Annotated in this window: 57 protein-coding genes; 37 read left to right on the top strand and 20 right to left on the bottom strand. The window is 59.2% G+C overall.

Annotated features, from left to right (window positions below; genetic code table 11):
• Positions 1-43: 43 nt before the first annotated feature.
• Both CSE6_RS26135 and CSE6_RS16605 read right to left on the bottom strand, forming a co-directional pair.
• Positions 44-193, bottom strand: coding sequence for a hypothetical protein (locus CSE6_RS26135; RefSeq protein WP_003064948.1), 150 nt, complete (start codon positions 191-193; stop codon positions 44-46).
• An 81-nt stretch (positions 194-274) separates the two neighbouring features.
• Positions 275-766 carry a DUF6882 domain-containing protein gene (locus CSE6_RS16605; protein WP_034379382.1) on the bottom strand — a complete coding sequence of 164 codons (492 nt, stop codon included), beginning with the start codon at positions 764-766 and terminating at the stop codon, positions 275-277.
• 162 nt (positions 767-928) lie between these two features.
• On the opposite strand from CSE6_RS16605, the gene CSE6_RS16600 reads away from it, so the two are divergent.
• Positions 929-2,173, top strand: a complete 1,245-nt coding sequence (locus CSE6_RS16600) for a lipase family protein (RefSeq protein ID WP_193751136.1) — start codon at positions 929-931, stop codon at positions 2,171-2,173.
• A 24-nt stretch (positions 2,174-2,197) separates the two neighbouring features.
• Here CSE6_RS16600 and CSE6_RS16595 read toward each other — a convergent pair whose 3' ends face one another.
• Entirely contained in the window at positions 2,198-3,097 is a 900-nt protein-coding gene (locus CSE6_RS16595; RefSeq protein WP_059441025.1) for a LysR substrate-binding domain-containing protein, read from the bottom strand.
• Between the two features lie 175 nt (positions 3,098-3,272).
• Between CSE6_RS16595 and CSE6_RS16590 the strand changes: the two genes are divergently transcribed.
• The 5 genes from CSE6_RS16590 (at position 3,273) to CSE6_RS16570 (ending at position 6,654) form a co-directional block, all read left to right on the top strand.
• Entirely contained in the window at positions 3,273-3,956 is a 684-nt protein-coding gene (locus tag CSE6_RS16590; protein WP_059441024.1) for a LysE family translocator, read from the top strand.
• 133 nt (positions 3,957-4,089) lie between these two features.
• Positions 4,090-4,671 carry a peroxidase-related enzyme gene (locus CSE6_RS16585; RefSeq protein WP_059441023.1) on the top strand — a complete coding sequence of 194 codons (582 nt, stop codon included), beginning with the start codon at positions 4,090-4,092 and terminating at the stop codon, positions 4,669-4,671.
• Positions 4,672-4,787: 116 nt separating this feature from the next.
• Entirely contained in the window at positions 4,788-5,351 is a 564-nt protein-coding gene (locus CSE6_RS16580) for a YceI family protein (RefSeq protein ID WP_059441066.1), read from the top strand.
• Positions 5,348-6,070, top strand: coding sequence for a YceI family protein (locus CSE6_RS16575; RefSeq protein WP_034379393.1), 723 nt, complete (start codon positions 5,348-5,350; stop codon positions 6,068-6,070). Before CSE6_RS16580 ends, CSE6_RS16575 begins: the two co-directional genes overlap by 4 nt.
• Positions 6,067-6,654 (top strand): SRPBCC family protein, encoded by a 588-nt coding sequence (locus CSE6_RS16570; protein WP_059441022.1) that lies wholly within the window; start codon positions 6,067-6,069, stop codon positions 6,652-6,654. Before CSE6_RS16575 ends, CSE6_RS16570 begins: the two co-directional genes overlap by 4 nt.
• 104 nt (positions 6,655-6,758) lie before the next feature.
• Here the strand turns inward: CSE6_RS16570 and CSE6_RS16565 are convergent, their stop codons facing one another.
• Together CSE6_RS16565 and CSE6_RS16560 are read right to left on the bottom strand one after the other, a co-directional pair.
• Complete coding sequence (locus tag CSE6_RS16565; RefSeq protein WP_034355502.1) at positions 6,759-7,295, bottom strand: YcxB family protein; 537 nt, start codon at positions 7,293-7,295, stop codon at positions 6,759-6,761.
• A gap of 381 nt (positions 7,296-7,676) precedes the next feature.
• Positions 7,677-9,155 (bottom strand): RtcB family protein, encoded by a 1,479-nt coding sequence (locus tag CSE6_RS16560; protein WP_083994751.1) that lies wholly within the window; start codon positions 9,153-9,155, stop codon positions 7,677-7,679.
• Between the two features lie 75 nt (positions 9,156-9,230).
• Here CSE6_RS16560 and CSE6_RS16555 point away from each other — a divergent pair, with 75 nt between their 5' ends.
• Positions 9,231-9,809: a hypothetical protein gene (locus CSE6_RS16555; RefSeq protein WP_059441021.1), complete on the top strand. Its 579-nt coding sequence runs from the start codon at positions 9,231-9,233 to the stop codon at positions 9,807-9,809.
• A 64-nt stretch (positions 9,810-9,873) separates the two neighbouring features.
• On the opposite strand, the gene CSE6_RS16550 is transcribed toward CSE6_RS16555, so the two are convergent.
• The 7 genes from CSE6_RS16550 to CSE6_RS16520 form a co-directional block, all read right to left on the bottom strand.
• Positions 9,874-10,263, bottom strand: coding sequence for a thiol-disulfide oxidoreductase DCC family protein (locus tag CSE6_RS16550; RefSeq protein WP_012838425.1), 390 nt, complete (start codon positions 10,261-10,263; stop codon positions 9,874-9,876).
• Positions 10,260-10,805 (bottom strand): DUF4166 domain-containing protein, encoded by a 546-nt coding sequence (locus tag CSE6_RS16545; RefSeq protein WP_059441020.1) that lies wholly within the window; start codon positions 10,803-10,805, stop codon positions 10,260-10,262. The genes CSE6_RS16550 and CSE6_RS16545 overlap by 4 nt, the downstream gene beginning before the upstream one ends.
• Positions 10,805-11,917, bottom strand: a complete 1,113-nt coding sequence (locus CSE6_RS16540; RefSeq protein ID WP_059441019.1) for a saccharopine dehydrogenase family protein — start codon at positions 11,915-11,917, stop codon at positions 10,805-10,807. The genes CSE6_RS16545 and CSE6_RS16540 overlap by 1 nt, the downstream gene beginning before the upstream one ends.
• A gap of 93 nt (positions 11,918-12,010) precedes the next feature.
• Complete coding sequence (locus tag CSE6_RS16535; RefSeq protein ID WP_059441018.1) at positions 12,011-13,333, bottom strand: sigma-54 dependent transcriptional regulator; 1,323 nt, start codon at positions 13,331-13,333, stop codon at positions 12,011-12,013.
• A 13-nt stretch (positions 13,334-13,346) separates the two neighbouring features.
• Positions 13,347-15,209, bottom strand: coding sequence for an ATP-binding protein (locus tag CSE6_RS16530; RefSeq protein ID WP_233425242.1), 1,863 nt, complete (start codon positions 15,207-15,209; stop codon positions 13,347-13,349).
• Between the two features lie 61 nt (positions 15,210-15,270).
• Positions 15,271-16,566, bottom strand: coding sequence for a dicarboxylate/amino acid:cation symporter (locus CSE6_RS16525; RefSeq protein WP_039050781.1), 1,296 nt, complete (start codon positions 16,564-16,566; stop codon positions 15,271-15,273).
• A 309-nt stretch (positions 16,567-16,875) separates the two neighbouring features.
• On the bottom strand, positions 16,876-17,298 hold the full coding sequence (locus CSE6_RS16520) for a thioesterase family protein (RefSeq protein WP_012838431.1): 423 nt from the start codon (positions 17,296-17,298) through the stop codon (positions 16,876-16,878).
• A gap of 257 nt (positions 17,299-17,555) precedes the next feature.
• On the opposite strand from CSE6_RS16520, the gene CSE6_RS16515 reads away from it, so the two are divergent.
• The 12 genes from CSE6_RS16515 to CSE6_RS16460 all read left to right on the top strand — a co-directional run bounded on the left by CSE6_RS16515 (position 17,556) and on the right by CSE6_RS16460 (position 30,882).
• On the top strand, positions 17,556-19,259 hold the full coding sequence (locus CSE6_RS16515; protein WP_059441017.1) for an electron transfer flavoprotein-ubiquinone oxidoreductase: 1,704 nt from the start codon (positions 17,556-17,558) through the stop codon (positions 19,257-19,259).
• Positions 19,260-19,298: 39 nt separating this feature from the next.
• Entirely contained in the window at positions 19,299-19,628 is a 330-nt protein-coding gene (locus CSE6_RS16510) for a hypothetical protein (RefSeq protein WP_152668596.1), read from the top strand.
• Positions 19,629-19,801: 173 nt separating this feature from the next.
• Positions 19,802-20,770 carry an ABC transporter substrate-binding protein gene (locus tag CSE6_RS16505; protein ID WP_034355528.1) on the top strand — a complete coding sequence of 323 codons (969 nt, stop codon included), beginning with the start codon at positions 19,802-19,804 and terminating at the stop codon, positions 20,768-20,770.
• Between the two features lie 116 nt (positions 20,771-20,886).
• The gene (locus tag CSE6_RS16500; protein WP_003054767.1) at positions 20,887-21,771 is read left to right on the top strand and encodes an ABC transporter permease; all 885 of its coding nucleotides are present in this window, start codon (positions 20,887-20,889) and stop codon (positions 21,769-21,771) included.
• 23 nt (positions 21,772-21,794) lie between these two features.
• Complete coding sequence (locus CSE6_RS16495) at positions 21,795-22,589, top strand: ABC transporter ATP-binding protein (RefSeq protein WP_003064901.1); 795 nt, start codon at positions 21,795-21,797, stop codon at positions 22,587-22,589.
• Positions 22,590-23,124: 535 nt separating this feature from the next.
• Positions 23,125-24,600, top strand: a complete 1,476-nt coding sequence (locus CSE6_RS16490) for an amino acid permease (RefSeq protein ID WP_034410149.1) — start codon at positions 23,125-23,127, stop codon at positions 24,598-24,600.
• A 185-nt stretch (positions 24,601-24,785) separates the two neighbouring features.
• Positions 24,786-26,162 carry a DUF1329 domain-containing protein gene (locus CSE6_RS16485; protein ID WP_034379410.1) on the top strand — a complete coding sequence of 459 codons (1,377 nt, stop codon included), beginning with the start codon at positions 24,786-24,788 and terminating at the stop codon, positions 26,160-26,162.
• A gap of 58 nt (positions 26,163-26,220) precedes the next feature.
• On the top strand, positions 26,221-26,601 hold the full coding sequence (locus tag CSE6_RS16480; RefSeq protein WP_059441016.1) for a hypothetical protein: 381 nt from the start codon (positions 26,221-26,223) through the stop codon (positions 26,599-26,601).
• A 38-nt stretch (positions 26,602-26,639) separates the two neighbouring features.
• Positions 26,640-28,355, top strand: coding sequence for a SulP family inorganic anion transporter (locus CSE6_RS16475; protein ID WP_034355603.1), 1,716 nt, complete (start codon positions 26,640-26,642; stop codon positions 28,353-28,355).
• A 40-nt stretch (positions 28,356-28,395) separates the two neighbouring features.
• On the top strand, positions 28,396-29,190 hold the full coding sequence (locus CSE6_RS16470) for a GGDEF domain-containing protein (RefSeq protein WP_051517656.1): 795 nt from the start codon (positions 28,396-28,398) through the stop codon (positions 29,188-29,190).
• A gap of 4 nt (positions 29,191-29,194) precedes the next feature.
• On the top strand, positions 29,195-30,046 hold the full coding sequence (locus tag CSE6_RS16465) for a MinD/ParA family protein (protein ID WP_059441015.1): 852 nt from the start codon (positions 29,195-29,197) through the stop codon (positions 30,044-30,046).
• A 50-nt stretch (positions 30,047-30,096) separates the two neighbouring features.
• Positions 30,097-30,882 carry a sulfurtransferase gene (locus CSE6_RS16460; protein ID WP_059441014.1) on the top strand — a complete coding sequence of 262 codons (786 nt, stop codon included), beginning with the start codon at positions 30,097-30,099 and terminating at the stop codon, positions 30,880-30,882.
• A gap of 149 nt (positions 30,883-31,031) precedes the next feature.
• Here the strand turns inward: CSE6_RS16460 and CSE6_RS16455 are convergent, their stop codons facing one another.
• The 3 genes from CSE6_RS16455 to CSE6_RS16445 all read right to left on the bottom strand — a co-directional run bounded on the left by CSE6_RS16455 (position 31,032) and on the right by CSE6_RS16445 (position 32,934).
• Positions 31,032-31,586 (bottom strand): flavodoxin family protein, encoded by a 555-nt coding sequence (locus tag CSE6_RS16455; RefSeq protein ID WP_034355547.1) that lies wholly within the window; start codon positions 31,584-31,586, stop codon positions 31,032-31,034.
• 169 nt (positions 31,587-31,755) lie between these two features.
• Positions 31,756-32,163, bottom strand: a complete 408-nt coding sequence (locus tag CSE6_RS16450) for a DoxX family protein (protein ID WP_012838442.1) — start codon at positions 32,161-32,163, stop codon at positions 31,756-31,758.
• A gap of 69 nt (positions 32,164-32,232) precedes the next feature.
• Complete coding sequence (locus tag CSE6_RS16445; RefSeq protein ID WP_003064881.1) at positions 32,233-32,934, bottom strand: pirin family protein; 702 nt, start codon at positions 32,932-32,934, stop codon at positions 32,233-32,235.
• Between the two features lie 121 nt (positions 32,935-33,055).
• On the opposite strand from CSE6_RS16445, the gene CSE6_RS16440 reads away from it, so the two are divergent.
• The 4 genes from CSE6_RS16440 (at position 33,056) to trmB (ending at position 37,107) form a co-directional block, all read left to right on the top strand.
• Positions 33,056-33,994 (top strand): LysR family transcriptional regulator, encoded by a 939-nt coding sequence (locus tag CSE6_RS16440; protein WP_034355550.1) that lies wholly within the window; start codon positions 33,056-33,058, stop codon positions 33,992-33,994.
• Positions 33,995-34,127: 133 nt separating this feature from the next.
• Positions 34,128-35,243: an NAD(P)/FAD-dependent oxidoreductase gene (locus CSE6_RS16435; RefSeq protein ID WP_034379415.1), complete on the top strand. Its 1,116-nt coding sequence runs from the start codon at positions 34,128-34,130 to the stop codon at positions 35,241-35,243.
• 41 nt (positions 35,244-35,284) lie between these two features.
• Positions 35,285-36,343 carry a tRNA glutamyl-Q(34) synthetase GluQRS gene (gene gluQRS, locus CSE6_RS16430; RefSeq protein ID WP_034379417.1) on the top strand — a complete coding sequence of 353 codons (1,059 nt, stop codon included), beginning with the start codon at positions 35,285-35,287 and terminating at the stop codon, positions 36,341-36,343.
• A gap of 29 nt (positions 36,344-36,372) precedes the next feature.
• The gene (gene trmB, locus CSE6_RS16425; RefSeq protein ID WP_003074922.1) at positions 36,373-37,107 is read left to right on the top strand and encodes a tRNA (guanosine(46)-N7)-methyltransferase TrmB; all 735 of its coding nucleotides are present in this window, start codon (positions 36,373-36,375) and stop codon (positions 37,105-37,107) included.
• Between the two features lie 246 nt (positions 37,108-37,353).
• Here trmB and alaS read toward each other — a convergent pair whose 3' ends face one another.
• Positions 37,354-39,978, bottom strand: coding sequence for an alanine--tRNA ligase (gene alaS / locus CSE6_RS16420; protein WP_034355557.1), 2,625 nt, complete (start codon positions 39,976-39,978; stop codon positions 37,354-37,356).
• Between the two features lie 210 nt (positions 39,979-40,188).
• Between alaS and CSE6_RS16415 the strand changes: the two genes are divergently transcribed.
• Complete coding sequence (locus CSE6_RS16415; protein WP_034379420.1) at positions 40,189-40,482, top strand: hypothetical protein; 294 nt, start codon at positions 40,189-40,191, stop codon at positions 40,480-40,482.
• Between the two features lie 52 nt (positions 40,483-40,534).
• On the opposite strand, the gene CSE6_RS16410 is transcribed toward CSE6_RS16415, so the two are convergent.
• Both CSE6_RS16410 and smpB read right to left on the bottom strand, forming a co-directional pair.
• The gene (locus CSE6_RS16410) at positions 40,535-40,933 is read right to left on the bottom strand and encodes a DUF4259 domain-containing protein (protein ID WP_003064869.1); all 399 of its coding nucleotides are present in this window, start codon (positions 40,931-40,933) and stop codon (positions 40,535-40,537) included.
• Positions 40,934-41,036: 103 nt separating this feature from the next.
• Positions 41,037-41,510: an SsrA-binding protein SmpB gene (gene smpB, locus CSE6_RS16405; protein ID WP_003054725.1), complete on the bottom strand. Its 474-nt coding sequence runs from the start codon at positions 41,508-41,510 to the stop codon at positions 41,037-41,039.
• A 159-nt stretch (positions 41,511-41,669) separates the two neighbouring features.
• Between smpB and CSE6_RS16400 the strand changes: the two genes are divergently transcribed.
• Positions 41,670-42,122: a type II toxin-antitoxin system RatA family toxin gene (locus CSE6_RS16400; protein WP_003064868.1), complete on the top strand. Its 453-nt coding sequence runs from the start codon at positions 41,670-41,672 to the stop codon at positions 42,120-42,122.
• Entirely contained in the window at positions 42,115-42,477 is a 363-nt protein-coding gene (locus CSE6_RS16395) for an RnfH family protein (RefSeq protein WP_059441013.1), read from the top strand. Before CSE6_RS16400 ends, CSE6_RS16395 begins: the two co-directional genes overlap by 8 nt.
• Before the next feature lie 69 nt (positions 42,478-42,546).
• Here CSE6_RS16395 and CSE6_RS16390 read toward each other — a convergent pair whose 3' ends face one another.
• Positions 42,547-43,050 carry a DUF4124 domain-containing protein gene (locus tag CSE6_RS16390; protein WP_034410178.1) on the bottom strand — a complete coding sequence of 168 codons (504 nt, stop codon included), beginning with the start codon at positions 43,048-43,050 and terminating at the stop codon, positions 42,547-42,549.
• A gap of 97 nt (positions 43,051-43,147) precedes the next feature.
• Here CSE6_RS16390 and guaB point away from each other — a divergent pair, with 97 nt between their 5' ends.
• The 11 genes from guaB to CSE6_RS16340 all read left to right on the top strand — a co-directional run bounded on the left by guaB (position 43,148) and on the right by CSE6_RS16340 (position 54,677).
• Complete coding sequence (gene guaB / locus CSE6_RS16385) at positions 43,148-44,623, top strand: IMP dehydrogenase (RefSeq protein ID WP_059441012.1); 1,476 nt, start codon at positions 43,148-43,150, stop codon at positions 44,621-44,623.
• A 97-nt stretch (positions 44,624-44,720) separates the two neighbouring features.
• Positions 44,721-44,993 carry a type II toxin-antitoxin system Phd/YefM family antitoxin gene (locus tag CSE6_RS16380; RefSeq protein ID WP_034355606.1) on the top strand — a complete coding sequence of 91 codons (273 nt, stop codon included), beginning with the start codon at positions 44,721-44,723 and terminating at the stop codon, positions 44,991-44,993.
• Entirely contained in the window at positions 44,990-45,430 is a 441-nt protein-coding gene (locus tag CSE6_RS16375) for a type II toxin-antitoxin system VapC family toxin (RefSeq protein ID WP_003064858.1), read from the top strand. Before CSE6_RS16380 ends, CSE6_RS16375 begins: the two co-directional genes overlap by 4 nt.
• A 33-nt stretch (positions 45,431-45,463) precedes the next feature.
• Complete coding sequence (gene guaA / locus CSE6_RS16370; RefSeq protein ID WP_059441064.1) at positions 45,464-47,080, top strand: glutamine-hydrolyzing GMP synthase; 1,617 nt, start codon at positions 45,464-45,466, stop codon at positions 47,078-47,080.
• A gap of 210 nt (positions 47,081-47,290) precedes the next feature.
• Positions 47,291-48,619 carry a site-specific integrase gene (locus CSE6_RS16365; RefSeq protein WP_034379422.1) on the top strand — a complete coding sequence of 443 codons (1,329 nt, stop codon included), beginning with the start codon at positions 47,291-47,293 and terminating at the stop codon, positions 48,617-48,619.
• Positions 48,620-48,638: 19 nt separating this feature from the next.
• Positions 48,639-49,544 (top strand): hypothetical protein, encoded by a 906-nt coding sequence (locus tag CSE6_RS16360; RefSeq protein WP_152668595.1) that lies wholly within the window; start codon positions 48,639-48,641, stop codon positions 49,542-49,544.
• A 54-nt stretch (positions 49,545-49,598) separates the two neighbouring features.
• On the top strand, positions 49,599-49,757 hold the full coding sequence (locus CSE6_RS26130) for a hypothetical protein (protein WP_165572373.1): 159 nt from the start codon (positions 49,599-49,601) through the stop codon (positions 49,755-49,757).
• 1,115 nt (positions 49,758-50,872) lie between these two features.
• Positions 50,873-51,106: an AlpA family transcriptional regulator gene (locus CSE6_RS16355; protein ID WP_080747131.1), complete on the top strand. Its 234-nt coding sequence runs from the start codon at positions 50,873-50,875 to the stop codon at positions 51,104-51,106.
• On the top strand, positions 51,103-51,456 hold the full coding sequence (locus tag CSE6_RS16350; RefSeq protein WP_034379424.1) for a hypothetical protein: 354 nt from the start codon (positions 51,103-51,105) through the stop codon (positions 51,454-51,456). Before CSE6_RS16355 ends, CSE6_RS16350 begins: the two co-directional genes overlap by 4 nt.
• A 315-nt stretch (positions 51,457-51,771) precedes the next feature.
• Positions 51,772-53,142: a hypothetical protein gene (locus tag CSE6_RS16345; protein ID WP_034379425.1), complete on the top strand. Its 1,371-nt coding sequence runs from the start codon at positions 51,772-51,774 to the stop codon at positions 53,140-53,142.
• A gap of 158 nt (positions 53,143-53,300) precedes the next feature.
• The gene (locus CSE6_RS16340) at positions 53,301-54,677 is read left to right on the top strand and encodes a Fic family protein (RefSeq protein ID WP_059441009.1); all 1,377 of its coding nucleotides are present in this window, start codon (positions 53,301-53,303) and stop codon (positions 54,675-54,677) included.
• A gap of 108 nt (positions 54,678-54,785) precedes the next feature.
• Here the strand turns inward: CSE6_RS16340 and CSE6_RS26125 are convergent.
• The coding region (locus tag CSE6_RS26125; protein ID WP_193751135.1) for a hypothetical protein at positions 54,786-55,238 on the bottom strand (453 nt) is incomplete at its 5' end.

The raw sequence follows: 55,238 nt of genomic DNA, 5'->3' as shown, positions 1-55,238 counted from the left end.
GCAAAGAAAAACCCGCCTTTGGCGGGTTTTTGAGCGGGCAATTTCAGCAATTGCCTTTCTTGGCCTGGCCCGGTGGGCAGCCGTGGGGGTGAGGCTTTTTGTAGCCATCGTCGTAGTATCCGCCACGGCTGTCATAGACAGCACAGCCGCTCAGCACAAACATGGCTGCGGCCAAAGCAAACATCGTTTTCATGGGGTGACCTTTTCAGATTTTTGAGGGTGTCAGTCTATAGGCGACCCCGCCCGCATTCTGTCAACAATCCTGTAGCGGCTTTCAATTGGCAGGCTGCTGCTGCTCGACCGCCACCTGCAGATGCAGCAAGGTGAAATACAGGGTTACATCGCCCTGCTGGTCGATAAAGGTACCTACGGCGCGCTGCAGGCGAGCGGCAATGCACATGCACTCCATGGCCTCGGGACGGCCGCCGGGAATCCGGGCCGTGGTCAGCAATGCCAGCTGGTTCTGTCGGCCGAACTCATGCACGACTTCCAGCGCTTCGCCATGCTGCTTGGGAATGGCTTCGTTGGCCCAGCTCCAGACAAAGCTGCCGTCCTGCTCGCTGCTGGTGCCCACAAGGCAGACCGTAGCAATCACTTCATGCAGCGGAGCTTCCAGCGCCAGCAGGGCGCGATCCAGATCCCAGCGGTAGCTGGGGCTGCCCTGCAAGCCAAATTCCAGCGGCCATTCTGCATTGCGGGCCTGCATCATTTCAACGGCCTCACGGCTCCAGGCGGCCCAGTCGGTGGTTTGTGCGTCGTTGCTCATCGCGTATCCATTGCTTTTCAACAGACCGCATTGTCAGCCAATAAGCAGGCTGCCACTGTGTTTACACCCACTCCATTCGGACGATTCAGCCGGCGAGAGTCCCGCTGCAAACTGCTCTCAGGCACTCCATCGGAGGTCGCCGCACAACAAATGGAGACTACCATGCCCCTCGTACCCACAGGACTGCAACGCGCAGCAGCCATGGCCACCCTGAGCACGCTGACTCTGTCCAGCTGGCCGACTGGCTTCGCGCAGACCCAGCCTTCTTCCAACATGACGACAGGCTCTGCGGGACAAATGCTGGCCATCGAGCCGCTAGCCCCGGCCTTCAGTCTGGCAGATGCCGACAAGGCCTATGCCATCTGGTACTCATCAACCGATGGAACGGCGGCAGGCAACGACCAGGCGGCTCAGCTCACCACCTCGGGAGTCATCTTTCTGCCCAGGGGGCTGCCGCCTGCCGGTGGCTGGCCGGTAATAGCCTGGGCGCACGGCACCGTAGGCATCGGCGACAGCTGCGCCCCCTCCCGCAACCCACGCTCGGAGCGCGATGCGCAATATCTCAACAACTGGCTCAAGGAGGGCTATGCCATTGTCGCAACCGACTACCAGGGCCTGGGAACGCCCGGCCCTCATGCCTATCTGCACAGCCGCGCTGCGGCCTATGCCACGCTGGACTCGGTGCGCGCGACGCTCAACACCAAAGAGCTTCCACTCGGCAACAAGATAGTCATCGTGGGCCAGTCCCAGGGGGCGGCTGCCGCATTTGCGACTGCTGGCTTTGCCCCAGATTACGCCCCTGAGCTGAAGATTCTGGGCACGATCGCCACCGGCACACCCCACTCCGGCAGACCCAGCAAGGACGGCAAGATCGCCTACCGCTCAAGCCCCGCCGAGCAGGAGAGAACGGACCCGTCCATTGCCTACATTCTTTACATCGCGGCGGTAGCCAACCAGTCCAAGCCCCGCTTGCCAGCCGAACAGGTGCTGAGCGAAAAAGGCCTTGGTGCCATGAAAGCCGCTGAAACCACCTGTGTGCAGCAGATGTTCGAGGTGGTGAAAAAAGAGCAGTTAAGCTGGAGCAACACCTTCAAGTCGGACTTCATGAGCTATTACGCCCAACCTTTCAGCAAAGGCCAGTTTCCCACGCTGAAGATCGCCACGCCCGTGTTCTTTGGCATAGGCGGTGCGGACAAGGATGCACCGACCAAATTTCAGCAGGACCTGGCCGAGCAAAGCTGCGAGGCCGGCACGGTGGTTGAAGCCCACACCTACTCGGGCATGGACCATTCGCAGACCGTCAACAGCTCCTTCCCCAACTCGCGTCTGTTTGCACGCAAGCTGTTCAATGGGGAGAAGATTGCTGGCAACTGTGTTGCAAAACAAGAGACGCTCAGCCTGCGCTGAACCGCGTAGGGTATCCGTCTGCGTTCAGCCTTGCATCTGCTGCTGAATCCAGTCGACCAGAAGCTGCTGCACCGAGCCCGCCCCCCAACTCTGTACGGCCAGCAGACAGTATTGCGAGCCATCGGGTACAAAGCCCAGCGGCGCCACCAGCCGGCCGGCCGCGATATCGTCCTGCACCAGCAGTTGCGGGCCCATGGCTACACCCAGGCCCGCTGCTGCCGCCTGCAAGCTCAGGTAGAAATGCTCAAGCACCAGATCACCGCCTGCTTGCGCCTGCCGGATCCGGGTGGGAGGCTGATCTGGCCGGGTTTTCCACCAATCCTCCCAGGCCTTGGGACGCGTCTTGCTATGCAAGAGCGTTGCATCGCCACGAAGCGCAAGGCCGCCATCGGGCTGCAACGCAAAGAACTGCGCCAGACTGTCCGGATGGCAGACCGGCCCCATGCGCTCTGCGCACAAGGGCTGCACTTGGACATTGGGCCCCCAGTCAAAGTCGTTGCGCCGAATGGCCAGATCGATGCCGCGCCCCCATTCCACGGTGCCGCCGCCCGCAACCAGATGCACGGTGTGCTGCGGGTGGCGCGCCTGGAAGTCGCCCCAGCGCGGAATCAGCCAGCGCATCAGCAACGTGGGCTCGCAGGACAGCAGCAGCGGCCTGCCTGCCACCTGCTGCCGCACCGCCTCGGCCGCACGTGCCATCTGGCCCAGACCTGCATGCACCCCGTCGAACAACAGCCTCCCCGCAGCATTGAGAAAGACACGGCGATTGCGGCGCTCAAACAGCTGCGCCCCCAACTCTTCCTCCACCGAGCGCACCGCGCGACTGATGGCTCCATGGGTCAGGTGCAGCTCATCGGCAGCGCGGCTGAAGCTCTCCAGCCGCGCTGCCGCTTCAAAACAGCGTAAAGCGACCAGCGAAGGCATTCGTGGTGGACCGCCAGCAGAAATATGTGAGTTTGAATCACTATTTGCTTGAGAAATCATCGTTATTCAAAAAACTTTGACCGCCCTAGAGTTCACAGCTACAGGGCACTGCCTGCCATTCTCGTGCAACAGAACCATCTCACAAACTGATATTTGAACTCAAGCAATACACAGCATGAACGCCTGGCCCACCGTGATTCTCGTTACCTCTCTCGCCGTCATCAGCCCCGGCGCCGACTTCGCCATGGTCACCCGCACCAGCCTGATGGAATCGCGCCGTGCGGGTCTCTGGGTGGCGCTGGGCATCGGCTGTGGCGTTCTGATCCATGTGGCCTACACCCTGCTGGGACTGGGCATGGTCCTGCAAGGCCTGCCCTGGCTTTTCAATCTGCTCAAATATGCAGGCGCAGCCTATCTGGTATGGCTCGGAATTTGTCTCTGGCGCGGCGCCAGCCGTGCAAATGACGATCGGCCAGATTCCCGATCCAGCGCCGAACCCGGCCAGCGCAATGCACGCAAAGGCCATGTGCCAGGCCGCTCGCTTTTTGTCCTGGGCTTTCTGACCAATGCACTCAATCCCAAGACAGCGCTCTTCATCCTCAGCCTGTTCATGCAAATCGTCGGCCCTGCCGTGCCCATGCCAACCCAGTTGGCCTACGGCCTTTTCGTCGCCATGGCCCACGTGCTGTGGTTTGCGCTGGTAGCCTGTTTTTTCTCGGCCCCGGTGCTCCAGCCCAAGGTTCAAGCCATACGTCCCTGGGTAGATCGCAGTCTGGGCTGCGTGCTGCTTGTCCTGGGCCTGCTGCTGATCGCCACCGGCACACCGGCCACGTCGAATCTGATGGATGCCAGCATCTGATGTGAAAAGCCTGACAGGCCCAATGGCCGCAATAGCAGCATCTGCAACGCAAACGACAGCTTTGGAGCGCCCACCCGTGCCATGCTTGCCATGGTTGGCACATATCAGCAAAACTCCAAAGGAGACAGGCACCATGAAAAGCCGCTACCCCTTTCCCGATCTGAACAGCCTGCCTGAAGACATCAGGCAGCGCATCGCCGAGGTACAGCAAAAGTCGGGCTTTATTCCCAATGTTTTTCTGGCCTTTGCTCGCCGGCCGGCCGAGTGGCGCGCCTTCTTTGCCTACCACGATGCGCTGATGCTCAAGGAGGACGGCAGTCTCAGCAAGGGCGAGCGCGAAATGATCGTCACCGCCACCAGCGCTGCCAATCAGTGCCTGTATTGCGTGGTGGCTCATGGCGCCATCTTGCGCATCTATGAGAAAAAGCCGCTGATTGCCGACCAGGTGGCGGTCAATTACCGCAAGGCCGACATCAGCCCGCGCGAGCGTGCCATGCTGGACTTTGCCATGAAGGTCTGTCTGCACAGCGCCGAAATTGACGATGCCGACTACGAAGCCTTGTACCCTCACGGTTTTGACGATGAGGATATCTGGGACATTGCGGCCATTACCGCCTTCTTCGGACTGTCCAACCGAATGGCCAGCTTCGCGGGCGTGCAGCCCAATCCCGAGTTCTATCTGATGGGCCGGGTGCCGCGCGAGAAAAAAGCCTGAAGCAACAAGCAGTAACTCGCTGCCTGCAATCGATGCAGCTTGCACGGGAATGACGCATCATCACTCTCAGAGCAGCGGCCAACCCGGCAAAACGCTGTTTGCCGGAGGTCATCCAGATGCGCAATACCGTTTGCTGCCTCGCCGCCCTGCTCGCCACGCTGTGCTCCACTGCAGCTCATGCCACCTCGTGGGAGCTCAAGCCCGGTAGCGACAACCGACTGGAATTCACCGCCACTTTCGAGCAAACGCCGGTCACCGGCGTGTTCAAAGACTTCCGGGTTCGTTTTGACTTCGACCCTCAAAAGCCAGACAGCAACAGGCTGAATGTCAGCATTCGCACCAGCAGCGCCGACATGGCCAACCCGGACATCAACCAGGCCATTGCCGGCAAGGACTGGTTTGACTTTGTGCGTTATCCCGAGGCAGTCTTTGATGCCAAGGAGATTCTCGATGCCCCCGGCGCAGCCGGCTACCGGGCACGCGGCACCCTGCAGCTAAAAGGCCACAGGCAACCGCTTGTGCTGCCATTCAGCTGGAAGCCCGAGGAGCGCCGCATGGAAGGCGAATTCGTCACCCATCGCTCAATATTTGATATCGGCACGGGAGAGTGGAAGAGCAGCAATGCCGTGGGAGACGCCGTGACTGTGAAATTTCGCATCCAGCTGCGCGAATTGCCATGACATTGCGCAGACAGCTGATTGCAGTCCTGCTGACTCTGATCACGGGCTGCTCGCAACCAGGCATCGAGCCAGCCCAGCCTCCCGGCCCGACGGCAAGGCCTGCGGACTTTCCTGCGGCCTTCTATGCCGATGCGGCTGCACGGGGCCAGTCGGTGCTTCAGATCGATTCCTCGCATTCCCTGGTCTCGATCACCGTTCGACGCGCTGGCGCTCTGGCCAGACTGGGGCACGATCATGTGATTGCCAGCCATGAACTGCAAGGCTATGTGGCCCCCCGGCTTGGCCGGGCCGATCTCTATGTGGCGCTGGACAGGCTATCGGTCGACGAACCCGCTCTGCGCGCCAAGGCGGCTCTGGACACCCAGCCCAGCGCAGCCGATATTGAAGCGACCCGTACCAATATGCTGAACAAGCTGCTGCAAACCTCGGTCCATCCATTTGCACTGATCCAGGCACATGCTTCCCCCGAAGCGGACGGCGATGTATTGCTGGCCCTGGAACTCACTCTTCACGGCGTTACACGCAGCCTGAGCGTACCGGCCCGAATCAGGAGGACGCCGAGCGAATTCCATATCAGCGGCTCGCTGAGCATCGATCAATCGAGTTTTGGCATCACGCCTTTGTCCATCCTGGGCGGTGCAATCCAGGTCCGCGACAGGCTCGAGTTGAACTTTGAAGTCCGTGCTGCTCCACCTTTGAAGCAGGAATCCCGGTCATGAGAACGGGGCTTGTTGCTGCCTGCGGCGCGGCTTTGACCCTGTTCTGCGGCGGTTTGCAGGTTTCGGCACAGGAGCTTCGCATAGAGACTGCCGAGCACAATGAGGCCATGACGGTGAACGCCTCGGCCGTCATGCAAGTCAGGCGGGCCACGGCCTGGAGCGTGATTTCCGACTACGAGCATCTGGCCGACTTTGTGCCGGATATGCAAAGTTCGCGCGTGCTGCAACGCGATGGCAACCAGGTGCTGCTGGAGCAAAAAGGCAGCCTGGGGTTTCTGTTTTTTCGCCAGCCAATCGAGGTCAGACTGGCCGTGACCGAATGGCCGCAGCAGCGCATCGCCGCGCATGCGATAGGCGGCAATCTCAAGCAGATGGATGGCAGCTATACCCTGGAAACTCAAGCCGACGGCCGGGTACGCTTGGCTTACAGTGCTCGCCTGGTCCCGGCTTTCGCCATCCCGCCGCTGGTCGGGAAGCCAGTGCTGCGCCAGTTGCTGAAACGCCAGTTCAAGGCACTGGTGGATGAAATCCAGCGACGCGAGGCCTTGACGCTTCAAGAGCAGAAGCAGACACCAGGAAATTAGCAGCAGGCCGTTACAAGGGCCAGATGGTATTGGACGCATGCAAGCCTGGCCCCTGTGCCTCGGGTTGCCGTCATGACTGTGCAAGCATCTGCAAGAACAAAGACTTAAATCGCAGAGGCCCTGAGATGGCGCGTGAACTGCTCGAACTCTGCAGCCATGGGGGCAATGGCTGCCCTAGGCAGTACCAGAGCCTGCATAGCGTCGATGAACAGATAGTAGTTCACGTCATCTTCGGCAAGCGCCAGCACTCCTGACCACGGCAGTATCGTGTCTCCTCGAACCGAGGCTACCCTGATGGCGTCCGACGAGAGCGTGACCGTTTGTGGCGACAGAAACGCTCCATCCGGCAGGAGCATGAGCTTGCGCATGGATGCCTGTGACAGGTATGGCATCGTCACGACGGCGATCAAAGCGACGACCAGAAGGCAGGCAACCACTCCCAGCGGGCGGGAGATCTCAGGAAACTCACGCATCAGTCGCGCGTAGGCTGCACCAGCGAGGCCAATGCAGAGCCACACCACAACCCGCAAGAGGAACGGCCAGGAAAGCATCCCTGCCTTCTGATGCCAGCGCCGCGAAACCATTTTCTGCAGGCGAACGAAGTCGGCGGGAACGAGAGTAAAGCTGGCGGTCATGTTCATGGTTGGCTCATGTGGCCACAGGTATGAGCGACCTGCAGCAGCGAGTATTGATCGAAAGGTGACTGCGACATCTCACACGGTCGCAGGCTCTGGTTCGTGAACGATTTCGTTACCGGCACTGTTGCCTGCACCATAAGCCGGCGCACCGGGCATTACAGAGTACAAACAGAGCTGTGCATGCGATACAAGCACAAGCCATGCAGCTGCAAGATGTGAAATTGCTGCAAATCAAGACAGCCATCTCCATGGAGTGACGGGCTTGAAGCATTGATCTGATTGTCTGCCACGTATCGATTGCGCTCCATCTTCCTCGAACGCCCGAATCGTCGAACAGCCTTGCTGCCAGCACTTGGCCATCAGGCGCTGGCAGCAGCTTCAACTTCAGGCCTTGAAAGTCAACCAGGGCTTCAACCGCACACTCGCACGAATCAGCCCCGCCTCTTCCTGCGCCTGCAACACCGGCCCTACGGGTTTGTAGGCGCTGGGCGCTTCTTCGATCAGTCGCTCTTCACGCAAGGTGATGCACTGCCAGACGGATTCGACCAGCGGCTGTTTCATGCGCCGCGTGTCCTGTCTGCGCACCTGGCGGCCCGCTCCGTGGCTGCAGGACCGCAGCCAGTCTTCATGACCCAGACCTTTGACGAGAAAGGAGTAGTCGCCCATCGATCCCGGAATCAGCGCCCACTGGCCGTCATGCGCGGGAGTGGAGCCCTTGCGGTGCACATTGAACTCGCCCTCGGTCATCACCACGTTGTGGGGCACATCCACAATCAGGCGCGATGCATCGGACGCGGCAATGCCTGCCAGCTCTTTGCGCACCAGCTCCGCCAGCGCCATGCGGTTGAACCACGCATAGCGCGCAGCCACGCCCATCGCTTGCAGATAATCCTGCGCCAGCGCGCCGCTCAGGCCATACAGACCATGCTGAGGGTGTTTGATACCTTGCGGCCATTGCTGCCTGGCCAGGTCCATCCAGCGGCGACCGACATAAAAGCCGACATCGCGCGAGCCGGTGTGGATCATCACCGTGACATCGCCCTTCTTGAGCCCCGCAACATAGGCGGCATGACGATCGTAGACTTCATCGACCACGCAGAACTCCAGAAAGTGGTTACCGCTTCCCAGGTCGGCAGCAGATGGCGGGCGCAGCAGCTCGCGCGCCTGCAACAGGGCTTCAGGCGCGTAGCGACTCCGGCCCGCAAAGCCTTGCAGGCCCACGCACTCGGCCAGTTCGGCCTGCAGCCGGTCGCGGTTTACGCCTTGCCATAGACCCACGTCAGGCAACTGTTCAATAAAGGCCTGGGGGCCCTCATCAAACAACGCCTTGAAGCCTGCGCTGCGCACGGGCACATCGCGCCCGTTCTGCAAGATGACGCGGGTCAGCCGCTGCACGATGGTGCTTTTGTGCAGCTCGGCCTGCGCCTGCGTCAGGCCCGTGCTCAGCAAGCGTATGCCGCAGTTGATGTCCGTGCCGATGGCCGCAGGAATCACGAAGTCTGGCGACGTGGCCACCACCGCCCCCACGGGCGCAATGCTGCCGGGGTGAAAGTCCGGCGTGGCACAGGCTTTGCAGACCGCGCCATGACCTTGCGGGTCGGCAACCGAGGCGAAGTCCAGCAATTGACTAACGGCTTTGTGCTCCAGCGGCAGGCTGTCGGGCAGCAAAATGGTCGCTGCTGCCTGCTCGTTATGGATTTGATAGATATTGTCTCGGTAGGAGACCTGGATGCCCTGACGTGACAGAGCTTTTTGCAGTCGGGAAAGCTTCCCGGAAGAGTGCGGCATGATGCTGAGAAAAACAGGTACGCAACAGCGCATCTCCGAATCTGGGAGATGCAACGCACCTTCGAGCAGCAGCATCAAGAAGGACTGATAAGCGACGTATTCTAATGAGTAAGCGCCGGGCCGCCTAACCGGCGTTGCTAATATGCTGCAATGCGCAATGCAATTCGGTCCTTTCAGATTCCCGCACCACTGCAGACTTTGTACGACGCGGCTGCAGCCATAGGCCCGCAGTTCGGCCTGTCGCCCGAAGCCGTCTTTGGGGACTGCGGCCTGCGCCTGGAGATCCCCCCCGTACCCAGTTACATTGATTGGTGCACGCCGCGCAATGTGATGACGTTTGCAACCACGGGCTGCGACAGCGTTCATTACAGCTATCTGGTCGATGAGCGCCTGCCCGGTAGCGTCAGCCCCATCGTCATGACACTGCCCTGCGTGAACGAATTGAGCTGGGTGATTGCCGAGAACTTTCAGGAGTTCTTTGACTACGGCTACCACGTGGGCTGGCGCGAGCTAGAGCAGTTGTACTACGAAGATGAAAAAGGCGAAGCCTGCTTTCACGCGGGCTACCAGTCATTGAACAATCTCGGTATGCAGCAGCTGCTGCTGCCGCGGCTGCACAAGGCGTTGAATATGCAGGCTGTGCTGCCGACGCTGCAACGCTTTGGCGATCTGCAGAAGAAGTACCAAGCCCTATTGGATATTCCGCCCATGCCGGCAGAGCATGCCTGATTGCGTATCCATCAATCGTATTGATCCCCATATTCGCTGAGCGATACCGCTTTTCATTCGGAATTCAGTCCAGAAAGCGGGCAGCCACAGCGGGATCCGGCATCATGCACTGCTCGCTTTTGCCAAACCAGTGATAGCGGTTTCTGGCAATCATGCGGTAGAGCGCATCGCGCAATGCAGCGGGTATCAGCCTGATCACCGCTGTCAGTCGCCAGGGCCAGCCCAATGCGTGCAGCACGCGCAAGATGGCATCCGTGTGCTGCCAGGAGCGCTGTCCGTCCACCAGCAGCAAGGTCTGCAGACCTTCCATGCGCAAGCCTGCATCGGCCAACAGCTTGCCGCCGACCTCGCCCTGTATGGCGGCGAACTGAAAAACGCCCTGCTTGTCGTGCTTGAGCAAGAACTGCACCCAGCCATTGCACAACAGACATTGCCCATCAAAGACCACAATCATGCTTGCTCCTCGGGCAGCAACAGATAGCCACGATAACTGGCCACCACGCCAATCAGGGGGACGGCCGCTTCGACATGAAATTGCATTTGCTCCCCGGCTCCGGTTTCTTCGGCCACGATGCGCGGTGCCAGCCAGCCCGGACATGGGAAGCCCAGAAAGTACAGACGCTGCAGTCGCATGAGAAGCCGTCCATCCACCGCCTGCAAGGCAAAGCACAGTCGCGCCAGGCCAAGGCGCTCGATCAGATGGCCATTGTGCAACTGCAGGGTTGAGTGCATGCGCTGCGAGGGGAAGATGCGAATCCAGGTTTCCGCCTTGGGACTGGCCTGCAGTTCAAAATGAATCGTCCCCTCGCTGGCGGCGCGTGGCGTGCCCAGAGCCAGCGCCAGCAGCTTGGCCGCCAGAGTCCGGGGGGCGCCGGTCTGCACCCTGCCCTGAAGCTCATGCTCACCCTGCAGGCCGTGAAAGCGCTGCAGGGCGGCATCGAGCTTGCAGAACTCATCGCCCATGGCCTGCTGAAACAAAGAGGCGCTCAGCATCATCAGGCAAGCTCCCGCATCTGAATATCCAGTCCCTGCGCTTCGGCTGCAAAGTCCTGCAGCGTCAGCAGCCCCATGCAAGGCCTGGCGCCCGGCTCCAGCGGTACACCCGCAGCCAGCTTGCGTACCAGCGCACTGGCGGCCAGCGTGGGAACATAAGGCCCGTCGCCCGAGCCCGCCATAAGCACCCAGCCGCGCTGGCAGGCTTGCCCCTTTGCATCCAGGCCACTGACCGTGACATGCATGGCTCCTGCATCGCTGCCCCAGTTCCTGAACCAGTCCGCCATGCGCTTGAGCCTGCGCGCATGTGCAGACCAGTCCTGCACCAGCCCTCTGTGAGCCAGCCAGGCCATGGCATTCATCCCGCGCTGCAAGAACGACAGCTCAAGCCCGGCACCGAATCTGATGGAAGGACTGCCTTCATAGCGAAGCGGTAGCAGTGCGAGATCCGGTACATCGCAGGCCGACAGCAGCCGCCGCCCAACAGGGGCCGGATAGTCATGCCCATAGCTGCGCAGCCAGCCAATCACGGCTTGCTGCCCGGAGCCAGGCAGCGGCTTGCCACAATAGCTGAGGATGGCTGCGACGGTGGACAGGCCTCTATCCGTACGATTGCCCGGGCTGATGCCTATGTCGATATCGCTGATGCGAGCCATGCCCGAAGCCAGCGCATCCACGACCGCCGAGGACAGAGCTGGCACCGAACTGGCGCCGCTGAGCAGCAGCACGCCCGCAGTTTTGGCCTGCGGATCGAGCACATCGATGCCGCAGACAAAGTCACGCCCATCGGCCAGATCCACATAGTGGACGCCGGCGTAGGCACAGGCTCGGGCCACGCGGTAGTCCTGCTCCTGAAACGGGCCCGAAGTGTGAATGAGTGCGTCCACCTCCAGCGTCTTGAGTCTGTCCTCCAGACCGGGCGCCATCACGTCCACCACTACGTGGCTCAGGCTTGAGCAAGCGTCCGGGGCCAGACCTTCAACCAGCGCCTGCGCCGCAGAGGCCGAGCGCCCTGCCACCACGATGTGCAAACCGCTTTGCCTGGCCAGCCTGGCAACCAGCCGGCTGCCGAAGAAGCCGTAAGCACCGACGACCATGACCTTGAATTCACGCATGCCTCAGTGTAGCGGGACGCGGTTTCGCTCCGAAGCGCAAGCCCGGCAGCGGCGAGCCTGCTCAGCCGCGCTCATGGCTCGGTCACAGCCCGATCACAGTCCGTACTTGCGAATCTTGTCGTGCAGCGTGGTCTTGGGGGTGTGCAGCGCCTGCGCCGTGCGCGTCAGGCTGCCTTCGTTGTTGCGCAAGGCTTCGGAAATCAGGGAACGCTCTATGGACTCCATGGTTGCCGCAAGCGAAGCCGCTGCCTCGGGCGCCGTACCGGACGGGGACAGGCCGGCATCCAGCCCCAGCGTGATGCGCTCGGCCGTGTTGCGCAGCTCGCGCACATTGCCTGGCCAGTCGTGGGCAAGCAATGCCTGCAGACGCTGCGGCGTCAGCTCTGCCACGGGACGCTGGTGGCGAGCGGCGGCCTGCAACGCGAAATGCTCGAACAGCAGCGCAACATCCTCGCGGCGCTCGCGCAGCGGAGGCAGGTTCACCGTCACCACATTGAGACGGTAGTAGAGATCGGAGCGAAACAGGCCCTGACGGCTGAGTTCCAGCAAATCGACCTTGGTTGCAGCAATCACACGGCAGTCGACAGGAATGAGCGTGTTCGAGCCCAGGCGCTCCAGCACTCTTTCCTGCAGCACGCGCAGCAGCTTGGCCTGCATGGGCAGGGGCATGCTTTCGATCTCGTCGAGAAACAAGGTACCGCTGCTGGCATGTTCGATCTTGCCGATGCGCTTTTTGCCCGCGCCGGTAAAGGCCCCGGCCTCGCTGCCGAACATTTCGCTGTCAAACAGCGTCTCCGGCAGGCCGCCGCAGTTGACGGCGACAAAATTGCCGCTCTTGCGCCGGCTGGATTCATGCAGGCTGCGCGCGACTCTTTCCTTGCCGGTGCCCGTTTCCCCCCAGATCAGCACATCGGCCTCGCTGGCCGCAAGGCTTTGCAATGTGCTGCGCAGCTGCTGCATGGGAAGCGAGCGCCCCAGCAACTGGTGCTGCAACACATCCCGACTTTGTAGCTGCTGGCGCAGGCTGCGCACCTCCAGCACCAGGCGACGGCGCTCCAGCGCACGGCGCACGGCTTCCACAAGGCGCTCGGGCGCAAACGGCTTTTCCAGAAAATCGGCGGCGCCATCCTTCATGGCTTGCACGGCCATGGAGATATCGCCGTGCCCGGTGATGAGAATCACAGGCAGTTCGGCGTCCAGCACGCGGGCGGCGGCCAGCAGCCCAAGGCCGCTCATCTGCGGCAAGCGGATGTCGCTGACCACGATGCCGGCAAAATCCGGGGACAGGTGCTTTTGCGCCTGCTCGGCACTGCTCACGCAGATGCAGTCCAGACCTTCGAGGCGCATGGTCTGCTCACAGGCCATGGCGACATCGGCATCGTCTTCAACGATCAGGACTTTGAGGGAAGGGTTCATGGGCTGCAGGCAATCAGGACAGCGGCCGAGTATCCACCAAGGGCAGGCTCAGCGTGAAGATGGCCCCGCCTTCCGGATGGTTGCCGCCGGTCAGGCTGCCGCCTGCGGCCTGGGCAATCTCGGCCGACAAAGGCAGGCCCAGACCCAGGCCCAGTCCCTCGGGCTTGGTCGTGAAAAAAGGCTCGAACAGTCGCGCTTGCGCCTGATCACTGAGTCCGGGGCCATGATCGCGCACCGTGATCTGCGCCCAGGCACCGCAACGGTTGCAGGCAATTTCCACGCACCGCGTATTGCCGCCCTGCACGGCGTCCAGCGCATTGCTCAGCAGATTGATCAACACCTGCTGTACGCGATTGGCATCGCACCAGGCGCTCAACTCAAGATCCGAGGGCTGTCGCACGATCATGACGCCGCTTTGGGCAATGCGCGGCTCCATGAGGGACAGGGCGCCATCGACCACCTTGGCCAGTTCAACCTGCTCGGGCTGGCCGGCGGACTTGCGGGCAAAGTTGCGCAACTGCCCGGTAATACGCCCCATGCGCTCGGTCAGCTCGGCCATGCGCTGCAGATTGCTTTGCACCATCTCGCTCTGACCACGTTCCAGAAAGCGCTGACTGTTGCCGGCCAGCGCCCGCAAGGCCGCCAGGGGCTGATTCAGCTCATGGGCCACTTCCGTGGAGAGCTGACCGATGACGGCCAGTTTGCCTGCCTGTACCAACTCGTCCTGCGCCGCGCGCAGCGTGGTCTCGGCCTGCATGCGCTCCATCACCTCCTGCTGCAGCGCCACATTGGCACTCTGCAGATCGGCTGTGCGCTGCTGCACCTTGTTTTCCAGCACCTCGTTGGCCTGTTTCAGAGCTTGCTGGGCCGCCAGTTGCTCACGCACATGTCTGCGCCGCTGGTACAGCAAAGCTCCCAGCAAGAGCATCAATGCAATCAGCGCCCCCGTCACCCAGGCTCGGCTGGCCGCCAGCTGCAAGGCAACGCTCAGGGGGGAGAGCACGGTAATCTGCCAGGGCGTGCCGGCCATGGGTCTGGACTGGGCCAGAAAGCGACCTGCGCTCTGGTCTGCCGCAGCGTCCTTGACATCGGGAATGCTCACCTGCCTGACGCCAGTGACACTGCTCATGCCACGCCAGCCCAGAGGCCGCAGGTTCAGACGGTTGTATTTCTGCGAAGCTTCCAGCTCGGCCCGCCTTGCCTCATCCAGCGGCAGCAAGGTCGCAAAGCGCCAGGCCGGCATATTGCTGAGAATGACCACGGTATTTTCGTCGCTGACCAGTACCGGAGACTCTGCGCTGGCCCAGGATTGCTCGAGCTGCGCCAGCCCGACCTTGACCACCACCACGCCATGCATCTCGCCCTGCCCCAAGGTAGTGGTCAGGTAATAGCCGGGCTCGCCGCGCGTGGTGCCTACGCCGAAGTAGCGCCCGCGCCCTTCTCGCAATGCCTGCTGGACATAGGGCCTGAAGCCGAGGTTCTCGCCCACAAAACTGTCGGCGCGGCGCCAATTGCTGGCAGCCAGCACATGACCGTCGTGATCGAGCATGTAGACGCTGAGGGTGCCCGCACGACGGCTCAGCTCCTCCAGATAGAGATTGGCGCGAGACTGCAGTCTTTCGTCGCCCGGCGATTGCAGCAGCGACAGGATCTCGGGCTGCAGGGCCACTACATCGGGCAGAAAGGCAAATTTGTCGATCTCGCGCCGCAGGCTGGCAGCATAGAGATCGAGGCGGTTGTTGCCGGCAGCCACCACGGTCTCGAGACCGATCTTGACGAAGCCCTGATAGCCCAGCCAGCCGCCCAGGCTGCTTGCAGCCAGCCAGAGCAGGATCAGCAAAACAGCACGCAGGCGTGGGGGCAGGAAAGCTAACATGGTGCGAACCATGGTAGCAGCGCCCGGCACCGCAGGGGACAGGAATCCGGGCAACGGACGATCAGGCTCGGGCGCGAATGGGCTCGGGCATCAGCTGTGGCTCGACAGCCAGATCTGCGCAGGACTCCTGCTCTTCGTCGCCTTCCCATTTGGCAACCACGGCCGTGGCAATGGCATTGCCCAGCACATTGGTCAATGTACGGCCCATGTCCAGGAAGTGGTCGATGCCCAGAATCAGCAGGATGCCCGCTTCCGGCAAACCGAACATGGGCAGCACGGCGGCAACCACCACGAGCGAGGCACGAGGCACGCCGGCAATGCCCTTGCTGGAGATCATCAGCACCAGCAGCATGGTCAGCTGCGCGGTCAGCGACATCTCGATGCCATAGGCCTGAGAGATGAAGATGGCCAGGAAGGTGGTGTAGATCATGGAGCCATCGAGGTTGAACGAGTAACCCAGAGGCAGCACAAAGCCTGTGATACGCGGCTTGATGCCGAATTTTTCCAGCTGCTCCATGAGCTTGGGCAGCGTGGATTCGCTGCTGGCCGTGAAAAAGCCCACCAGCACCGGGCCGCGAATCAGCGACAGCAGACGGAAGACATCCTTGCCCAGCACCAGATAGCCGGCACCGATGAGCAGCACCCACAGCGCGGCCAGCGCAATATAGAAGCCCAGCAGGAATTTGCCGAACACCAGCAGCATGCCCAGTCCATGGGTGGCAATGGTGCCGGCGACAGAGCCGAACACGCCCACGGGCGCAAAGCGCATCACGTACTCGGTCACGCGCAGCATGACATGCGAGGTCTCTTCCATCAGATCGACCAGCATGTGCTTTTTCTGGTGGTTCAGGTAGCCCAGAGCGATACCGAAGAACAGCGCAAACACAAGGATCTGCAACACCTCATTGGTGGCCATGGCCTCGAAGATGTTCTTGGGGAAGACATGGGTGATGAAATCCTTGAAATTCAGCGCACCGGTCTTCAGACCCAGGCTCTCGGCATTCGTGGGAAGCTCCACCGTCAGGCCGTGGCCGGGCTGCAACACATTGGCAAAAACCAGACCCAGAAACAGCGAGCAGAACGATGCCGCGATAAACCAGCCCAGCGCACGACCACCCACGCGGCCCACAGAGCCGGCATCGCCCATATTGGCCAGCCCCGCCACCAGCGTGGCAAACACCAGGGGCGCGATGATCATCTTGATCATGCGCAGAAATACGTCGGTGAGAATGCCGAAATAGCCGGCAATGTCTTTGGCTGTCTCCGGTGTCGCGGCGTTGGCGTGGACGAGATAGCCCACAACCACACCCAGAACCATGGCCAGCAGAACCATGATGGTCAGGCGATTGGATTTCATTTCTTGGAATCTTGGTATGCGTTGTTTGAGCCGCTGCCTCAATCCAGGCCTTGGAGGCACCGGGTTCTGGCAGCGACAACAAACCGAGACGGACCGCCGACGGAACCGAGGTTTCGTCAGCAAGGCCCAGCCCCAGTCTCACTTGGTCAGCCGCAGTGAAGCGGCGTGCCGTCCTTTAAGCACATACCGTGCCAGCCAAAAAATCACGTCCAAGTCTTTGATTTGCTTATATTCAAAATACTTTTTTGCATAACCACAATCGGTTTTCCGGACAACATCTGGATTGGTGTACGGAATTCCGAACAGGACTCAGGCCGTTACCGCCGAACGTATCCAGTCCGGCAGCGCAGCGGCTTTCTGCCGGGGGAAATCCACCCAGATCACCGTGCCTCCGCCAGCGGCGCAGATGACTCCCGGCTGCGCCACGCGCTCCATGGTGGCCCAGGTCTCAAAGGTGGTGCGCGCGGGATCGCTGACAAACATCTTGAGCAGCACCTCGTCGGGATACGCAAGCTGCTGATAGAAATTGCAAAAGGCGTTGACGATGACCGGCCCCTGCCCCGCGGGGTCCGGATTCAGGCCCATGCCGCGCATCCAGTCGATGCGCGCAGTTTCCAGATAGCGAAAGTACTGGGCATTGTTGACATGCCCCATGGCGTCCATATCGCCCCAGCGTACGGGAAAGCGCGTTTCATAGACCTGCTTCTTCAGCTCGGGCAGCTCGATTTTCATGCCGGTATGTCTCCTGATTGAACGAGATTTGCAACTGCATCACCACCTTGTTCTAGTTTCTTTGAGGGATGGCACGCCCTGGGGCGATCACTAGCCTATGGACTTTGCCGCAACACCGATTGATGCGCTGTCGCCAAATCTGCACGGTCGTGCCGGGCTGTCAGCATAGAATCGCCCGCATCGCGGTTTTTGCAGACGCACCTGCCAAGGCCGCGCACGCCAGTTTTCCCAATCCAATATCAAGCGAGACTTTCCCGATGACAAACGAAGAGATCCTGGCCCAGTACGGCCCGCGAGAGGCCATGGAATATGACGTGGTGGTGGTGGGCGGTGGCCCCGGTGGCCTGGCCACTGCCATTCGCCTCAAGCAACTGGCGACCGAAAAAGGTCAGGATGTCTCCGTAGTCGTGCTGGAAAAAGGCTCCGAGCCTGGCGCACACACGCTGTCTGGCGCCATCATGGATCCTCGCGCGCTGACCGAGCTGATCCCCGACTGGAAGGAAAAGGGTGCTCCCCTGAACCAGCCGGTGACCGAAGACGCCATGGTCTTCCTCGGCGAGAAGAGCTCCTTGCGCACGCCCAACTGGCTGCTGCCCAAGTGCTTCCATAACGAAGGCAACTACATCGTTCGCCTGGGCTTTGTCACCAAGTGGCTGGCAGAGCAGGCCGAAGCCCTGGGCGTGGAAATCTTCCCCGGCTTCACCGCTGCCGAAGTGCTCTACAACGAAGACGGCTCCGTCAAGGGCGTGGCCACCGGCAATATGGGCATCAGCAAGGAAGGCGAGCCCACGGGCGACTTCCAGCTGGGCATGGAACTGCACGGCAAGTACACCATCTTTGCCGAAGGTGCGCGCGGCCACCTCGGCAAGCAGATCATCGCCAAGTACTCCCTGGACGCCAACCGCGACCCGCAGACTTACGGTCTGGGCATCAAGGAACTCTGGGAAATCGACCCCAAGCGTCACAAGCCCGGCATGGTGCTGCATACCGCAGGCTGGCCCATGAAGAGCGACACCTACGGCGGTGCCTTCCTCTATCACCTGGAAGACAATCTGGTCACGCTGGGCTTCATCACCGGCCTGGATTACTCCAACCCCTATCTGTCTCCATTCGAGGAGATGCAGCGCTGGAAGACCCATCCCAATATCCGCTACTACCTGGAAGGTGACGAAGCCAATGGCATCAAGCCCGGCAAGCGTATCTCCTACGGTGCCCGTGCCATCACGGCCGGCGGCATCTCCAGCCTGCCCCGCTTTGTCTTCCCCGGCGGCGCGCTGGTGGGCTGCGAAGCCGGCTTCCTCAACGTCAGCCGCATCAAGGGCAGCCACGCCGCGATCAAGACCGGCATGCTGGCCGCCGAAGCTGCCTACGCAGCCATCGTCGCAGGTCGCCAGAGTGACGAACTGACCGCCTACACCTATGCGTTCGAGAACAGCTGGCTGTATGAGGAACTGTGGAAGGCACGCAACTTCAAGGCCTGGTTCAAGAAGGGCCTGACCACCGCCTCGATCATGAACGGCCTGGAGCAGTTCGTGCTGCGCGGCAACATCCCCTGGACGCTGCATCGCAACAAGCCCGACCATGCCTATCTGAAGCCTGCAGCCGATTGCACGCCCATCGAATATCCCAAGCCCGATGGCAAGCTGACCTTTGACCGCCTCTCCAGCGTGTTCATCAGCAGCACCAATCATGCAGAGAACCAGCCTGCTCACCTGACGCTCAAGGACGCCAGCGTTCCCGTCGACGTGAACCTGACCAAGTTCGCCGGTCCCGAGCAGCGCTACTGCCCCGCAGGCGTCTACGAATTCGTCGAGGACGAAGCCAATGCCGGCAAGCAGCGCCTGCAGATCAATGCACAGAACTGCGTGCACTGCAAAACCTGCGACATCAAGGACCCGACACAGAACATCGTCTGGGTGACACCCGAAGGCGGCGGCGGCCCCAACTACTCAGGTATGTAATCCGTCCACGATTGCATTCGGCGGCTGCAGCTGCTCCGGATGCTGCTCCATAAAGCCTGCGCCAGCCATTGCTGCGCAGGCTTTTTTCATGGGCTGAATGTTTTTAGCAACGCAGGCTGCCAAATGCCCACAAATTTGCAGCATCACAGCAAAAACGCATGCCACCGCAATCGCCGCGAATCACTCAATGAAGATCGCTTGCCGGTGCAGAAAGAGCAATGTTCAAAAAACAGGCAATTGCATCAATATGCCTGCCCATATCGCACAAGGCGCAGGAAAAATGCAGTAGAAAACCAAAATCCGGCCTCGCTCAACGCAATATTGCGCGCCATTGCCCTGCTTCCACACACTCTAACTCCTGCCAATTAGCGCTTTGCGCAGCTTTCATGCCATTTTTTCGCGATCATCGTATAGGGATAAACAAGGTTATCTCAATCGCGAAGACAGCCAGATCGGTGCAGTAGACTTTGCCGCGAGGCGACGCGCATCACGCACTGCCGTCTTAATTCACCTGCAACACACAACAAACGCTGGAGATACACATGAAGCAGCTGTCCTTGGCCCGCATGGGCGCACTGGCCCTGGCAATTTCCGCCATGTCGGGTGCCTATGCCGCCGATACCAAGTCCGTGGCCGTGACCGCCATTGTTGAACACCCCGCCCTGGATGCGGTGCGCGACGGCGTCAAGGATGCCCTGAAGGCAGCCGGCTACGAAGAAGGCAAGTCCCTGAAGTGGCAATACCAGAGTGCACAGGGCAATACCGGTACGGCTGCCCAGATCGCGCGCAAGTTCGTGGGTGACAAGCCCGATGCCATCGTCGCCATCGCCACGCCTTCCGCGCAGGCCGTGATCGCGTCGACCAAGACCGTGCCGGTCGTGTTCTCTGCCGTGACCGACCCCGTTGCCGCCAAGCTGGTCGCCAGCTGGGAACCCTCCAAGAACAATGTGACCGGCGTTTCCGACCTGCTGGCCCTGGACAAGCAGATGGATCTGGTCAAGCAGGTCGTGCCCAATGCCAAGCGCATCGGCATGGTCTACAACCCCGGTGAAGCCAACTCCGCCGTGGTCGTGAAGGAACTGCAGGCCCTGCTGCCCAAGATGGGCTGGACTCTGGTGACGGCTGCAGCTCCCCGCTCGGTGGACGTCTCCAGCGCCGCACGCTCGCTGGTGGGCAAGGTGGACGTGATCTACACCAACACCGACAACAACGTGGTGTCGGCCTACGAATCGCTGGTCAAGGTTGGCCAGGACGCCAAGATTCCTCTGGTGGCGTCTGACACCGACTCCGTCAAGCGTGGCGCCGTGGCCGCTTACGGCATCAACTACCGCGATCTGGGCGAACAGACAGGCCGCATGGTGGCGCGTATTCTCAAGGGCGAGAAGCCCGGCGACATCAAGCCCGAAGTCTCTACCAAGATGGAACTGTTCGTGAACCCCGGCGCCGCTGAAAAGCAAGGCGTGAAGCTGTCCGACGCGCTGATCAAGTCCGCCGCTACCGTGGTCAAGTAATCCACTCCCTGTCGCCAGCACTGCCGCTCTCAGGCGGTGCCAGCACAGCGGCAGGTGCCGTGGCAACATGGCCCTGCCGATTTTTTTAGACGTTTGCCGCGCCTGTCGCTCTCTCTATGTCTCTATTTTCCATCCTCGGTGCCATTGAAATTGGCCTGATCTTCAGCCTGGTGGCGCTGGGCGTCTTCATCTCCTTTCGCTTGCTGCGTTTCCCCGATCTGACGGTCGACGGCAGCTTTCCCCTTGGCGGTGCGGTGTGCGCCATTCTGATTTCCACGGGCACCAACCCCTGGCTGGCCACGCTGGCCGGCACGGCTGCCGGTGCCGTGGCGGGCTTCATCACAGGCTGGCTCAACGTCAAGCTCAAGATCATGGACCTGCTGGCCTCCATCCTGATGATGATCGGCCTGTACTCGGTCAACCTGCGCATCATGGGCGGCCCCAATGTGCCGCTGATCAACGAACCCACTCTGTTCACCATGCTGCAGCCGGCGAACATTGACGACTATGTGATGCGCCCCCTCATCATGCTGGGCTTCGTCATCGTGGCCAAGCTGGCTCTGGATTGGTTCTTTGCCACCGAACGCGGTCTGGCCATCCGCTCCACGGGCTCCAACGCCCGCATGGCCCGCGCCCAGGGCGTCAACACCGGCGCCATGATTCTGCTGGGCATGGCAATTTCCAATGGCCTGGTCGGTCTGGCCGGAGCGCTGTTCGTGCAGACGCAGGGCGGCTCCGACATCTCCATGGGCATCGGCACCATCGTCATCGGTCTGGCGGCCGTGATCGTGGGCGAAACCATCCTGCCCTCGCGCAAGATCATCTGGGCCACGCTGGCCGTGGTGCTCGGCGCCGTGGTCTACCGCTTCTTCATCGCTGCGGCCCTCAATATCGATGCCATCGGCCTCAAGGCACAGGACTTGAATCTGGTGACAGCAGTGCTGGTGACCATCGCACTGGTGATTCCGCAAATCAAGAAAAAGCTGAGCAAGCGCAAGTAAGAAGAAGGACGGCGGAGAACACCATGCTGAACGCACAAAACCTCGAACTCACCTTCAATCCCGGCACGCCGATCGAAACCCGCGCCCTGCGCGGCCTGTCGCTGTCCATCCCCGACGGTCAGTTCGTGACCGTCATCGGCTCCAACGGCGCAGGCAAGTCCACATTTCTGAACTGCGTCTCGGGCGACCAGAGCGTGGACAAGGGCAAGATCGAAATTGCCGGCATCGACATGACGCGCATGCCGGTATGGTCCCGCTCCAAGCAGGTGGCCCGCGTGTTTCAGGACCCCATGGCCGGCACCTGTGAAGACCTTTCCATCGAAGAGAACATGGCGCTGGCACACGAGCGCGGCAATCTCCGCGGCCTGTCCAAGGCAGTGAAGGCCAGCAATCGCGAGCTGTACCGCGACCGTCTGGCCACGCTGGGCCTGGGTCTGGAAAATCGCCTGACCGACCGCATCGGCCTGCTCTCGGGCGGACAGCGCCAGGCCGTGAGCCTGTTGATGGCGGCGCTGCAGCCTTCGCGCATTCTGCTGCTGGACGAACACACTGCCGCCCTGGACCCGCGCACCGCGGACTTTGTGCTGCAGCTGACGGCACGCATCGTGCAGGAAGCCAATCTGACCACCATGATGGTGACGCACAGCATGCGCCAGGCGCTGGATGTGGGCACGCGTACCGTCATGCTGCACCAGGGCAATGTGGTGCTGGACGTCAGCGGCGAAGAGCGCTCCAAAATGGACGTGCCCGACCTGCTGCATATGTTCGAGAAGGTGCGTGGCGAGAAGCTCGCGGATGACGCCTTGCTGCTCAGCTGATTCAAGCCGACGACCTGACCACACACAGGTCACTATCAAAAAAGAAGCTGCCAGTCCTTGATAACCATTGGCTGGCGGCTTTTTTCATCTCAAGATAGAAACTATCGACAACCAACATTGACATTTCGGCATTTATTTTTGACGAAATGAACAATAAAACAATCAAATAGACAGAGCCCTACTGAATGCAGGCCGAGTATGAAGCCAGTCTCGCCGACGATTTGACGAAGATATAAGGATATTTTTTTGAATTTCCGATCCAGTCATTAATTCTGAAATATCAAACACTTAGATATCGATTCAAGCCATAGCGGCCCTGATCCACAGCTCATGCTGTACGGCTCATGCGCAAATCGCTCACAATCTGCACCCTATCGGAAGCCACTGAGCACGATGCATGTCATCGCCGTTCACGCTGACCGCGTTGATATCCGGGGACTCCTGATATCAGGGCGCAACAAACGGGCATGAGGCCGAGGCTTTTACCAGCCAGGACCGCCAAGGCTTCATGATCCGCAAAAAACCAATATCTCTCATGAGCGATAGCCAAGCAAAAACTGACAACGGTGGCTTGCACCGTTCCCTCAAGGCCCGACATATGTCGATGATCGCCATCGGCGGCTCCATCGGCACCGGTCTTTTTGTCGCCTCTGGCGCAACCATCTCGCAAGCAGGCCCCGGCGGCGCATTGCTGGCCTACATGATCGTGGGCCTGATGGTTTATTTCCTGATGACCAGTCTGGGCGAGATGGCCGCGCACATGCCAGTCTCCGGCTCTTTTGCCACCTATGGCGCCAAGTACGTGGATGAAGGCTTTGGCTTCGCCCTGGGCTGGAACTACTGGTACAACTGGGCCGTGACCATTGCCGTGGACCTGGTTGCGGCGCAGCTGGTGATGGCCTACTGGTTCCCCGACACCAACGGCGTGCTGTGGAGTGCGCTGTTTCTGGCACTGATGTTCGGCCTGAACGCACTGTCCGCCAAGGGCTTTGGCGAATCCGAGTTCTGGTTTGCTGCCATCAAGGTCACAACGGTGCTGGTCTTCATCGCCATCGGCGTGCTGATGATCTTCGGTATTTTGCAAGGTGGCGCGCCTGACGGTATCTGGGGCAATATCGCCAACCTGAGCATAGGCGACGCGCCGTTTGCGGGCGGTTTTGCAGCCTTGATCGGCGTGGCCATGGTGGTGGGCTTTTCCTTTCAGGGCACGGAGCTGATCGGCATCGCCGCCGGCGAATCCGAAGATCCCGCCAAGAATGTGCCCAAGGCCGTGCGCAAGGTGTTCTGGCGCATTTTGCTGTTCTACGTCTTTGCCATCCTCATCATCGGTCTGCTGATTCCCTATACCGATCCCAAGTTGCTGCGCAACGATCTGGGCGATATCGCCGTCAGCCCCTTCACACTGGTGTTCGAACGTGCCGGCCTGCTGGGTGCCGCCGCCGTGATGAATGCCGTGGTGCTGACCTCCGTGCTGTCGGCCGGCAACTCCGGCATGTATGCCTCCACCCGTATGCTGTATGCGCTGGCCAAGCAGGGCATGGCGCCCAAGCTGTTTGCCCAGGTCAACACGCGCGGCGTGCCCGTGCTGGCATTGATCGCCACCACCGTGATTGCCGCCCTGTGCTTTCTGACCAATATCTTCAGCCCCGAAGTGGTCTACATCTGGCTGCTGAATCTGTCCGGCATGTGTGGCTTCGTCGCCTGGCTGGGCATTGCCATCAGCCACTACCGTTTCCGCAAGGGCTGCGAAGTGCAGAACTACGATATGAGCCAGCTGCCTTACAAGGCAGCGGCCTTCCCCTTCGGCCCCATCTTCGCCTTTGTGCTGTGCCTGATCATCACCTTGGGCCAGAACTATGAGAACCTGATCAAGGACCAGATCGACTGGGTCGGTGCCATCGCCACCTATATCGGCCTGCCTCTCTTCCTGGTCATCTGGTTTGGCTACAAATGGGTCAAGGGCACCAAGATCGTCAAATACTCGGAAATGGATCTGAACGGCTCGCGTTAATACCTAGTCATTTTTGATCCCGCCCAAGGCAGCGCCGGCAACGGCGCTGCCTTTTTTGCGTTCTGGGCCTGCCTCGAATGCCGTCGATTAGTCTCAACAGACGATTCATGTCATGACAAATATCTGAAAAATAAATGCTCACAGGCAACGGCCTGCAAGGTTTTTTCACTAGGAAAACAAGAGCAATGCAACAAAAGACGATGAGCGCAGCACTGATGCTGTGCATAGGTTTGCTGAGCGCAGGAGCCGCCTGTGCCAAGGTTCCCGCCACGGAAGCCGACAAGCTGGGCAAGGAGCTGACCTGCACCGGCGCCATCAAAGCCGGCAATGCCGACGGCAGCATCCCGCCATTCACGGGCAAGATCCTGGGCGTTCCTCCCGGCGTGAAGTTCACCAAGTCCGTGGGACAGTTCCAGCCCGATATCTACGCCAACGAAAAGCCGCTGTTCGAAATCACGGCCGCCAATATGGCGCAATATGGCGACAAGCTCAGCGCCGGTCAGAAGGCGCTACTCGCCAAGTTCCCCACCACCATGCGCATTCCCGTTTATCCGGGCCACCGCGACTTCCGTTATGACGACGACATCTGCGCCGTCATCAAGCGCAATGCACTGGAAGCCGAGGTAGTCAACGACGGCAATGGAGTCAAGGGCTTCATGGGCGCTCTGCCCTTCCCCATTCCCAAGACCGGGCTGGAACTGCTATGGAACAACCTCATGCCCAGCCGCGCCAGCACCGAAGAGGTGGAACGTGACATGGCACTGGTGGGCGCAAGCGGCGATATCGCCTGGGGCCGCACCAGCTATATCCAGCTCAGTCGTTATGACTCCAAGGAAAATCTGGGCAAGCCCAACGAGGGCAAATACGCTTATGTGACCAATTTTTCCATCCTGCCCGAGCGCGAAAAAGGCGGAGTGATTCTGTCCATCGAGCCCATGAACTTTGGCACGGACAAGCGCCTGGCCTGGAATTACGATCCCGGCACTCGCCGCGTGCGCCAGCTGCCCGAGTTCGGCTATGACCAGCCCTCCCCCGGCACCAGCGGCAAGGCGACCATCGACTCCGAGCGCCTGTTCAACGGCGGCTCCGAGCGCTACGAGTGGACCATGCACGGCAAGCGCGAGATGTTCATTCCTGCGAACACCTTCCGCATCAACCAGCAGATGAAATACGCCGATCTGCTCAAGCCAGGTCATCCCAACCCTGCCTACACCCGCTATGAACTGCGCCGCGTCTGGGTGCTGGAGGGCAAGCTCAAGCCCGGCTTCCGACACCTGTACTCCAAGCGTGTGATGTTCATCGACGAAGACACCGGCCACGCCGTCTCGGGTGACTTCTACGACGCACGCGGCCAGTTGTGGCAGCACGGTGAAATCAATTACTACTATGCCTACGACATCAAGAAATGGCACGCGGGCACATCGTTCTACTATGACCTGAATGCCGGCTCCTATGTGAGCATGAATCTGGTCCAGGAGCGCCCCAAGGCACCGATTCTGGGCAAGGACGACCTCAAGCCCAGCCAGTACACGCCCGAGGCGATTCGCAACCTGGGCAACTGATAGACAACAGGTGGCTCAGCCACTGCGCGCACCGCACCGCAAGGTGCAAAGAGAGGCCATGAGCCTCTCTTTTTTATGGCCGCTCCTGCCCCGAAACTGGAGCGCACCCCAGCATATGCGCAGGCTGCGTGCTAGGATGAAACACGGTGCCAGCATTGAAAACCATAGCAGCTGGCGTCGTTTTTTTTGTCTTCGAGTCGATTTCAACGTGAACATCATTCACAAGCAGCCAGCGACCCACCCGGTCGCATGGCAGGGCGCGGATCTGGCGGGCGACCCCTTCCGGACTCATCGGCCATCCGCCGACACCCTTGCCGCCATCGCTGCCATGCGGGCCCGGTTCGGACAACGCCTCGAGTCACTTTGGAACAAGGCGTCCCGCTCGGCCAAGGTCGCAGCCTCGTCCTGTTTTAATCCCTGCACAACAAAGCCCGACTAAGCTTGCAGACGATTTAGTTCGCCGCAATCATGACTTCCATGCAATCACTGGCCCGATGGCTGCCCTTTCTTAATTGGCCAAAACCGACTTTTGGCCTGCTGCGCGGCGAGTTCTGGGCCGGCTTGACCGTGGGCCTGATGTTGCTGCCCCAGGGCGTGGCTTACGCCGCGCTGGCGGGCATGCCGCTGATTACCGGCATCTATGCCTCCATCATTCCTGCTGCGGTGGCCATCCTCTTCAGTCCGTCGCCCCGCCTGGGTGTGGGGCCGACGGCGCTGAGCGCCTTGCTGATCGGCGCCTCTCTGACCGGCATGGCCGAACCGGGCTCGGCCCAGTGGGTGGTGCTCGCTGCATGGATGGCCATTCTGTCGGGCCTGGTTCAATGGAGTCTGGGCGTGGTACGCGCGGGTTGGCTGCTCAATCTGGTCACCTCGCCGGTACTGGCAGGTTTTACCCAGGCTGCTGCGCTGCTGATTCTGGCTTCGCAGCTGCCCACCCTGCTGGGCATGCGCGCTGACTGGTCCACCGTCTGGCATTCGCCGTCCATCTATCTGTTCAGCATCCAGTCCATCGCCTACGGCCTGGTCAGCATGGGCTTGCTGATGCTGGCCAAGAAATGGCGTCCTGCTTTTCCCTCGGCCATTTTCATCATCGGTCTGAGCGGGTTCATCAGCTGGCTCACGGGCTTCGCCGATGCGGGCGGAGCCGTGATCGGCCACCTGCCTGCGGGACTGCCCAGCTTCCAATGGCCCGGCATGCTGGACTGGGAGCAGTTCGGCGCCCTCGTCATGCCCGTGCTGGTCATCTCCCTGGTCAGCTTTCTGGAAACCGCGTCCAGCGCCCAGGTCGAACATCAGCAGGCCGGCACGCGCTGGAACGAGAACCAGGATTTGATCGCCCAGGGCCTGTCCAAGATCAGCGCCGGCCTGTTCGGCAGCTTTGCCACCAGCGCATCTTTCTCACGCTCTGCCGTCAATCTGCTCGCAGGCGCCAGGACCGGCTATGCCAACGTCTTTTCCATTTTGCTGGTGGTTGTGGTCGTGCTCTGGTTCATTCCCTGGCTCTACCATGTGCCCCAGGCAACGCTGGCTGCCATCGTGATCACCGCCGTGCTCAACCTGGTCAAGCCCAGCGCGATTCTCAAGCTTTTCAGGATCTCCAAGGTCGAAGCCAGCATCAGCGTCGCCACGCTGGTGCTGACCATCGTCACCGCCCCGCGCATGTACTGGGGTGTGTTCGCGGGCATCATGCTCAGCCAGGCTTACTACCTCTATCACCATCTGCACCCGCGCATCATCGAGGTCGGCGAGCATCCCGACGGCAGCCTGCGCAGCCGTCTGCTTTGGCAATTGCCACCCCTGGCACCTGAAGTCGTGGCTCTGCGCATGGATGCAGACCTGGACTTTGCCACGGCCACGGCACTTGAGCGCTACGCGGCCGATGCACTGCAGCAAACGCCCCAGGCCAAAGACCTGGCACTGCTGATGCAGTCCATCAACAGCATAGACATCACCGGAGTCGAAACCTTTGCCCGACTGGAACGCCTGGTCGCATTGCGCGGCGGTCTGCTGCACGTGGTGGGATTGAAGTTGCCGGCCGAGCAAAGGCTGGAACGCGCCGGACTGCTGCACAAGGAAGGCAGCCCCATCAGGCTCTATCGCACGGATGCCGACTTTCTGCGAACGCTTGGCAATTTCCCCACAGAACTGAGTCGGATCAACGCTGACGAAAAGCCTACATCCACAAAAAGCTAGGGGTCGCTGCTACACTGACGGTCATCATTGATAGTTTGTCGTGACTTCATCCGCCCCCCACCAATCCGTGTTTTTGCGCGATCTGCGCCTTGCCACCGCACACAATCTGGTGACTCGCGCGGGCGGTAGCGATAACCGTCTGCCCACTGACACTCCCACCCATTACCTGCAAGCACTCATTGATGGCTTGTGCGCACTGTCTTTGCGCGACCCCCTCACGGGGCTGGCCAACCGACGCCATTTCCGCTCCGTGATCGAGCGCGAAATCGACCGCGTGGCCCGCTCCGGAGAAACCGCACTGCTGCTGATGCTGGACATCGACCATTTCAAGCAGATCAACGACGAGCACGGTCATATCGCCGGCGATATGGTGCTGCAATCCGTGGCACAGACCCTGTCCGAAATCATTCGCCCCATGGACACCCTGGCGCGCTTCGGTGGTGAAGAATTCGCCATAGTGCTTCCGGTGTGCCCTGCGCATCAGGGCCGTGCGGTCGCCGAGCGCCTGCGCCAGGCCATCGAAAGCAACTCCATCGCTTTGTCCTCGGGCCAGTCGCTGAAGGTCACTGTGAGTATCGGCGGGGTCTACGCCCAGCAATGGATTCGCAGCACGGCGCAACTGTGGACCGAGCGTGCCGATCGCCAGCTCTACCTGGCCAAATCGGCGGGACGCAACTGCGTCTGCGTGGAGGATCCGCCCGACAGTACGGTGAGTGCCGAGGAAAAAAGCCTCCTTTTCAGCCCTTTGCCTGCCGCTTCGTTAGAGGAAAATGTCTCTGACAATACAGCACCAGACGTAAACACCGACGCCGCAAGCCAGGTCATAACGCCTTGAGACGATGGACACCTTGGCCCCTCACCCTACTTTGCCCGCTCATATATCCATGGAAGATGCCCTGCGGGCGCCTGGCCGCAACAAGCAGGCCCACATCATTGCCGTCACCAGCGGCAAAGGCGGTGTCGGCAAGACTTTCGTCTCGGCCAATCTGGCTGCTGCGCTGACGCGTCATGGCTTCAGCGTGCTGGTATTGGACGCGGACCTGGGCCTGGCCAATCTGGATGTAGTGCTCAACCTCTACCCCAAGGTCACGCTGCACGATGTGTTCACGGGTCGCACCACGCTGGAAGATGCCATTCTGACCACGCCGGGCGGCTATTCCGTGCTGCTGGCCGGCTCGGGCATGATCGAGTACTCGCGCCTGACCCCCGAGATTCGTTCCCAGTTCATGCGCACGGTGGAGTTGCTGCGCCCGCGCTACGACATCATCCTGCTCGACACCGGTGCCGGCATCTCGGATGTGGTGCTGTTCTCCGTCTCTCTGGCAACCGAAGTGCTGGTCGTGGCGACGCCCGAGCCCACATCGCTGACCGATGCCTACGCTGCCATCAAGGTGCTGGCCCTGCAGCAAAAGCGCCAACAGATCCGTCTGGTCATCAACCAGGCGCAACGCCCCGGCGATGGCCGCGCCATCACGGGCCAGTTGCAGCAGGTGCTCAACCGCTTCGTGACCACCGAGTCCGGCCAGCCGCTGCAGCTGACCCACTGGGGCGATATTCCGGTCGACTCCGCCGTGCGCGAGGCCGTGATGCGCCGACAGCTGCTGCTGCAGGCCATGCCCGGAGCACCCGCATCCCTCGCAGTGGCACAGCTGTCCAATAAAATCAAGGCAGAGCTGACGGCCCCGGTCTGAGCTGCATCACCGTCGATGCAGCAGCCGCGCGGCCGCCCCCGGATATCGACGTGGCCGACATACTCAACATCTCCTGCTACAAATTCACGCCCCTGCCCGACGCCGACCAGCTGCGCCAGACGCTGCTGGAGCGCGCAAATGACCTGAGCCTCAAGGGCACGGTGCTGCTGGCCGAAGAAGGCATCAACTTTTTCCTGGCCGGTCCTGCACAGGCCGTTCGCGGCTTTGTGCACCAGCTCAAGCAAGACCCGCGTTTTGCCGACCTGGCTCCCAAGGAAAGCTGGTCCGAGACCGTGCCCTTTCGCAAAATGCTGGTCAAGGTCAAGAACGAGATCATCCGCATGGATCATCCCGCCATTCGACCCGCCCATGGCCGTGCGCCATCGGTCAGCCCGGCCACGCTGCGCCGCTGGCTTGAGCAAGGCCATGACGACGAGGGCCGCGAGGTGGTGACGCTGGACACGCGCAACGACTACGAAGTGGACGAAGGCGCGTTTGCCGGCACGATCGACTGGCGCCTGAGCAAGTTCACCGAATTCCCGCCCGCACTGCGCCAGCACAAGGACGAATTCGCCGGCAAGACCGTGGTCAGCTATTGCACTGGCGGCATCCGCTGCGAAAAGGCCGCCATCCTCATGCAGGACGAAGGCATCGAAAACGTCTACCAGCTCGAAGGCGGCATCCTCAAATATTTCGAGGAGACCGACGGCAAGTTCTACGACGGCGGCTGCTTCGTCTTTGACGGTCGCGACTCGCTGGGCACCGATCTGTCGCGCACCGAGCTGGTTCACCCCCGCCCCATCAAAAAGCATCTGATGGAACAGGACGCGGAGTAAGCAGCGCCAAGATGGCGCTCAACGCCACTATCAAAAACTAAGCTGCTAGCGCTGGCTCAGGCTAAGTTTCAGAAACATTCATCTCTGAAACCCCTGCAGGACCATCGCTAGCCGCTTTGAATTGGATAGCACCCAACTTAGCCGAACGCTTATCTGGCCCAGCGTGCTGCAGCCTTGGCCACGCGCTCGCCAAACTGGCGTGCGGTTTCCAGATCACCGCCGGCCATCTCGCCGGCCGATGAATCAGAGGGTGACTGCGCCATGGCACCACAGAAACTGCCCATCCAGTTCACATCGTTGCGCTGGGCGGCCTTGGTATTCGAAGGCAGCAGGCCCAGTCCCACCCACACGCCGCCATGCTGCATGGCCAGGTGATAGAAATAATCGAGCGTGACCTGCTTGTCGCCCTGCACGCTCGCGCTGTTGGTAAAGCCGGCAAACAGCTTGTCCTTCCAGGCCTGGGCAAACCAGGCCTTGGACGAGGCATCGGCAAATTTCTTGAATTGCCAGCTCGGAGCGGCCATATAGGTCGGCGCGCCGAAGACGATGGCATCGGCCGCGGCCAACTGCTCCCAGCCGCCCTCGGGCAGATTGCCATCGGCGTCGATGGCCAGCAACTGTGCGCCCGCGCCCTGGGCCACGGATTGCGCCATGCGCTGGGTATGGCCGTAGCCGGAGTGGTAGACCACAACGATATTGCTCATGATTTCTTCTTTCCTGCTTGCATCGGCGCGGCCATCCGCCGCGCCATCCTGTATCTGTACCAAATAAAGGCCCGCCGGATTGACACCCGGCAGGCCTTGTCTTGCGAGAGCGCGCTAGCTTATCAAAGCTATGACCGCTTGCGCACTTTCAGCTTGTGCTCTTCATGCTTCAGCCTTTGCGGCCGTCCACGCTCCAGGCGCCTGCCCCATGGGCGGCGTAGCCAAGCAGGCCCCCGACCACGGCGATGTTCTTCCAGAACAGCAACTGCTGCATCATGGCGGCCTCTGCGGGCACGCCCCAGAAGTTATGGAAGAAGAAGCTGGCGATCAGCGTGAAAAATCCCAGGATCAAGGCCGCGCAGCGCGTGTGCCAACCCAGCAATATGGCCAGACCGCCCACGATCTCGATCACCAGGCCCACCGCCACCGCTACCTGAGGCATGGGCATGCCCGCCGATGCGGCATAACCCACGGTGCCCGCAAAGCCACTGATTTTCTGAATGCCTGCTGGCAGAAACAGCAGGGCAATCAGCACACGGCCCACCAGGTCCAGAGGATTTCGCAATTGATTCAACATTTAAACTCCAGTCATTGCGACCCAGGGCCGCGTTGGTTCATATCAGTACAAGCCTTGAAATCGTCAGACTCAAGGTTCCAGGTCAAACACCAGAACTTCCGCAGCCCGGCCATTGGCAAGGCGCAGGCGCTCCTCATTTTCAATAAGTGCAGCGTCGCCGCTTGTCAGCTTTTGTCCATTCACGTCCAGCTCGCCACGCACCAGGTGCACATAGGTCTTGCGACCGGCTGGCAGGGCCACATCGGCAGCCTCTTCTGCATCGAACAGACCGGCATACAAGCGTGCATCGGCATTCATGGGAACCGAGCCCTCGGCACCGTCAGGTGAAGCCACCAAACACAGACGTCCACGCTTTTGCGCCTCGCTGAATGTCTTCTGGGCATAGCCTGGCTCGATACCCGTCCGTGCGGGCAGCAGCCAGATCTGCAGAAAGTGCGTGGTCTGCTCCTTGGCATAGTTCTGCTCGCTGTGCACCACCCCCGAGCCCGCGCTCATGCGCTGCACCTCTCCAGGCAGGATGGGAGTTTCATTGCCCATGCTGTCCTTGTGCGAGAGCGCACCTTCGAGCACATAGCTGATGATTTCCATATCGCGGTGGCCGTGCGAGCCAAAGCCTGTGCCGGGGGCAATCCGGTCTTCGTTGATCACGCGCAGATTGCCGAACCCCATATGGCGCGGGTCGTAGTAACCGGCAAACGAAAAGCTGTGATAGGACTTGAGCCAGCCGTGGTCGGCGTAGCCGCGTTCCTGGGATTTGCGCAGAGTCATCATGGTGTGCTTCCTTTCGTTCAAGTGACTGTCTCTATGGGCTCTACTGTAGAAGTCACCTGCCAGGCTGTGGCTGAACGGCGTTGATGGCATCATTCAAACTGTTTGAATCATCAATCTCACCATGCCCAGCTCCCGCGATGTGCTCACCCCCGACAGCCTGGCCATGCTGCAGGCCATTGCCGAAACCGGCAGCTTTGCCGCCGCTGCGCGCTCCCTGGGCCTGGTGCCCAGTGCGCTGACCTACCGCGTGCGCCAGATCGAAGATGCGCTCGATGTGCTGCTGTTTGACCGCAGCTCGCGCCATGCCCAGGCCACGGAGGCCGGCCAGGCCCTGCTGCGCGAAGGCGCCCGCCTGCTGCAGGAGATCGATGCCGTGGCGCACCGCGTCAAGCGCGTGGCCACGGGCTGGGAGCCGCAGCTGACCATCGTCATCGACGGGGCCGTGGCCCGCACGCCCATCTTCGAGCTGGTCGAAGCCTTTTATGCACTGACTCCGCCCACCACACTCAAGCTGCGTGACGGCATTCTCAATGGCACGCTGGAAGTGCTGACCAGCGGCCATGCCGATCTGGCCATTGGCGTGGCGGTCAACACCAGCAATGTCTCCGAGCTGCAGACGCGCGAAATCGGGGAGATTGATTTCGTCTTCGCCGTCGCGCCACACCACCCTCTGGCCAGACTCGACGAGCCGCTGTCCGACGAGTTGCTGCTGCGCCATCGCATGGTGGCCGTGGCCGACTCCGGCGTGCGCAGCAACACCAGCTTTGGCCTGGTCAACGGCCAGGACGTGCTCACCGTGGACAGCATGCAGGCCAAGCTGGAGGCCCAGATACGCGGCATTGGCGCCGGCTTTCTGCCACGCGGCATGGTGCAGGCCTATCTGGATGCCGGCCTGCTGGTCACAAGACAGGTGCAGCGCGCCAGTCGCAATCTGCGCCTGCACTATGCATGGCCCGGTCCCGCCCACCGTACGCCTGGACGTGCCCTCCAGTGGTGGCTGACGCAACTGGAAAGCCCCGCCACGCGCAAGGCGCTTATGGAAAACCATCACCGTCAATAAGCTGCTGCGCGTCGCAGCCATCACGCGGGAGGTGTAGAGTGAGTTGCGCTGCAACAATTCAGCACAAGCAGCACTTGCTATCTTTTGGATAGCTGCTACGCTAGAACTCAAACGGTGTCGAAAAGGCTTTTTCATGAATGCTTCCCGCACTCGCGCGTCCGCAACTGCCTCCGCTTCTTCCCCTTCCCCGCATACCGGTGCCAAGCGCATTGCCGTCATCGGCGCGGGCATTGCAGGTCTGGCCTGTGCCCGCACGCTGATGCAGGCCGGGCACGACGTCCATGTCTATGAGCGCCTGACCCAGGCCGGCGGACGCATGCGCTCGGTCAGCGGCCCCTACGGCAGCTTTGACATCGGGGCCCAGTTCTTCACCGTACGCGACCCGCGCTTTCAGCAAGTGCTGGACACCACGCCCGGCAATCTGCGCGCCTGGAGCCTGAACAGCGTGCAGACCCGCAACGCCCAGGGCCGCAGAGTCGACAAGCACACGCCGGTGCGCGAGACCCACTGGGTCGGCATGCCCGATATGCAATCGCTGCCACTGGCCTGGGCAGCGCCGCTATGGGATGCCGGACGCCTGCATCTGGGCCAGTCCCTGCGCGCCATGAGCCACCACATTGCCAGCGGCAGCAACCACAGCCGCCACCAATGGTCCCTGATGCTGGATACCGAAGACCATGGCCCGCAGATTGCTGCCGACTTCGATGCCGTGGTGCTGGCCGTGCCGGCGCCCGTGGCCGCGCAGCTGCTGCAGACCGCACCGCAGGGGGCGGCCCTGGCCAGGACCCTGGCCCCTGTGGAAATGGCCCCCTGCTGGGCCATGACGCTGTCCTACCCCATGGCCGCGCAGGCCGGACTGACCACACTGGGCCCGCAGTGGAATGCCGCACGCAGCACGCATGAGCGCGTTGCCTGGGTGGCCCGCGAGTCCTCCAAACCCGGCCGCGCCCAGACCGAGCGCTGGACGATTCATGCCAACCCGCTGTGGTCCAACGAGCACCGCCACGACGACGCCACGCGCGTGCTTGCCAAGCTGCAAAAGGCCTTCGGCGAGATCACGGGCATCCGCGTTGCGCCGCGCCATGCCAGCGTCTACCTCTGGCAGCATGCCCAGACGCTGGCGCCCCTGGGCAGGCCGTTCAGCCACGACCCCTCGGTCGGCCTGAGCCTGTGCGGGGACTGGTGCATAGGCATGCGGGTGGAAGACGCTTTTGTCTCGGGTCTGGAAATGGGGCTGGCCCTGGCCTGAGCCAACTGCGCGCAGTCAAGGGGCGTAAGATGGCGTCCCTCATGACTGCGGCCCTCTCCCGTTCCTCCTCCAGCGCTCCCTGCACGGGGCCATATATCGGGCGCTTTGCGCCCTCTCCCACCGGGCCGCTGCATGCCGGCTCTCTGGTCGCGGCACTGGCCAGCTGGCTGGATGCACGCGCCCACCACGGACGCTGGCTGATTCGCATCGAAGACATCGATCCGCCACGCTGCCAGGTTGGTGCCGACCAGGAAATCCTGCGCCAACTGGCCGCCTGCGGCCTGCACTCCGATGCCCCCGTGGTCTGGCAGTCGCAGCGCCACGCACTCTATGAAAAAGCGCTGCAACAGCTGCAGGCGCAAAAAATGGCCTACCCCTGCGGCTGCACGCGCAAGGACATCGAAGCCGCCTGGCTGGCACAGGGACTGACTCACGAGCGCCATGTGGAGCGGCCCTACCCCGGCACCTGCCGTCATGGCCTGCAAGGCAAGCCTGCCAGAGCCTGGCGCTTTGCGCTGGAGCAGCAGGTACATGACTTACAAGAGAATCAACCCAAAACACTCTATCAACAAGCGCAAGCAGCTACGCAAAGCATAGCAATCGGGCACTCTTGCCTGGAAAGCAAGCGCCCCATGCTGCAATGGCAGGACCAGCGTCTGGGCGCCCAGCAGCAAAACCTGCTCGCCAGCGTGGGCGACTTTGTGCTGCGCCGAGCGGACGGGCTCTGGGCCTATCAGCTGGCCGTGGTCGTCGACGATGCCGAGCAAGGCATCACCGATGTGGTGCGCGGCGAAGACCTGGCCGACAACACCCCTCGCCAGATCGTGCTGCAGCACGCCCTGGGCCTGACCCAGCCGCGCTATCTGCACACGCCGCTGGTCTGCATGGAAAACGGAGAAAAGCTCTCCAAACAGCATGGCGCACCCGCCGTGGATGTCAGCCAGCCGCTGACCGTGCTTTCTGGCGCGGCGCAGCAGCTCGGCCTGCCACAAGCGCCCGCAGCCGCATCCTCCAGCAGCGAAAGCCCCGCAAGCGCCTTGCCTTTGGCGCTGGACTTCTGGGTCCGGTGCTGGCGCCAAACCTACAATATCGCCCCGTGACTTCTTCAAATCCAACACCTACCACCGATATGGCCGAAAACGTGCCAGCCGCTGACGCATCCGCAGCATCCCAAGGCCAGGCGCCCGAAGGCGTGGCCTATCCCAAGACCATCAAAAGCTATGTACGCCGCGCCGGCCGCACCACCACAGGCCAGGCCAAGGCTTTTGAAGAACTGGGTCCGCGCTTCCTGCTGCAATACCAGAAGGCTCCTCTGGACGCCGCTGCCGCCTATGGCCGCGACGGCAAGCTGATTCTGGAGATCGGCTTCGGCATGGGTGAAGCCACCGCCCATATCGCCCGCGTGCGCCCCGACGATAATTTCCTGTGCTGCGAAGTGCACGAGCCCGGCGTGGGCGCGCTGCTCAAGCGCATTGGCGAGCAGGAGATCGAGAACATCCGCATCCTCCAGCACGATGCCGTGGAAGTCATCGACAACATGCTGCCCGAAGCCTCGATCGACGGCGTGCACATCTTCTTCCCCGACCCCTGGCACAAGAAAAAGCACAACAAGCGCCGCCTGATCCAGAGCCCACTGATCGCCAAGCTGGCTGCTCGCATCAAGCCCGGCGGCTACATCCACTGCGCCACCGACTGGGAACCCTATGCGGTGCAGATCCTGGAAGTGCTGAACGCAGAACCCATGCTGCAGAACACGGCCGAGAACTACGCCGAAAAGCCCGACTACCGTCCGCTGACCAAATTCGAAAACCGCGGCATTCGCCTCGGTCATGGCGTCTGGGACCTGGTGTTCAGGAAAAAGTAATACCCCCTGAGGCGCTCTGCGCCTTCCCCTAGCCGGGCGCCCCCTTTCTCTACGCGCTTCGCGCTATGGAAGGGGGACGATGCCTTCGCCGCGAGGCGGCTCTTGCTCGGCATCTCGGATCTTGGTCAGCGCCAGTCGCAAGGGTTTCGCTCCAAGCCATAAAAAACGCTCCTCATTGAGGAGCGTTTTGTTTTGGGTCAAGGCAGCCTAAGCTGCCTTTTGACGCTCGCCTTACAGGCGCTCGGCTCAGAGGCGCTCGGCCACCCAGGCTTGCACGCTGGCCAGCGCTGCGGGCACGGCTGCGGCATCGGTGCCGCCGGCCATGGCCATATCGGGCTTGCCACCGCCCTTGCCGCCCACTTGCTGGGCCACAAAGTTCACCAGCTCGCCGGCCTTGACCTTGGCAGTTTCAGCCTTGGTCACGCCTGCAGCCAGCTGCACCTTGTCGCCGTCCACGGCAGCCAGCACGATCACGGCCGCGCCCAGCTTGTCCTTGAGCTTGTCCATGGTGTCGCGCAAGGTCTTGGCATCGGCGCCTTCGAGCTTGGCTGCCAGCACCTTGACGCCATTGACGTCGGCGGCCTGCGTGGCCAGCTCGTCGCCCTGGCTGGAAGCCAGCTTGCCCTTGAGCGCAGCGATTTCCTTTTCCAGTGCCTTGATCTGATCCAGCGCACCGCCGATGCGGTTGGTCAGCTCGGCTGCAGGGGCCTTGAAAGCGGCTGCAGCCTGGTCCACGGTGGACTCCAGCGATTGCAGATAGGCCAGCGCGTTCTCGCCGGTAATGCCTTCGATACGGCGCACGCCAGCGGCCACGCCGGATTCGCCCACCACCTTGAACAGGCCGATGTCACCGGTACGGCTGACGTGAGTGCCGCCGCAAAGCTCGCGGCTGGAGCCGATATCCAGCACGCGCACGGTTTCACCGTACTTCTCGCCGAACAGCATCATGGCGCCGGTCTTCTGGGCGCTTTCGATGTCCATCACGCGAGCGTCGGTGGCGGTGTTGGCCAGCACCTCGGCATTCACGCGGGCTTCGATCTCGCGGATCTGCTCGGCCGTCACGGGGGCGTTGTGCGCAAAGTCGAAGCGGGTGCGCTCGGCATTGACCAGCGAGCCCTTTTGCTGCACATGGCCGCCCAGCACTTCGCGCAAGGCCTTGTGCATGATGTGTGTGACCGAGTGGTTGCGCATGGTCGCTGCGCGCACGGCGGTATCCACCTGTGCTTCAACGGCATCGCCCACCTTCAGGCTGCCGGCTTCCAGCACGCCGTGATGACCGAATACATCGGCCTTGATCTTGAGCGTGTCTTCCACGGCAAAGCGGTTGCCGCCTGCGGCAATCACGCCCTGGTCGCCTACCTGGCCGCCGGATTCGGCGTAGAAGGGGGTCGTGTCCAGCACCACGACACCGTTTTGGCCGGCCTGGAGCTCGTTCACGCTCACGCCATCGGCGTACAGCGCGACGATCCTGGCAGCCTCGGCCAGCTTGTCGTAGCCGGTGAACACATTGGCGTCCCCCGTGTATTCCAGCGCGCGATCCATCTTGAACTTGCCGGCTGCGCGGGCAGTTTCCTTCTGGTGCTGCATGGCGGCATTGAAGCCGGCTTCGTCCACCGTCACGCCACGCTCGCGCGCCACGTCGTTGGACAGGTCCAGCGGGAAGCCGTAGGTGTCATGCAGCTTGAAGGCCACATCACCAGGCAGCACCTTGACATCGCCGGCCAGAGCGCTGTCCAGGATTTCCATGCCGTTGGCCAGGGTCTCGAAGAAGCGCTCTTCCTCGGCCTTGAGCACGCTGGTGATATGCGCTTCCTGCTCCTTGAGCTTGGGATAGGCATCGCCCATCTGCACCACCAGGTCGGCCACCAGCTTGTGGAAGAAGGGAGTCTTCTGGCCCAGCTTGTAGCCGTGACGGATGGCGCGGCGGATGATGCGGCGCTGCACATAGCCGCGACCTTCGTTGGAAGGAATCACGCCGTCGGACACCAGGAAGGAAGTGGCGCGGATATGGTCGGCAATCACCTTCAGCGAAGGAGTGCTCAGATCTTCGGTGCGGGTTTCGCGGCCGGCAGCCTTGATCAATGCCTGGAACAGGTCGATCTCGTAGTTGCTGTGCACATGCTGCAGGATGGCAGCCAGGCGCTCCAGGCCCATGCCGGTGTCCACGCAAGGTGCGGGCAGCTTCACCACGGAGCCGTCTTCCTTCATGTCGAACTGCATGAACACATGGTTCCAGATCTCGATGAAGCGGTCGCCGTCTTCTTCCGGGCTGCCGGGAGGGCCACCGGCAATGTGCTCGCCGTGGTCGTAGAAGATTTCCGAGCAGGGGCCGCAGGGGCCGGTGTCGGCCATCATCCAGAAATTGTCGCTCTTGTACTTGCCGCCCTTGTTGTCGCCGATGCGGATGATGCGCTCGGCAGGCAGGCCGATGACGTTCTTCCAGATGTCATAGGCCTCGTCGTCTTCGTGATAGACCGTGGCCAGCAGCTTCTCGGCGGGCAGACCGAAGACCTTGGTCAGCAGCTCCCAGCCCCACTCGATGGACTCCTTCTTGAAGTAGTCGCCGAAGGACCAGTTGCCTAGCATTTCGAAGAACGTGTGGTGGCGCGCGGTGTAGCCCACGTTTTCCAGGTCGTTGTGCTTGCCGCCGGCGCGCAGGCAGGCCTGCACCGAAGTTGCGCGGTTGTAGGGGCGCTTGTCCGTGCCCAGGAACACGTCCTTGAACTGCACCATGCCGGAGTTGGTGAACATCAGCGTCGGATCGTTGCCGGGAACCAGCGAGCTGGACGCGACAACCGTGTGGCCCTTGGAAGCGTAGAAATCCAGGAACGTCTTGCGGATGTCCGCAACGGAAAAAGTGGGTGTACTCATGGTGTTTGGTATGAAGACGCCTGCATGACGCCTGCGATCAGTACGGCCCGGCGCTGCTTTTTCAGGAGCTGCGCAGACAGGCAAATCAGCCGAACATTATAGGTTTGCGGCTACATACCCGCGCGGCCTTGTGCCGATAACGGCGATCATGAATTTTCATGCGTTGCATTAATGTCTTCATCATCGGCTTGCGGATAATCGGCAACCACTATGAGCGATTCACCCCAAACCGAGACCTCCAAGCCCGCTGCCCCCGCCAAAAACCGCCTGGTCGTCTGGCTCATCGCCCTGCCCGTGATCATCTTTGGCGCGCTCATGCTCATCGGCCAGTTCATGGACGATCCGCTCAGCAAGCAGCGCTGGACGGAGGCAGAAACCATCAAGATCTGCTGGAAACAGACGGCCAAGCCCGAGGCCGAGCGCAAGACCCAGGAGTTCAAAACCCCTCAGGACTGCGAACGCCTGGAGTTCGATTTCAAGACCCGCTACGGCGAAAACCCTTGAGGCAGCCGCGACGCGGCAAGCCCGGGGCAGGCGTCCTGGGTGACTGGCGGGCTTACTCTTCGCCCCAGTCTTCGTCCGCGCCCTCTTCCTCTTCTGCTGCAGCCAGCGCGATCATGCGATCGAAGGTCTCGATGATCGCGATGCGACGGTCCTGCTTGTAGCCCTCTTCGGGCTCCAGCTCGTCGATGCTCTGGTCCCAGGCCTGCAGATAAGTGGCTTTCCATTGCTCCAGCGTCTGCAGATCCGGCCATAGCGGATGCATGCCGCCCTCGGCCATGGCGCACAGCAGCTCGATGCGGCAGGGAACCAGATCGGACTCAGACTCGCCCGCCTGCAAGGCCTCGGGCGAGTCCAGGGCCTCGGCAATTTCATCGATGAGCTGGCCCGTGATATCCGCCAGCCAGTCCAATGCGGTGTCGTTATCGAAATTGCCGTGCGACCAAGTGCCCATGACCAAACTCCTTGCTGCGATATGTCAGTAAAGCAAGGCCCAACATAGCGGGCCTTGATGTCAGAACTGTGTCAGTGCGGAAGATCGATTCAGGCGCCGCAGGTCAACGGTTGCGGTTTTTCATGGCGCGCTCCACCTCGCGCTTGCCTTCGCGGTCCTTGATCACGTCGCGCTTGTCATGCTCGGCCTTGCCCTTGGCCAGGGCGATCTCACATTTCACGTAACCGTTCTTCCAGTGCAGATTGATAGGCACCAGGGTATAGCCCTTTTGCTCGACCTTGCCGACCAGGCGCTTGATCTCGTCCTTTTTCAAGAGCAGCTTCTTGATACGTGCCGAGTCGGGATTGACGTGGGTGGAAGCCGTCTTGAGCGGGTTGATCTGGCAGCCCAGCAGGAACAGCTCGCCGTCCTTGATCAGCACATAGCCATCGGTGAGCTGCACCTTGCCGCTGCGCAGGGCCTTGACCTCCCAGCCGTGCAGCACCATGCCGGCTTCGTGGCGCTCCTCGAAGAAATAGTTGAAAGCTGCTTTTTTATTGTCGGCAATGCGCGACGATGTTTCTGGTTTCTTGGCCATGGAATATTAGTTGCAGGCGGACCGGAGATGAAAGCTCTCCCTACAATACTGGATTGCCGTCTCGCCTCTGAGCGATGATTTTAGTTTCGCATCGCGCCTCTGGGTGCATTGGCCTAGGCCAATTCCCTGCTCTTGCGCCCTGCTGATTGCTCTTTGTTCATGAAAAACGTCAACAAGTCCGTCCTCATCTGGTACAGCCCCGAAGAAATGTTTGCCCTCGTGACGGACGTGGCCCACTATGCCGACTTTCTGCCCTGGTGCGATCATGCCAAGATTCTGGAGCAGGACGACACAGGCATGACAGCCGAGGTGGGTATTGCGTTCAGCGGACTGCGCAAGTCTTTCGTGACGCGCAACACGAACAGTAGCATGGATGACGGCGGCAAGCAGGTCAGCATGCGTCTGGTCAAGGGACCTTTCTCGCGCCTTGAAGGCCACTGGCGCTTTCATCCTGTTGGCGACGGCACGCAGCGCGCCTGCAAGGTCGAGCTGCAGCTGGACTACGGCTTCGAGAACGGTGCCGTAGCCGCCATCATCGGCCCGGTCTTCGACCGCATTGCAGGCTCCATGGTCGACGCCTTCATCAAGCGAGCCGAGCAAATCTATGGCTGATGCACTGCCGGAGGTGATCGACATCATGGTCTGCATATCGCCCTGCTCCGGTACGGTGCAGGAAGCCTTGTTGCAGCTTCCCGCAGGCAGCACCGTCCAGCAGGCGCTGGACGCCGTGACCGCTTCAACAGCATTGCCGAACCTGCCACTGCCCGAACCCTTGGCCGGCATGGTCGGTATCTGGGGCAAGGTCGCGAATCCGGGCCAGGTTCTCAGACATGGCGATCGTCTGGAAGTCTATCGCCCGCTGACCGTAGACCCCAAGGTTGCCCGACGCGAACGCTTTGCCCGCCAGGGTGCGCGCAGCGCCGGACTTTTCAAACGTCAGAGAGACGGAGCCAAGGCGGGTTACTAGCCAACAGGACTCAAAAAAGCGCCTTCAGAAGGCGCTTTTTTATCGAGATCCCGGCGAAGACTCCGGCGACTACTGCGCCGGCTCGGCCATGGGCCCGCAATCGGAGGCGATCACGGCATCGGCGCGCTTGATCTCGGCATCGCGCGCTGCCTCATCCATGAAGCCGCGCTCGCCCTTGGCATTCACATGGGAGAGCAAGCGGCCCGACGCCAGGGTTGTCTTGGCCTGCCTGGCACGATTGCAGTTGTCCTGGCGCTGCCTTTCCTTTTGCAGTCTGTCAGCCTGGGTCTTGGCTGCTTCCTGCTCCTGCATCTTGCGCTTTTGCTCTTCCAACCCCTTGTCCACACCGGCGTCCGCCACGGGCTTGGCCGCGCCGGCCTCCGGCACAGCAGAAGGTGCTGCGGGCCTGGCACCGCCGGGGCTGCGCAAAATATTCTTGGCAGGGATATCGGCCGGCGGAGCCCTGTCGCTGAACACCTTGCGCCCCTGACCATCAATCCATTGCCACTGGGCAATTGCGGGGACCGTGCAGCAGGCAATGGCTGCAAACAAAGCGAACTTGATGGCGTGCATGGAGTCAATAAGTCTTGGACTGGCGTTGGGGATTCTGGGTCACGAGCCCACATTGTGCGGCAAGTCACAGGTACAATCTTTCTTTTGGAGCCATCACATGCGCCTTCTCGGAAAAGCACTGACCTTTGACGACGTCCTGCTCGTTCCCGCCTACTCCGAAGTCCTGCCCAAGGACGTTTCCCTCGCCACCCAATTCACTCGCAATATCCGCCTGAACCTGCCCCTGGTGTCTGCCGCCATGGACACGGTGACAGAAGCGCGTCTGGCCATCGCCATTGCGCAAGAAGGCGGTATCGGCGTGATCCACAAGAACATGACAGCCGAGCAGCAAGCCGCTGAAGTGTCCAAGGTCAAGCGCCACGAATCCGGTGTGGTGCACGACCCTGTGGTCATCACCCCCGAACACACCGTGCTGCAAGTGCTGCAGCTGTCGGAAGAACGCGGCATTTCGGGCTTCCCCGTGTGCGACGGCGGCAAGGTGGTCGGCATCGTGACCAGCCGCGATCTGCGCTTCGAGACCCGCTACGACGTCAAGGTCAGCCAGATCATGACGCCCCGCGAAAAGCTGATCACCGTCAATGAAAAAGACGGCACCAGCCCCGCCGAAGCCAAGGCACTGCTGAACAAGCACAAGCTCGAACGAATCCTGGTGGTGAACGACGCCTTTGAACTCAAGGGCCTGATCACTGTCAAGGACATCAACAAGCAAACCACCTTCCCCAATGCCGCGCGTGACGCATCGGGCCGCCTTCGCGTGGCTGCCGCTGTCGGCGTGGGCGCTGGCACCGAAGAGCGCGTGGAACTGCTGGTCAAGGCCGGCGTGGACGCGATCGTGGTGGACACGGCTCACGGCCACTCCAAGGGCGTGATCGATCGCGTTCGCTGGGTCAAGCAGAACTACCCCCAGGTGGACGTCATCGGCGGCAATATTGCCACCGGCGCTGCCGCCCTGGCTCTGGTGGAAGCCGGTGCCGACGCGGTCAAGGTCGGTATCGGCCCTGGCTCCATCTGCACCACCCGTATCGTGGCCGGTGTGGGCGTGCCCCAGATCATGGCCATCTCCAATGTGGCCGACGCCCTGAAGGGCTCCGGCGTGCCCCTGATCGGTGACGGCGGCATCCGCTTCTCCGGCGACATCTCCAAGGCCCTGGCCGCTGGCGCCTCCACCATCATGATGGGCGGCATGTTTGCCGGCACCGAAGAAGCTCCTGGCGAAGTGATTCTGTACCAGGGCCGCTCGTACAAGAGCTACCGCGGCATGGGCTCCATCGGTGCCATGCAGCAAGGCTCTGCCGACCGTTACTTCCAGGAATCCTCCACCGGCAACCCCAATGCCGACAAGCTGGTTCCCGAAGGCATCGAAGGCCGCGTCCCCTACAAGGGCTCCATGGTCTCCATCGTCTATCAGATGGCTGGCGGCGTGCGCGCCTCCATGGGCTACTGCGGTTGCGCCACGATCTCCGAGATGAATGAAAAGGCCGAGTTTGTGGAAATCACCGCAGCCGGCATTCGCGAATCTCACGTGCATGACGTGCAGATCACCAAGGAAGCGCCCAACTACCGCGCTGACTAAGCAAGCCCCTTGAAATCTGACCAGATTGAAAAATCTGGTCAGAATGCTAAAATCTGGCCTGAACTACTGGTTCTAGCCAGATTTTTTGTTTTCCACCATGCAATCTATCGGTATCTACGAAGCCAAAAGCCGCTTTTCCGCCCTGGTCGAAATGGTCGAGCAAGGCGAAGAAGTTCGCATCACGCGCCATGGCAAAGAAGTCGTGCGCATGCTGCCCATGCGCCGCAAGCCCGTGATCACCGATGAACAGATTGCCCGCGAGCTGGAGCAGATCTCGGCCCTGCAGCAGACAGTGAAAGCTCAAGCAGCCACAAACCCGGCGGCGAACAGCATCACCGGTTTGCGCCACACAGGACGGAGCCAGGCATGAGCGCCACCGCTTTTGTGCTCGATGCATCCGTCACCGCCGCCTGGTTGCTGCCTGACGACGCCAGCGAGCACACCAGACGCCTCTACACCCGTATCCGCCGCGATGAAGTGGACCCGCAAGCCCCCAACCTCTGGCAGTGGGAATGCGGCAACCTGATTGCATCGGGCGTCAATAATGGCCGTATTCCACAGACTTCGGTCGAAGGCCTGTGGGGCGTGCTGGAAGCCATTCGCCACCGCGTGGAGCTGCACGACCTGGCTCCTGCACAGCACAAGGCCGTGCTGGATGTGGCACTGGACACCGGCCTGCCCACCTACGATGCCGCATACCTGTGGCTGGCGCAGTCGCTGCGCCTGCCACTGGCCACATTCGATGCAGCCCAGATCGCGGCCGCCCGCAAAAGCGGCGTCACCGTCTGGGCTCCCGAAGATTTCTAATCCCTTTTTGCCACCCTCTTGCCCTTGATCACCATGCAACACGACAAGATTCTTATTCTGGACTTCGGCTCCCAGGTCACGCAGCTGATTGCTCGCCGCGTGCGCGAAGCCAATGTCTACTGCGAAGTTCACCCCTGCGATGTGAGCAGCGACTGGGTGCGCGAGTTTGCCGCCGACGGCAAGCTCAAGGGCATCATCCTGTCCGGCAGCCATGCCTCCGTCTACGAAGTGGACGACCGCGCTCCCGACGCCGTGTTCGAGCTGAACCTGCCCGTGCTGGGCATTTGCTACGGCATGCAGACCATGGCCACCCAGCTGGGCGGCAAGGTCGAAGGCTCCAACACCCGTGAATTCGGTTACGCCGAAGTGCGCGCCCATGGCCACACCAAGCTGCTGGAAGGCATCGAAGACTTCGCCACGGCCGAAGGCCACGGCATGCTCAAGGTCTGGATGAGCCACGGCGACAAGGTCACCGAACTGCCTCCAGGCTTCAAGGTCATGGCCTCCACGCCGCCCTGCCCCATCGCCGGCATGGCCGACGAAGCACGTCGCTACTACGCCGTGCAGTTCCACCCCGAAGTCACGCACACCGTGCAGGGCCAGGCTCTGCTTAACCGCTTTGTGCTCGACATCTGTGGCACGCAAGCTGACTGGATCATGGGCGACTACATCGAAGAGGCCGTGGCCAAGATCCGCGAGCAGGTGGGCGATGAAGAAGTGATCCTGGGCCTGTCCGGCGGCGTGGATTCGTCCGTGGCTGCAGCCCTGATCCACCGCGCCATCGGCGACCAGCTGACCTGCGTGTTCGTCGATCACGGCCTGCTGCGCCTGAACGAAGGCGATATGGTCATGGACATGTTCGAAGGCAAGCTGCACGCCAAGGTCGTGCGCGTCGATGCCTCCGCCCTGTTCCTGGGCGAGCTGGCCGGCGTGTCCGAGCCCGAGCAAAAGCGCAAGATCATCGGCCGCCTGTTCGTGGACGTATTCAAGGCCGAAGCCGAAAAGCTCAAGGCAGCCAACGCCGGCTCCAAGGGTGCAACCTTCCTGGCCCAGGGCACCATCTACCCCGACGTGATCGAGTCCGGCGGCGCCAAGAGCAAGAAGGCCGTCACCATCAAGAGCCACCACAACGTCGGCGGCCTGCCCGAGCAACTGGGCCTGAAGCTGCTGGAGCCCCTGCGCGACCTGTTCAAGGACGAAGTGCGCGAACTGGGCGTGGCCCTGGGCCTGCCCCGCGGCATGGTCTACCGCCACCCCTTCCCCGGCCCCGGCCTGGGCGTGCGCATTCTGGGTGAAGTGAAGAAGGAATATGCCGACCTGCTGCGTCGCGCAGATGCCATCTTCATCGAAGAGCTGAACAACTGGATCGACGAAAAGACCGGCAAGAGCTGGTACGACCTGACCAGCCAGGCCTTTACCGTGTTCCTGCCCGTCAAGAGCGTGGGCGTGATGGGCGACGGCCGCACCTACGACTACGTCGTGGCCCTGCGCGCCGTGGTCACCAGCGACTTCATGACTGCCGACTGGGCCGAGCTGCCCTACGGCCTGCTCAAGAAGGTCTCCGGCCGCATCATCAACGAAGTGCGCGGCATCAACCGCGTCACCTATGACGTGAGCACCAAGCCACCAGCAACCATCGAGTGGGAATAATTTAAAGTTTCCAGCAACGTATGGCAACGTTCTGGAAGCTATTGATTCTATTGAAAGAATCGTGGGTTGTCCGTCCAAGGACAACCCACAGCATGCCACACAAGCCGCAAATTCATGCGGTACACCTGACGGTAAAGCTGTAACATTTCGGAACGTTGCTTTCCCATACCGACACCCCTAATGACGGTATCAACGAAAGCCCACCCTGAAATGATCACTGACACCGAACTGCGCAGACTGCGCCCTCAAGAAAAATCCTACAAAGTCACGGATCGCGATGGCATGTATGTCATGGTGACAACCGCTGGCACCAAGTCATTTCGCTATGACTATCGCCTCAATGGCAGGCGCGAAACCCTCACCATTGGCAAGTACGACAACACTGCGGGCGCTAAACACCCAAGAAACCCAGAGCAACTTGAATTTGGCATGACGGTATCGTTGGCTGAAGCTAGGTCGCTACTGACGGTAGCGCGACGGTATGTTGAACGTGGACAGTCGCCAGCGAAAACTAAGGCGGTTACAAAGCTAGAAGCCGCAAATGCTTTGACTTTTGGATCATGGGCTGAACGCTATTTCGAGGACAAAGCAGACCCGGAAAACGGCGCGAGACTTGCGGATTCAACGCTCGCAATGCGACGTTCTGTCTACAACCGCTACTTAGCGAGTACGTTCGGCAAGCTGAAGCTCGATGAGATCACTCCTGCGCTGTTGATGCAGTTGTGTGAAAAGATCAAAAAAAATGGCGCACCTGCCCCAGCAGTTCAAGTGCGAGAGATTGTTTTGCTTGTTTATAGATATGCATTATCTAAAGACAAAAATCTTCAATTAAAGAATCCTGCAATCGAAATCAGGCCAAGCGATATAGCGAGCTTTAAACCTCGTGACCGTGCTTTAACCCCCAGTGAGATAAAGATATTTTTTGCAAGCCTCGAGAAAATTGGAACCACGCCAACACTGCGTCTAGCAATTAAGTTTCTTCTTTTGACGATGGTAAGAAAGGGAGAGTTCTTAAATGCCACTTGGGATGAGGTGGATTTTGAGAATGCAACCTGGATAATTCCCAAGGAAAGAATGAAAGCATCGAGGGCACATATAGTTTACTTGAGTAATCAAACCTTGGATATTTTGGTTAGCTTTAAAGCTTGTTTCTCTGCTTCAAAATATTTGCACCCAGGTAGATATGACTCTAACAACCCACTGAGCAATGCCACTTTAAATAGAGTCATTGATGTCGCTGTGAAGAAGGCAAAAGATGATGGCTTTGATTTAGAAAGCTTTACCGTTCATGATTTACGAAGAACAGCCTCATCGCTGCTAAATGAATACGGCTTCAATAGAGACTGGATTGAGAAGTGTTTGGCTCACGAGGAAAATAGTGTGCGTAGCATCTACAACAAAGCAGAATACTCATTTCAACGAAAGGTTATGCTGCAAGCATGGGCGGACATGGTCAATTGCTTTATTGATTCACGTGATCCATGGCTGGTTGTAAAAAACGCAAAACTAAATTTATTGAATATTGTTGAATCAATTTAAAAGCTGATTATTATATATTATGCAAAATGATTTTTCCAACTACGACTCCTCTATTGATGGAATTGAAAATCAAGTGACTGCTGATGCTGATGCTGATGCTGATGCTGATGCTGATGCTGATGCTGATGCTGATGCTGATGCTGATGCTGATGCTGATGCTGATGCTGATGCTGATGCTGATGCTGATGCTGATGCTGATGCTGATGCTGATGCTGATGCTGATGCTGATGCTGAAATTGCCCCAGTTAGATTGGAGAATTTACAGCTAACTGAGGCACAATGGAAGATGTGGAGTGAGGGGCGTAATGCTGAATATTGGCAAGCAGCAATGCTATCCTTGAAGCTACAACCATCACGCTTAAATAAATATAAATTAAGGCGTTATTTTCCAGATTTATATCAAAATTATTTGATGCGTTATGACGTATTAAAACGTAGAGCCAGCACGCGATCTATAATAAAACCAATCAGAAATCTTTTGGGAAAATCATCGGAAAAACTTGTTTCTTTACCAGGAGTAGCGAAAATTGCCGTGGAGTGCGATTGGGAATACTGCGAAGAATTTCAGGTAAAAATATCTCTTCCCAGAAAAATTAAAACCATTGATGGAAGCTACATTAACAGTTTTGATGACGAAGATGAACTGAGTAATGGCGATTTAAATACTAGAGTAAGATATGCAGCACTAGTAGAAATAATTCGCATGTTTCTTTCGAGATCAAATGATTTTAATGAATTTCATAAAAACGTATTCAAAAGATCTACAGTTTCAAATCAAGAGCTAGGTGAAGCTGTAGAGAGAGTCATTGCAAAAATGGCAAAAGACAATAATCTAAAATCAATATATGGATTTGCTAAAGAAAAAAATGCAAAAGAAATTGGTGAAATAGATAAAATTGCAAAAAATTTTTTCACAAGCAAGTAATTTATTTGGTTTTTTATCTAAGAGCCACCAACTTTCGTATCTGGATTGATACGCATGTTATTGACAAATAAATCTGACACTTTTTCTTCAATTTTTGCATACTTGCATCTGGGCTTCGTGGCCAAGCGCCTGTTATGGGCGTTGGTGATTTCACAGTCACGCAAGCCGGTGCAGGTTTTTTTTCAAGCCCTAATCGCTGTTGGCGTGATGTGAGCGCAGCACTTGGCTGAGCCTGCTATTGAAACGCTCGACCATGCCGTTCGCTTACGGTACCTTGGGCTTGGTCAAACGGTGCTCCATGCCCAATACCAAGCACAACTGAAAACTCATGCTCGCCCATCGCTGGCAACTCCCAAATAATTTGTTTGTGAACTCTTTGCCATTGCCCGTGAAGGTGGTGAAGGTCTTGAACGGCGCAGCCTTGCGCACGGCTGCGAGGAAGGCTCTAGCAGACGCAGCCGCCTTATGTTGCTTGGTAGCGATGGACACCAGCGTGTCGCCCGCTCGATGGCCACGAACACGTAGCGGCGCTGGGCTTCAGCCTGCATCTGCGGCAGGTACTTCACATCTACGTGCACGTAGCCAGGCTCATACGCCTTGAAGGGTTTGTGCTCGTCGTCTGGCTTGGATGACGCAGTCAATCTGAAGTGGCCACGCATGCGCCGCAACCTGTCGAGCACAGAGCGGCTCATAGCGGGCTCAAGGAACTACCACACTAACTAACACCACAAGCGGCAGCAACAAGTGCTAGCCCCCCGGCTCTTCCTGCGCAGCATTGAGGGGGTTGGCGACTGTAGCAGTCTATGACAGGTACACGATATCCATCTCACTGCCGTACTACTGAACCAATTATCGGTCAGTGTCGTTGGCTTGCTGCAGCGCCAAGCATGTAGCTGGTGTAGCTGTTGCGTTCTTGTGCAGAGTGAAAGCACCGCAACTCCTGCGCAAAGGCTCGCCAAAGCGCCTACAGGGCCTCTTGGCCACGAAGCAAGAGGATCTTGTTTTAAGACCCCCCTCGATCCGACCGGTACCGAGCAACGATCGCTGACAACTGGAACTGTTCAGCTCAATTCCTTAGCACGCAGCTCAGTGGTGTTCATAGACTCCGCCATTTTTATGCCAGCAACCTCATGCAGAAGCTGGAAAGCAGACTTCTGTTTTTGGAAACTTTCATACTTTTTTTGGAAAATTTTAGAAAAGCAGGAAAGTTTTTGCACGTCATTTTAATTTGAAGACATAGTTATATCCATCGCGATACAGATGAAAGCAAGCAGGGACGCCTGGCCTTCATCAAAGCTTGGAAAAACTGAATTTGATGGAAAATTTGAATGCAAGAAAATATTGATAACCTGCAGAAGAGCGTTAAATATGAAATTCTGCTGCGTAAACCAGAAGTACTTCGTATGATTGGTTTATCTAATAGTTCTTTCTACCAACTCATTAAGGATGGAAAAGTTCCTCGTGGGGTTCCTATCGGCATTCGCTCTCGTGCTTGGCCCGCCAGTGAAATTAATGCATATATTGAAAAATGCATTGCTCAACGCGATGGAGAAAAAGTATGAAAATAAAATCTCTGGTTACAAGCACAGAAACTTTTTTGTCGATGCAAGCTATTAAATCTGCTAACGGAGATGATAAACAGCACTTTGAGTTTTTTGGTGTAAATAGATATGGACAATTCCGCGTAAAGGTGTTTGGAACAAAATTTTTGGTTGATGGAGCAATCTATATTTGCAAGGAGATGATTGACCATCAGGGAAAGAAGAAAGTGGAGAAATTTTTGCTCGAAGTAAGCCCAGGTTTTAAGTTGAGTGCGGACCAAGATCTTTACAAGATGACTTGCTCCGAAACTGGTCAACCAATGTTGGTTGCAGGTAATTTCACTCTGATCACGGAAAAAATCAAGCAATAAAGCAAAAATGAGATGCAGGGCGATGGCGATGAAAACGCTTTTGAGCTGCACTTTAATCACCATTTATTGCCTGTTGTAACCACAAGGCTTAGGCAAGCATCCTCAATGCTATTGGCAATACCTGTAAACACTTTGTAGCAAGGGGAAATTTGCAGTTTTTTGTGTGTTCAGAGGGGGCAGGTCATGCTCACTTCCCTAGTAATGCCACTGCCCCTCGCCACAACGTAAACACCACTTGCTCATTGTCCAGGCTTCACTGTCATTCGCAACTGTAGCCAAGCCAATAGCAATCAACACTAATTTAAGACAAACAAAATGGCAGACTCAGTCGTTGTTACCTGCTCTATCGAGCATATTGATTTCGATAACTTTCCAATGGACATCAATCAAAGTACTGATGAAAATGGAGTTATTGGAAAGCGTTCTAGCAGCACTACAAAGTTTAAGTCCCCACTGACTGGTGCTATATCTGAAATAACACCCTTTTGCAAAGAAGAAAATGGCATTTATAAGGTAAAGGCATATAAGGTTAGTCTTAATGTTCCAGCTAGCGTCGTGAGCTTTAATGGATTATTGCTTAACGATGTTTATCACTCATGCCTTTTTGTCCTCTTCTTTCTTCAGCTGTGGTTTCTGCAACGAGGTGTGCCTGCTGAAGTGGTTAAGCAGATTAGCTTGAAACATGTAAAAATTGAAAGCATTGACCTGACGTACCTAGTTAATAAAAAGGTATGGGAGTTTGCAAACGACGGCATCAAGCAAATCGCTCAGCGCGGATCAGCCTTGTTTAATGGTGATGTGATTAAGCAGAACAAGCGTGTTGCGGCTGTTAATTATTGGGAGTCAGATGGAAATAGCTATACCAAAATTCGTAAAGGAAATAAAACAGATTTGATTGCCTATGTGAAGTCTGGAAAAACAAAAAAGGGATTTTGTGAGTTGCCCAATGATGTCGCTGAGCAGATTTTTGCTATTACCAAAAAACATGTACGCTTTGAGGTTCAGCTCAAAAAATCATGGTTTACGACCGCTGATGCAAATTTTGGTGCTGCAGAAGGTTCGGATCCACCTACTTCCTGGTCATCGCCATTGAGCTGGAAAGGCAAGGCGGGTGAGGCCATGTATGCGCAAGTGTTTGATGAGGCACGAGAGCTTTTGCGCTTAAATGAAAAATTCAATCAACGCCGTCACCGTTCGGACTTCATGGAGACCTTGAGCGATGAGCATCGGAACATTCTTGAACATCACTATGTTGGCACCCCTTTTAATGACTTGCCTTTCAAAAGCGAGGATCCCAAGTACCGCAGTAAAGTGAAGCGTGCTATTCAAATTCGTTGTGGAGTGGACTTGTACATGACGTGGGAGGAGCAGCAAGCGATGCCAACCCTTGATTGGTTGCTGTACCCCGGCATGTTCAAGTTGAAAAAGTCACAGAAGCACTTGGAGCCTTATGCGTTTATTCGTCCGACGATTAAGCAAAAGCTGCAGGCGATGAAGGTGTTGTTGCTCAACTTTGCCACTCAACAGAAGTTAGGGCTTGATCAAGAACTCGACCTTGATCACGAGTCAGACTTGTCTGAGACAGGGGGTACTGAACATGGTGCCCCCTTCCCTAAGGAATCAGACAAGCAAGAGGCAGGGGAGACTGCTGATGGGACGAGCGGCGACTTAACAGCTGGCATGTAAGGAAGGGGGCTAGACGCCCCCTTTTTGCTCTTTATGCAGCCTGAAGTTGCGACCTGATGGCTGTGACTGCAATTACATGATTTCCTTATTGCTGAGTCGCCATATTTTATTGCGTCATTTTTATGACGCAATTTCCATATTGCGTCATAATTCACGTCATGAATAGCGTCAAACCACAGCAAGAACTCGACTTGTTGGCCAACATCATTGAGCGTCACCCTGAAGGGATGAGCGCTGAAGAAGTGCTGCAGGAATCAGGGCTGACATTGCAGCGCCGTAGCCTTCAGCGCCGATTGGCCGTACTGGTTGAACAAGGGCGCATTCGGGTCCAGGGGCAAGCAAGGGCTGTGCGCTACTTCCCAGTTTTGCAAGATGAAAGTGCAAGTGGCGTAGCTTCTTCAGGCACAGCGGCTGAGATCGAGCCATATGTTCCCGTCAGCGCTCAAGGCGAAGCCATCAAGGCGTATGTGCGTCAGCCTCGGCATTTACGCAAGCCAGTGGTGTATCGAACAGAGTTTTTAGAGGAATACCACACCAACCACACCGCGTACCTGCCTTTGAAGCTGCGTGAGCAGCTACATGCACTGGGGCGCTCACCTGCCGAGCAAACACCAGCAGGTACATTTGCCAAGGACATTCTTAACCGCTTGCTGATCGACCTTTCATGGGCTTCGTCACAGCTGGAAGGCAATACCTACAGTCGTTTGGATACAGCAAGGCTGATTGAGTTTGGCCAGGTCGCAGAGGGTAAGGATGCCTTTGAGACGCAGATGATTCTGAACCACAAGCAGGCCATCGAATTTCTAGTGCACTCGCCAGAGCAAGCCGTGGTGTCGCAGGACACCATCGTGGCCTTGCATGCCTTGCTCTCTGATGGCTTGATGCCTGACCCCGCCATGTGTGGCCGCATTCGCAGTCGTGCCGTAGAAATTGGCGGCAGCGTTTACCTGCCAGTGGCTTTGCCGCAGCGTCTGGAAGAGTTGTTCGGCATCGTGGTGGGTATGGCCGCAGAGATCGAAGATCCTTTCGAGCAAGCCTTCTTCTTGATGGTGCACTTGCCTTACTTGCAGCCTTTCGAGGATGTGAACAAGCGTGTGTCGCGCCTGGCTGCCAACATTCCGTTCATTCGCCACAACCTGTGCCCGCTGTCATTCATTGATGTGCCGCAGCAAGCCTATGTGGATGCCATGATCGGTGTGTACGAGCTCAATCAGGTGGACCTGCTGCGGGATGTCTTTGTGTGGGCCTATGAACGCTCCTGCCAGCAGTACGTGGCTGTGCAGCAAAGTTTGGTGCCACCCGACATCTTGCGTCTGCGCTACCGGCAAGTGCTAGGCGAGGTGATTGCCGCTGTTGTTCGCGGCGGTCAGCCAATCAATGAGGCGAGCGTCAACACCATGCTGCCTGGAAGTGTGCAGCCTGAAGACCGCGAGCACTTCACACAGCTCGTGCTCAAGGAACTGGCTGGCTTGCATGCCGGGAATGCCGTGCGGTTTGGGCTGCGGCCTCTTGAACTGGTCGGATGGAAAAATTAGTCGGACCGAGCCCCACCCATAATGTTCGCCTCTATCGAATAGGCGACCAGAGCTTAGGTTGGGGCGTGGCTTGATCGTATTGGACCTGCCACGTAGGAGGCCCGCGCTTCACCAAAATTTGTACCAGGGCTTGGCCGCTGACCGAGGGGGTGAGCGTTCTGCGGAGACTTCGCGCTGCATAGCCTGGAATTTGTTCAAATCTGTCTGGATGCAGTGACGTTCGTTAAGGGCTTGAGTGGTTTTCTTGCGCTCAATATCGACGTCTTCACGCAAACGTACTATGGTTTGCAGCGCCTTGTCGAGTTGGATGGCCTGCGCTTCCTTCGTGGTCAGTAACTCGCCATAGGTCTGGGATGCCTTGATGTCCTGAACCGACGGTGAAGGGATGGATGGGCGGAATTCAGTGGCGGTCGCAGCATTGACCTCCGCCAGAACTGTGGTACGTGCCTTGGCTTCTTTAGCCTCGGCGTCTGTGCGCAGCTGAGCAATAGTTTTGTAGGCTGTATTCAGCTCGACTTGCTGCAACTCAAACTTGGTGGTCAGCTCCTTGTAGCTGATCGG

Origin of the sequence: Comamonas sp. E6 (assembly GCF_001010305.1) — a bacterium.
GTDB classification, from domain to species: Bacteria; Pseudomonadota; Gammaproteobacteria; order Burkholderiales; family Burkholderiaceae_C; genus Comamonas; species Comamonas thiooxydans.
This window is presented reverse-complemented; position numbering and strand designations above follow the sequence as displayed.

Excerpts from the sequence above, each read along its gene's own strand:
- CSE6_RS26135 (WP_003064948.1), bottom strand. The coding sequence starts at position 193 with ATGAAAACGATGTTTGCTTTGGCCGCAGCCATGTTTGTGCTGAGCGGC.
- CSE6_RS16605 (WP_034379382.1), bottom strand. The coding sequence starts at position 766 with ATGAGCAACGACGCACAAACCACCGACTGGGCCGCCTGGAGCCGTGAG.
- CSE6_RS16600 (WP_193751136.1), top strand. The coding sequence starts at position 929 with ATGCCCCTCGTACCCACAGGACTGCAACGCGCAGCAGCCATGGCCACC.
- CSE6_RS16595 (WP_059441025.1), bottom strand. The coding sequence starts at position 3,097 with ATGCCTTCGCTGGTCGCTTTACGCTGTTTTGAAGCGGCAGCGCGGCTG.
- CSE6_RS16590 (WP_059441024.1), top strand. The coding sequence starts at position 3,273 with ATGAACGCCTGGCCCACCGTGATTCTCGTTACCTCTCTCGCCGTCATC.
- CSE6_RS16585 (WP_059441023.1), top strand. The coding sequence starts at position 4,090 with ATGAAAAGCCGCTACCCCTTTCCCGATCTGAACAGCCTGCCTGAAGAC.
- CSE6_RS16580 (WP_059441066.1), top strand. The coding sequence starts at position 4,788 with ATGCGCAATACCGTTTGCTGCCTCGCCGCCCTGCTCGCCACGCTGTGC.
- CSE6_RS16575 (WP_034379393.1), top strand. The coding sequence starts at position 5,348 with ATGACATTGCGCAGACAGCTGATTGCAGTCCTGCTGACTCTGATCACG.
- CSE6_RS16570 (WP_059441022.1), top strand. The coding sequence starts at position 6,067 with ATGAGAACGGGGCTTGTTGCTGCCTGCGGCGCGGCTTTGACCCTGTTC.
- CSE6_RS16565 (WP_034355502.1), bottom strand. The coding sequence starts at position 7,295 with ATGAACATGACCGCCAGCTTTACTCTCGTTCCCGCCGACTTCGTTCGC.
- CSE6_RS16560 (WP_083994751.1), bottom strand. The coding sequence starts at position 9,155 with ATGCTGCTGCTCGAAGGTGCGTTGCATCTCCCAGATTCGGAGATGCGC.
- CSE6_RS16555 (WP_059441021.1), top strand. The coding sequence starts at position 9,231 with ATGCGCAATGCAATTCGGTCCTTTCAGATTCCCGCACCACTGCAGACT.
- CSE6_RS16550 (WP_012838425.1), bottom strand. The coding sequence starts at position 10,263 with ATGATTGTGGTCTTTGATGGGCAATGTCTGTTGTGCAATGGCTGGGTG.
- CSE6_RS16545 (WP_059441020.1), bottom strand. The coding sequence starts at position 10,805 with ATGATGCTGAGCGCCTCTTTGTTTCAGCAGGCCATGGGCGATGAGTTC.
- CSE6_RS16540 (WP_059441019.1), bottom strand. The coding sequence starts at position 11,917 with ATGCGTGAATTCAAGGTCATGGTCGTCGGTGCTTACGGCTTCTTCGGC.
- CSE6_RS16535 (WP_059441018.1), bottom strand. The coding sequence starts at position 13,333 with ATGAACCCTTCCCTCAAAGTCCTGATCGTTGAAGACGATGCCGATGTC.
- CSE6_RS16530 (WP_233425242.1), bottom strand. The coding sequence starts at position 15,209 with ATGTTAGCTTTCCTGCCCCCACGCCTGCGTGCTGTTTTGCTGATCCTG.
- CSE6_RS16525 (WP_039050781.1), bottom strand. The coding sequence starts at position 16,566 with ATGAAATCCAATCGCCTGACCATCATGGTTCTGCTGGCCATGGTTCTG.
- CSE6_RS16520 (WP_012838431.1), bottom strand. The coding sequence starts at position 17,298 with ATGAAAATCGAGCTGCCCGAGCTGAAGAAGCAGGTCTATGAAACGCGC.
- CSE6_RS16515 (WP_059441017.1), top strand. The coding sequence starts at position 17,556 with ATGACAAACGAAGAGATCCTGGCCCAGTACGGCCCGCGAGAGGCCATG.
- CSE6_RS16510 (WP_152668596.1), top strand. The coding sequence starts at position 19,299 with ATGCTGCTCCATAAAGCCTGCGCCAGCCATTGCTGCGCAGGCTTTTTT.
- CSE6_RS16505 (WP_034355528.1), top strand. The coding sequence starts at position 19,802 with ATGAAGCAGCTGTCCTTGGCCCGCATGGGCGCACTGGCCCTGGCAATT.
- CSE6_RS16500 (WP_003054767.1), top strand. The coding sequence starts at position 20,887 with ATGTCTCTATTTTCCATCCTCGGTGCCATTGAAATTGGCCTGATCTTC.
- CSE6_RS16495 (WP_003064901.1), top strand. The coding sequence starts at position 21,795 with ATGCTGAACGCACAAAACCTCGAACTCACCTTCAATCCCGGCACGCCG.
- CSE6_RS16490 (WP_034410149.1), top strand. The coding sequence starts at position 23,125 with ATGAGCGATAGCCAAGCAAAAACTGACAACGGTGGCTTGCACCGTTCC.
- CSE6_RS16485 (WP_034379410.1), top strand. The coding sequence starts at position 24,786 with ATGCAACAAAAGACGATGAGCGCAGCACTGATGCTGTGCATAGGTTTG.
- CSE6_RS16480 (WP_059441016.1), top strand. The coding sequence starts at position 26,221 with ATGAGCCTCTCTTTTTTATGGCCGCTCCTGCCCCGAAACTGGAGCGCA.
- CSE6_RS16475 (WP_034355603.1), top strand. The coding sequence starts at position 26,640 with ATGCAATCACTGGCCCGATGGCTGCCCTTTCTTAATTGGCCAAAACCG.
- CSE6_RS16465 (WP_059441015.1), top strand. The coding sequence starts at position 29,195 with ATGGACACCTTGGCCCCTCACCCTACTTTGCCCGCTCATATATCCATG.
- CSE6_RS16455 (WP_034355547.1), bottom strand. The coding sequence starts at position 31,586 with ATGAGCAATATCGTTGTGGTCTACCACTCCGGCTACGGCCATACCCAG.
- CSE6_RS16450 (WP_012838442.1), bottom strand. The coding sequence starts at position 32,163 with ATGTTGAATCAATTGCGAAATCCTCTGGACCTGGTGGGCCGTGTGCTG.
- CSE6_RS16445 (WP_003064881.1), bottom strand. The coding sequence starts at position 32,934 with ATGATGACTCTGCGCAAATCCCAGGAACGCGGCTACGCCGACCACGGC.
- CSE6_RS16440 (WP_034355550.1), top strand. The coding sequence starts at position 33,056 with ATGCCCAGCTCCCGCGATGTGCTCACCCCCGACAGCCTGGCCATGCTG.
- CSE6_RS16435 (WP_034379415.1), top strand. The coding sequence starts at position 34,128 with ATGAATGCTTCCCGCACTCGCGCGTCCGCAACTGCCTCCGCTTCTTCC.
- gluQRS (WP_034379417.1), top strand. The coding sequence starts at position 35,285 with ATGACTGCGGCCCTCTCCCGTTCCTCCTCCAGCGCTCCCTGCACGGGG.
- trmB (WP_003074922.1), top strand. The coding sequence starts at position 36,373 with ATGGCCGAAAACGTGCCAGCCGCTGACGCATCCGCAGCATCCCAAGGC.
- alaS (WP_034355557.1), bottom strand. The coding sequence starts at position 39,978 with ATGAGTACACCCACTTTTTCCGTTGCGGACATCCGCAAGACGTTCCTG.
- CSE6_RS16415 (WP_034379420.1), top strand. The coding sequence starts at position 40,189 with ATGAGCGATTCACCCCAAACCGAGACCTCCAAGCCCGCTGCCCCCGCC.
- CSE6_RS16410 (WP_003064869.1), bottom strand. The coding sequence starts at position 40,933 with ATGGGCACTTGGTCGCACGGCAATTTCGATAACGACACCGCATTGGAC.
- smpB (WP_003054725.1), bottom strand. The coding sequence starts at position 41,510 with ATGGCCAAGAAACCAGAAACATCGTCGCGCATTGCCGACAATAAAAAA.
- CSE6_RS16400 (WP_003064868.1), top strand. The coding sequence starts at position 41,670 with ATGAAAAACGTCAACAAGTCCGTCCTCATCTGGTACAGCCCCGAAGAA.
- CSE6_RS16395 (WP_059441013.1), top strand. The coding sequence starts at position 42,115 with ATGGCTGATGCACTGCCGGAGGTGATCGACATCATGGTCTGCATATCG.
- CSE6_RS16390 (WP_034410178.1), bottom strand. The coding sequence starts at position 43,050 with ATGCACGCCATCAAGTTCGCTTTGTTTGCAGCCATTGCCTGCTGCACG.
- guaB (WP_059441012.1), top strand. The coding sequence starts at position 43,148 with ATGCGCCTTCTCGGAAAAGCACTGACCTTTGACGACGTCCTGCTCGTT.
- CSE6_RS16380 (WP_034355606.1), top strand. The coding sequence starts at position 44,721 with ATGCAATCTATCGGTATCTACGAAGCCAAAAGCCGCTTTTCCGCCCTG.
- CSE6_RS16375 (WP_003064858.1), top strand. The coding sequence starts at position 44,990 with ATGAGCGCCACCGCTTTTGTGCTCGATGCATCCGTCACCGCCGCCTGG.
- guaA (WP_059441064.1), top strand. The coding sequence starts at position 45,464 with ATGCAACACGACAAGATTCTTATTCTGGACTTCGGCTCCCAGGTCACG.
- CSE6_RS16365 (WP_034379422.1), top strand. The coding sequence starts at position 47,291 with ATGATCACTGACACCGAACTGCGCAGACTGCGCCCTCAAGAAAAATCC.
- CSE6_RS16360 (WP_152668595.1), top strand. The coding sequence starts at position 48,639 with ATGCAAAATGATTTTTCCAACTACGACTCCTCTATTGATGGAATTGAA.
- CSE6_RS26130 (WP_165572373.1), top strand. The coding sequence starts at position 49,599 with ATGTTATTGACAAATAAATCTGACACTTTTTCTTCAATTTTTGCATAC.
- CSE6_RS16355 (WP_080747131.1), top strand. The coding sequence starts at position 50,873 with ATGCAAGAAAATATTGATAACCTGCAGAAGAGCGTTAAATATGAAATT.
- CSE6_RS16350 (WP_034379424.1), top strand. The coding sequence starts at position 51,103 with ATGAAAATAAAATCTCTGGTTACAAGCACAGAAACTTTTTTGTCGATG.
- CSE6_RS16345 (WP_034379425.1), top strand. The coding sequence starts at position 51,772 with ATGGCAGACTCAGTCGTTGTTACCTGCTCTATCGAGCATATTGATTTC.
- CSE6_RS16340 (WP_059441009.1), top strand. The coding sequence starts at position 53,301 with ATGAATAGCGTCAAACCACAGCAAGAACTCGACTTGTTGGCCAACATC.